The sequence below is a fragment of the Halobacillus hunanensis genome, assembly GCF_900166655.1.
Classification (GTDB): Bacteria; Bacillota; Bacilli; order Bacillales; family Halobacillaceae; genus Halobacillus_A; species Halobacillus_A hunanensis.
The window spans coordinates 1-49,601 of sequence record NZ_FVZB01000002.1 but is presented as its reverse complement, the minus strand read 5'-3'; the positions used below and the strand labels follow the sequence as shown (position 1 = coordinate 49,601).

The following is a 49,601-nucleotide window of genomic DNA, read 5'->3' as shown; positions in this document are numbered from 1 at the left end:
TTATAACATGATGTGGTGGCGAGAGCGAAGAGGTCACACCTGTTCCCATGCCGAACACAGCAGTTAAGCTCTTCAGCGCCGATGGTAGTCGGGTCGATCCCCGTGAGAGTAGGACGCGGCCACGTCAATCTAAAAGCCTTGGATATTTCCAAGGCTTTTTTGTGTGAAGAAAAGAAAAATGATGTCACTCTCACCCGTAAGGACGCTGAAGGAGGAACGCTTTAGCATCTCTTATCATAGGGTATAAAGGAATTAGGAATGATGCCCAAATAAGTTGCTACTGGAATAAGATCAGTGATAAAATTTCAGCAAATCTCATAAAACTAAAACTTTTAATAATTAACAGGTATATTATTAATAGATTCGGAGATACTAAGGGTAAATTAAAGATAGTTCTCAGGGCAGAGAACACTTTGAGGAGGGCGCCCAATATGAAATCTACTGAAAGCTGCAGTATTTGTTCAAAGAAGACTGATGATGGTATTCACTTGCTTCAGGTCTATATTTGCCATTCGTGTGAGAAAGAAATGATAAACACTCCGTCTGATGACCCTAAATATCAATATTTTGTACAGCAAATGAATAAGGCACATCGTTCAGTTATTGTATCCTAGTTTTCAAGCCACTCTAAATGTGTAGAGTGGCTTTTTTCAATGATTAATAGAGAGTATGATAAACATAAGGGACAAGGGGGGAATCACATGAATCCAAGTCAACATAAAATGCCGCTTTATGAAGCACTACTCAATTTGAAGAAAGAAGAGTCTTATTCCTTTCACGTTCCGGGCCATAAATTTGGTACAGTCTTTTCAGAGAGTGGAAAAGAACTGTTTCAATCTATTTTAGAAGTGGACGCTACGGAAATTGCAGGTCTAGATGATTTACATGCAGCTAAAGGTGTAATTAAAGAGGCTCAGGAATTGGCAAGTCAATTTTTTGAGAGTGACGATACTTACTTTTTAGTTAACGGAACAACTTCAGGAATTTTAGCTGCAGTTCTGTCAGTTTGTCGTCCGGGGGATACGGTTATTGTTCAGCGGAACTGTCATAAATCTATTCTTCATGGCTTAGAATTAGCTGGAGCTCAGCCCGTGTTTTTGATGCCTGATTATGAGAAAGATACAGGACGTTACAGTGGAGTAAATGCAGAAATAATTAATGAAGCATTGAAGCAGCATTCGGAAGCTAGTGCAGTTTTTCTTACTTATCCAGATTACTTTGGCCGCGTTTTTGATATGAAAAGAGTATGCGAAGTTGTACATAACTATCATATTCCAGTGGTCGTCGATGAGGCTCACGGTGTCCATTTTAAATTAGGTCTGCCATTTCCACCTTCCGCGATAGACTTAGGCGGGGATTTAATTATTCAGTCTGCACACAAAATGGCTCCTGCCATGACCATGGCTTCCTATCTTCATGTGAAGGGGGAGAAGATAGATCAATCACGTCTTAATTATTACCTGCAAGTATTTCAATCTAGCAGTCCGTCCTATCCTCTGATGGCGAGCCTGGATTTAGCACGGCATTATCTGGCTTCCTTTACTCAAGCTGATAAAAGTAATTTGTTAACATACATCGATGGTCTTCGAAAGGTTTGGGCAGAGGCCTCTAGTTATTGGGGATTGCTACCGGGCGGATATTTGGATGACCCGCTAAAGCTTACGTTAGAGGCCCGCGGCGGTTTATCCGGATTTCAAGTAGCAGAAGTACTTGAGGCTCATCATCTGTATCCAGAACTTGCTACAGAAAAACAGGTGTTATTAACAATCGGGCTCACTCCAAATATGAATCTGCACAAACTGCATGAACGCCTGGAAGAGGTAAATTGCCAATTAAAAAAACAGCTGAAAAATGCTACAATAAGTGTAGATCAACCACTGTTTCCAAAGTTTCAAACTTTAGATATAGATTATGCGGAGATGTCGTTAAGATCTTCAGAATTTGTGGAGTGGAGGTATGCAGCCAACCGAATTTGTGCAGAGGCTGTAATACCCTATCCCCCAGGCATTCCTTTTATTCTAAAAGGGGAACGTGTCTCTAAGGAGCAGGTAAATGGTGTGAACGCGTTGCTTCGTCAAGGGGCAAGTTTTCAGAATGTGCATGTTGAACGTGGAATCTGGGTATTTTAAAGGAGAATTGTTGGTGAAGGGACTTTTTATTACATTTGAAGGCGGCGAGGGAGCCGGAAAATCAACCATACTTAAAATCGTTGGAGAGGAACTATCCGCAAAGGGATATTCTGTACTGGAAACGAGAGAACCCGGCGGTATTCAAATTGCTGAAAGAATACGAGACATCATTTTAGATACACATCATACGATGATGGATCCGAGAACAGAAGCTCTGCTTTATGCTGCTGCCCGCCGCCAGCACTTAGTGGAAAAAGTTCTGCCGGCGATGGAGGCTGGCTCCATTGTACTGTGTGACCGTTTCGTTGATTCGAGCCTGGCTTATCAAGGAGCTGCAAGAGGGTTAGGGATAGAAGAAGTACGGAAAATAAATGAATTTGCTATTGCAGGATGTATGCCAGATCTGACACTATTCTTTGATATAAAGCCAGAACAAGGATTAAAGAGAATTGCTCAGAATGAAAAACGGGAGAAGAACCGGCTGGATCTTGAGAAGCTTGAGTTTCATGAGAAGGTATATCAAGCTTACCATAGGCTCCTTGAACAAAACCCGGATCGAATGAAAGTAATAAATGCTGATCAAACAGTCAAACAGGTGAAGCGTGAGGCGATGCGGGAACTTGAATTATTTTTGTCATAAAGAATAATGGGATTCTGCTATAATGAGTAAAACGGTAATGGGAGGATGCATTTTAATGAAAATGATTATTGCGGTTGTTCAGGATAAAGACAGTAATCGTTTAAATGATGCATTGGCTGATAATCAATTTAAAACGACAAAACTATCGACAACAGGCGGATTTTTAAGAGAAGGAAATACCACCTTTATGATTGGGTGTGAGGATGAGCACGTTGATGATGCCTTAACAATCATTAAGAAAAATTGCAGTCAGCGTGATCAAATGGTTGCTCCGATTTCACCAATGGGCGGGAATGCAGATTCATACATTCCTAAGCCGGTGAAAGTGGAGGTAGGCGGTGCGACTGTATTTATTCTTCCGGTTGATTCTTTCTTTCAGTTTTAAGGGAAAGGGGTTATCGAAATGAAGATTACCCAGGAAATGCGCACCCAGCTCGATGCAGCTAAAAAGCAGCCGCCTCAGCAAATGAGTGGAAAGACAAACTTTAATCAAATCGTGCAAACTCAAACTCAGCAATTGCAGCAAGACCAACTTAACAAACTGTTGAAAAGTATTGCGGCCCAGGGTGAACGAGTGGCGAGGTTTCGTTCGTTTCGCGATCTTGCTAAATATAAGCGGTTGGTAAAAGATTTTGTTGAGGAATCTGTTCAGTATGGGATGAACCTTAAGCATAGTCATAGTTTTGATTGGCAGGGTCATAGTCGAAAGTTGACCATAGTGGAATCAGTTGACCAGAAGCTGGCAGAATTGACTGAATCTGTTATGGATCAGGAGAGGCAATCCATTGATATTCTGGGGCTTATCGGTGAAATCAAAGGGTTACTAATTAATTTATATACTTAAGGACGGAATCATTATGCAGTCATGGGGAGAAATGAAAGAAGTTCAACCGCTAGTAAGCCAAATGCTTATGAATAGTTTTAACAAAGGACGCATCTCGCATGCTTACTTGTTCCATGGAAACAAAGGAACAGGTAAGCGTGAGATGAGTATGCTTTTTGCTAAAAGCATTTTTTGTAAGCAGCGTAATGGGGCAGAACCATGTCTTGAATGCAGGGACTGTATACGAATTGATTCAGGGAATCATCCTGATCTTCACTGGGTAGAGCCTGATGGTCAATCTATAAAAAAAGAACAAATACTTAATTTACAAAAAGAATTTACGTATACGGGCTTAGAGTCAAATCGTAAAGTGTACATTATAGTCGATTCAGATAAAATGACGGTCAATGCATCAAACCGTTTACTCAAGTTCCTCGAGGAGCCCAGTCAGCAGACTACAGCGATGCTGTTGACAGAAAATAGTCAGGCTATGCTTGATACAATTAGATCACGTTGTCAACTGCTTTCTTTTCAGCCTCTCAATCAACTGAAAATCGCGGAAAGGCTGGAGGAACAGGGGGTCTCTCAGTCAAATGCAAAATTGCTGTCAGAGCTTACGAATAATTTGTCTGTGGCCCAGGAGTTAAATGACGATGAGTGGTTTGCTAATGTGCGAAAATTAGTGATACAATTAATTGAAGTGCTTCTAAATAAACCAAATGAAGGACTTTTATTTATCAACCATCAGTGGATGTCTCATTTTAAGGAGCGTCAACAGCTTCAGATGGGGTTGGACGTGCTAATGCTATGGTTTCACGATTTAATTCATTATGATTTGGACCGCGAAGATGCCATTGTTTTTGTGCAAGAGAAAGAGAAAAGGAACCAGGCTGCTTTAAGGTGGTCACGTCAATCCGCTGTGCAATCCTTGTCGTTCATTCTTGAGGCTAAACGAAAGATAAATCAGAATGTCCATCCTACTTTAGTGATGGAACAGCTTACACTTCAACTGCAGAGGTGATTATCAAGTGATCGAAGTTGTAGGTGTCCGATTCAAACAGGCGGGAAAGATCTATTATTTTGACCCCGGTGATTTAAAGATGACGACAGAAGATTACGTCATTGTCGAAACAGTCCGGGGAATTGAATTTGGTAAAGTTGTCATCGCTAATCGATCGGTCGATGAGGAAGATATTGTCTTACCTTTGAAAAAAGTAATCAGAATTGCTGATGATAAAGATAAATTGACTGTGGACGAGAACCATGACAATTCCCAAGAGGCCTACCGTGTATGTGAGATGAAGATACGTGAACATAAATTGGACATGAACTTAGTAGAAGTTGAATATACGTTTGACCGTAAGAAAGTTATTTTCTATTTCACAGCAGACGGTAGAGTAGACTTCCGTACGTTAGTAAAAGATTTGGCTTCAGTATTTAAAACACGAATTGAACTGCGCCAAATCGGTGTCCGGGATGAGGCCAAAATGCTTGGCGGTATCGGACCTTGCGGACGTATGCTATGCTGCTCCACCTTTTTAGGCGACTTTGAACCAGTGTCTATTAAAATGGCCAAGGATCAAAACTTGTCGTTAAATCCAGCTAAGATTTCAGGTCTATGCGGCCGCCTGATGTGCTGTTTGAAATACGAAAATGATGACTATGAAGCTGCTAAGAAAGAGCTTCCTGACATAGGTAGAAATGTTGCTACTTCCTTTGGTAAAGGGAAGGTTGTAGGGTTAAATATGCTGGAGCGAATCGTTCAAGTTGAATATAAAGAACAGGAACGTGTCCTTGAGTATTCCCTGCAGGAACTGATCGATGAAGGAGTCGTTCAAACCGAAGCCACAGAATAATGGGGTGGAATCAAGCGTGAACAAGAAAGCTATTTTTGAACAAGTATCACATTTAGAGTCACAAATTGGCGAGCTCTATGAGCAATTAGGTGACTTAAAGGCCCAACTTGCTTACTTACTAGAAGAAAACCAGCACTTATCGCTTGAAAACCATCATCTAAGGCAACGTTTGGATAAGGAAAACGAGCAAACAGAACAAACGTCACGGGGATCAAATCATGCGAAAGGAACAGTTGTTGGCGAAGGTTATGATAATTTAGCCAGACTGTATGAAGAAGGTTTTCATATTTGTAATTTGCATTTTGGCAGTCCACGTGACGAAGATTGTTTGTTTTGTCTGTCTTTTTTGAACAAGAAGAAATAAATTCGGTCCAGGCCTTTCCTTGCTCCACTCGAGGAAAGGCTTAATTTTTGGCCCCACAGGACGTGGGGGCGTTCGGCGTTGAAACAGGACGTTTCGATTTTAGCCGAACTTCTTTGAAGTCGAACTTCCTAACGAAAAAGACGAATGATGTATTGATGCAGCGGAGAAAATATGCGTAGACTCCTGCGGGAGGAAAGGCCTAGGTGAGACCCCGCAGTGCGTCAGCACAAGGGGACTCACCGGCCGCCCGCGGAAAGAGAAGTATATTTTCCGTAGCATGCACCGATCATAGTTTCTACTTAATAATCCCCCTTAAATTAATGATCGAATTGATTTTTCACAATAGAAAGGAATACATATATGGTTGTGTTAAAAGGTGATGAACGAATAGACTTTCTGTTAGCAGAAGAAAATATGAGAATTATCCAAAGTAAAGAAGTTTTTGCTTTCTCAATTGATGCTGTCTTATTAGCGCGCTTTACTTCAGTCCCAATAACCAGAGGGAAAATTCTGGACTTATGTACAGGCAATGGAGTGATCCCATTATTTCTTAGCCGAAGGTCGCAAGTAAAAATAACTGGTGTGGAAATTCAGGAGCGCTTATACGACATGGCTGTTAGAAATGTCCAGCTTAACCAGCTTGAAAACCGGCTTGAGATGATACATGCAGATTTAAAGGATATGCCGGCTCTAATAGGGAATGGGAAATTTGATCAAATTACGTGTAACCCGCCCTATTTTGCTACTCCTGTAACAGATAAAAGAAATATAAATGAACACTTGGCCATTGCCAGGCATGAAATTCATTGTTCACTTGAAGATGTGATAAAAGCCTGCAGCCGCTTATGTAAATCTGGCGGCAAGGTTTCAATAGTTCATCGTCCCGGAAGGATGATTGATTTGATCTCCCTTTTTCGAAAGTATCGCTTAGAACCGAAACGGATTCAACTCGTCTATCCTAAAAAGGGGAAAGAAGCAAATGTTTTACTTATTGAAGCCGCGCGTGACGGTAAACCTGATTTGAAAATTCTTCCGCCGCTGTACACTCACGATGAGGATGGCGAATATAGTCACGAATTCAGGGAGATTCTTTATGGGAAATAACCACTATGTGTACATGCTTCGTTGTAATGATGATACGCTTTATACAGGTTACACAAACGATTTAAAGGCAAGGATTGAAAAGCATACAGTGGGCAAAGGAGCCAAATACACGAGAGGACGGGGGCCATTTGCCTTAGTCTATTGTCAATCCTATGATTCAAAAACAGAAGCGATGCAAAAGGAATATAAAATTAAGAAAATGTCCAGAGTTGAGAAGGAAGAGTGGATTGTAAATCATCAAGGGGGAATGCTGGATGAATATTCAAAAAAGCTTCGCAGATGATAGACAGGCAGGCGAACTTTATATCGTGCCGACGCCGATTGGTAATTTAGATGATATGACTTATCGGGCCGTTACTGTGTTAGGCAAAGTGGATGTGATTGCTGCAGAAGATACAAGAAACACGAAGAAACTGCTCAACCATTTTGAGCTTTCCACTTCCCTGATCAGTTACCACGAGCATAATAAAATGACGCGAGGACCTCAACTTATTGATCGACTGAGCAATGGGGAAATGATCGCCATCGTAAGTGATGCTGGAATGCCGGGTATATCTGATCCGGGCTCTGATTTAGTCAGGTTAGCTCTAGATGAGGAGATTCCTGTCATTGTCCTGCCTGGAGCCAACGCCGCTCTGCCTGCTTTAGTAGGATCTGGTCTGCCGACAGACAGCTTTTATTATTATGGTTTTTTACCTAGGAAAAAGAAAGATCGGCTAGCAGAGTTAGAATTATTGCAAAATCAAAAATCGACTATTATTTTCTATGAATCGCCACACCGTTTAAAGGATATGCTGGCCCACGTACAAGAGCAGTTTGGAAATCGAAGGGCTGTGCTGGCCCGTGAGTTAACAAAACGTTATGAAGAATACGTACGCGGAACGTTGGAAGAAATATCAGAGTGGGCTGAGCACTCAGAGGTAAGGGGAGAGTTTTGTGTGGTTGTTGAAGGTACTACGCAAAATGAAGTGACGGATCCATTTTGGTGGAGTCATTTGTCAATTAACGAACATGTGGAGTACTATATTGAGGAAAAAGCTATGAAGAGTAAGGAAGCCATTAAGCAAACCTCTTTAGATCGTAAACTTTCAAAACGAGATGTCTATCAAATATATCACGTTGAGGAATAATAAAGCCCTAACTGTCAGGCCTGTTTCAGTTAGGGCTTCTTTGTGAGCATATGCCATCTTTATTAGTAAAAATTTGTTACATGCCAGTTGTCTGTTTATGTCTTTGTTTTATTTGTTTATATGGCTTTGAATTTCTTTGAGCAACATTTGTGCGCCTTCTTGGCTAAGCACTAAGTTACCATTTGCAAGTTTCATGTTGTCATCGGAAACTTCCCCTGTAACGTGACAAGTCATGTTAGGCTTATATTTCTTAAGAACGATACGATCATCATCAACGTAGATTTCTAGAGCATCCTTCTCGTTGATTCCAAGGGTGCGGCGAAGTTCAATTGGAATTACGACACGACCCAGCTCGTCTACTTTACGTACAATACCTGTAGATTTCATTTTTTTGCTCCCCTCACTCAAAAGTTATTCGTCATATTTCGACATATGTCTCGCAGTATATAATACCAACGATTCCCAAACATGTCAATTCTGAATATTTTGTCCTATTTCCATGCATAACGAGGAAATAACAACCAAAAATCCCTAGATCATCGGCCTGTTTACGTGCTAGGCAGGAACTAAGAATTCCAATAATGGATTTAATATCCAAGTTAAGAATTAATTACAGTTTACCAAAGTCATGATAGATGTAAAACAACTAAAAATAAATAGCTGCTCTATTTTTTGACATTTTATTAATTCATTCGGTATATTTGGAGGCTAGGAATGGAAATACAGAAAATATACAAAAAAAATGATACAATACACATTATACGTGGCGAAAAGTTGCCAATATGGCTGTGAAATAGAGGAGGGAGTAAGATGTCTGAGAATAAAAAGACATTTTATATTAGTACACCAATTTATTATCCAAGTGGAAACTTGCATATAGGTCACGCCTATACGACGGTAGCTGGTGATGCTATGGCTAGATATAAGCGTTTGCAAGGCTATGATGTAATGTACTTAACCGGGACGGATGAACATGGCCAGAAGATCCAGCGTAAAGCTGAAGAGAAAGGGGTTAGTTCCCAGGCTTATGTAGATGAGATCGTAAGCGGGATTAAAGACCTTTGGGACAAGCTGGATATTTCTTATGACGATTTTATCCGTACCACACAGGAGCGCCATAAGGTCGTAGTAGCGAAAATCTTCGACTATCTTATGGAGAAAGGGGATATCTACCTTGATGAATATGAAGGGTGGTATTGTACCCCATGTGAGTCGTTCTTTACTGAACGTCAGCTGGATGAAGGGCACTGTCCAGATTGCGGCGGTCCTGTTGAAAAAGTAAAAGAAGAATCGTATTTCTTTAGAATGAGTAAATATGTTGACCAGCTTCTTGAGTTTTATGAGAATAATCCTACATTCATTCAGCCCGAAAGCCGTAAGAATGAAATGATTAATAACTTTATTAAACCAGGGCTTGAGGACCTGGCCGTATCAAGAACAACATTTGACTGGGGCGTTCAAGTGCCGGGTAACGAGAAGCATGTGATTTATGTATGGATTGATGCGTTAAGCAACTATATTTCAGCTCTTGGCTTTGGAAGTGATGACGAGGAGTTGTATAAGAAGTACTGGCCGGCGGATGTGCACTTGGTTGGAAAAGAAATAGTTCGTTTCCATACAATTTATTGGCCAATTATGCTAATGGCACTGGACCTGCCGCTGCCAAAGAAAGTATTTGCTCATGGCTGGATCTTAATGAAAGACGGGAAGATGTCTAAATCAAAAGGAAATGTCGTTGATCCTGTTCAATTAAGTGATCGTTATGGACTTGATGCGCTTCGGTATTATTTACTACGTGAGGTGCCATTCGGTTCTGATGGGGTCTTCACGCCGGAAGCGTTTGTGGAACGGACAAACTATGATTTAGCAAACGATCTAGGCAACTTGTTGAACCGTACGGTGGCCATGATCAGTAAATATTTTAATGGTGAGGTCCCGGCCCTTTCACTATCAGAAGATGAGTTTGATGCCAATCTTGAGAAATTAGCAGAAGAAACTCGCGTATCTGTTGAACACTCATTAGAAAATATGGAGTTCTCTGTTGCTTTGGCAGACTTATGGAAACTTGTCAGCCGGACAAATAAATATATTGATGAGACACAACCTTGGATTTTGGCTAAAGATGATAATAAAAAAGCACGCTTAGGGAATGTGATGGCCCATCTGGCTGAGTCTTTACGACACATAGGAGTCATGCTTCAACCATTCTTGACACATACGCCTGAGAAAATCTTCAAACAACTAGGAATAAATCAAGGTGAGTGGAAGCAGTGGGACAGCATTACTGAGTTTAAGGGACTTCCCCAAGGTACGACCGTACAGAAGGATGAGCCAATTTTCCCTCGGTTGGACGCAGAGGAAGAAATTCAAATTATTAAGGATATGATGAAAAAACCAACTCCTGAAAAGGTCGAAAAGAAAGAAGAGAAGCAAAATCAACAGGACCAGCTTAAAGAAATAACGATGGATGACTTTATGAAACTGGATTTTCGTGTTGCCGAAGTCATAAAGGCAGAAAAAGTAAAGAAAGCTGACAAGCTGCTCAAGTTGCAATTAGACCTTGGCGGGGAGAAGCGCCAAGTGGTGTCAGGTATTGCAGAACATTACGAGGAAGATGCGCTCATAGGAAGAAAGGTTATTTGTATTACAAACTTAAAGCCTGTGAAACTTCGCGGTGAACTGTCGCAGGGTATGATTTTAGCTGGGGAAGATGAGCAAGGGAAACTTGCTTTAGCTTCGATCGATCAAACCATTGAGAATGGGACAAAAGTTAAGTAAGCAAAGAAGGAAGGGGGAGCAGGGAATTGACGCTTCCCCTTTGCTTTTACAGGTAACAAAGGAGGCATTGATCATGTTGTTTGATACACATGTGCATTTGAATGCAGACCAATTTACAGAGGATCTTGAGGAAACGATCACACGGGCGACAGATGCAGGAGTTACCTACATGACGGTAGTGGGCTTCGACCGAAAAACGATTCCCGCAGCTATTAAAATTGCGGAAGATCATGAGCATATTTATGCAGCGGTGGGCTGGCATCCAGTTGATGCAATTGATATGACAGATGAAGATCTTGACTGGATTGAAGAACTTTCCGCCCATCCTAAGGTAGTCGCTATTGGGGAGATGGGGCTTGATTATCATTGGGATAAGTCTCCGGCAGAGATTCAAAAAGAGGTATTTCGCAAACAAATTAAATTAGCCAAAAAAGTAAACATGCCTATCATCATCCATAACCGAGAAGCGACTGAAGATATTGTCGAGATCTTACGAGAAGAGAATGCTGCAGAAGTTGGAGGAATTATGCATTGCTATAGCGGCCCAGTTGAAATAGCCAGGGCATGTATTGATATGAACTTTATGATCTCCTTAGGAGGTCCAGTTACTTTCAAGAACGCTAAACTGCCAAAAGAGGTAGCTCAAGCTATTGACCTTGACCATTTACTTGTCGAAACAGATTGTCCATTCCTTGCCCCGCATCCGAATCGGGGAAAACGGAATGAACCTGCTTACGTCAAGCTTGTGGCGGAGCAAATTGCTGAATTAAAGGGACTGACTTATGAAGAGGTTAGTCAACAGACAATGAAGAACGCCCTCGATTTCTTCCGAATTAAGTCATGATAAAGAGGACTTTTAGATTAATATTACAAACAAACGGTGAAAATGTATGGGAATTGTAACATGTTTGTTATGTTAATTTCATAGGTACAAGTGCATAATGATAAGAGTCAGCTACTATTAGCTGGCTTCTTTTTTTTATGAAACTGTATTTTGTGACATCATTTTGTCATATTCACTATAAGTCAACGCATGCTTAAAGAAGGAGGAAGGGGAGAATGAAAAACGTTAAATCAGTACTGTGTTCAGCTCTGGTTTGGACATTTGTAATTTCAACCTTGAGTATCACCTTTCTAGGGTTCGTTATGTATGAAGCCACAAAAGCTTCGGTACAGGTTACCACGGATGGTGAGCAGCAACTCGTTCGCACTCATGCCGATACGATCGAAGGATTACTGGCAGAACTCAATGTAACATTAGAACCTCATGATCGGTTGTCACACGAGTTATCACAACCTATTACATATGGTATGGATATAGAATATACCCAATCAAAAACTATTAACCTAGCTGTTGGTAAAGAAGCAAACCGTTTTCACACGACTGCAGCAACAGTTGGTGAATTTCTTAATGATCAGCAATTGGAACTAAAGGATCGGGATTACATATCACACGACATGGCATCACCCATTAAAGACGGAATGAAGCTTGAAGTGAAGAAGGCCGTTCAAGTAACGTTTAATAACGGTGGTGAGAAGCAAAAGATTTGGACTACAGCTTCTACTGTTAACGATTTTTTAAACAAACAGAACGTTACGTTAGATGAAATGGATCAGTTAAATGTATCTAAAACGGATAAAGTTCACTCTGACATTCCTATATCAATTACACGGATTGAAAAAGTAAAAGATGTTGTCGAGGAAGAAGTTGAGTACACGGTAATCACCCGTAAAGATGATTCTATTCCTAAAGGGGAAGAGCGTATTATTTCTGACGGAGAAGTTGGTTTAGTCACGAAAGAATATGAAGTCACCATTACGAACGGTGAAGAAACAAATCGGGAGTTAGTGAAAGAGACGGTAGAAAGGGAAAGTCAGGATCAAATTGTTGCCCTGGGAACAAAGACGGAAGCGCCAAAGGCGGAACCGAACCATGTGACAGCCTCTGCCGACAAAGCTAAGGCTTCTCAAGAGCCGGCAGTAACAAATGTCGTAGCAACGAGTACAACTTCTGATACGTCAACGACTCCATCAAGAAGCAGCGATAGCGGGGCTAAGACGCTTTATATGAAGGCTACCGCCTATTCAGCGAACTGTCCTGGATGCTCAGGTATCACTGCTACAGGAATTAATCTGAAGGAGAACCCTGATAAGAAAGTGATTGCTGTAGACCCGAGTGTCATTCCTTTAGGAAGCCGTGTCTGGGTGGAAGGCTATGGCTATGCAGTGGCAGGAGACACAGGCGGAGCTATTCAAGGGAACAAGATCGATGTGTTTATCCCTTCAAAAAGTGAAGCTGGCAGCTTCGGGCATCGAACTGTACAGGTTAAAATATTGGAGTAAAAGTCGAAGCAGAGGTTGTTCCCTCTGCTTTTTTCTGTTTTGTACTCGTGGTATGCTAAGTAAGGTTATAAGGAGACATATACTGGAGGAAGATAGCTTTTGAGGATAAAAGAAGTTATTGTTGTTGAAGGAAAAGACGATACAGCAAAGGTTCGTCAGGCTGTTAGTGCAGATACCATTGAAACGAATGGATCTGCTATAGATCGATATGTAATTGAACAAATTAGGCATGCTAAGGAGAAACGTGGAGTTATTATTTTCACTGACCCGGACTATCCCGGGGAGAGAATCAGACATATTGTGGATCAGCAGGTGAAGGGATGTAAGCATGCCTTTCTTCCGAAGGACCATGCAAGAGCGAGGAAAGATCGGGGCGTCGGTATTGAACATGCTTCCCTTGAACATATTAGACAGGCATTATCATTAGTATATGAGCTGAGTGATCCCGCGTTAAGCGAGATCAATAAAGATGACCTGATTGCTTTTGGCTTAATAGGCGGCCCCTCTGCCGGCAGAAGGCGTGAGAAGTTAGGGAACCGGCTTCACATAGGAAAGACAAATGGCAAGCAGCTTTTACGCCGCCTTAATATGTTTCACATTACGAAAGATCAGCTTGGTACGGCCATGAATCAGATTATCCAGGAGGAGAAGAATGAACAGTAAAGCTGTAGCTACACCCAGACGTACAAAGGAAATCCTTGACACATATGGTTTTTCTTTTAAAAAGAGCTTAGGCCAAAATTTCATTATTGATGTCAATATACTGAAGAACATAATAGAACATGCAGAAATCGATCAAAACGCCGGCGCCATTGAAATTGGGCCGGGAATTGGAGCTTTGACCGAACAACTGGCTCAGTATGCAGACAAGGTGGTGGCGTTTGAAATCGATCAGCGTTTATTGCCGATCTTAGGTGACAGCCTCTCCCCTTATAATAATGTTGAAATAATCAATCAAGACATTTTAAAGGCCGACGTAAAAGAGGTTATTGAGGATCAATTCAGTTCAGGTCAAGGGGTGAAAGTGGTTGCTAACCTTCCTTACTATATTACCACCCCTATACTAATGAAGCTGTTGATGGATCGTCTGCCAATCGACAGTATAACGGTGATGATCCAGAAGGAAGTCGCTGATCGGATGGCGGCCGTGCCTAATACCAAAAGTTATGGATCTTTATCGATAGCGGTTCAATATTATACGGAAGCTCAGATCGCTATGAATGTACCTAAGACCGTGTTTATGCCACAACCGAATGTCGATTCGTCTGTCCTCCATTTGAAAATGAGAACGGAACCGCCTGTAAATGTAGAGGATGAAGACTTTTTCTTTGAATTAGTGAAGGCCTCGTTTGGCCAGCGGAGAAAAACATTAATCAATAACTTAGCCCGTCATTTTAAAGGGAAAATGGATAAGGCTGATATCCAGGCACACCTGGAAAAGGCCGGGATTGATCCTAAGCGGCGTGGGGAATCCTTATCGATGGAAGAATTCGCCTTGTTAGCTAGGCACCTTAACTAAAGTCACACGATCTAACTCCCCACATACACTAACGTAGTGCTAGCTGTGAGGTGGGGAAATAAATGCTAACCAACGGAGATCTTGTGACAAGGAAGTCTTACAATCATGATATTTTGTTTCGTGTAAAATCAACGAATGGAAATCTGGTCAAGTTAATGGGGGAAGATATTCGTTTAGAAGCGGATGCCCCATCAAATGATTTACAAAAAGTATCGGGAACCGAATATCACAAGCGTAAGTCTCATATTGATAAACAAGAGGCTTATTCTTATCGCTTGTTTCGGCAGGATTATCGCCTCTTAAGGGAAAAAAGGGAGGCAGAGGCCGGGAGCGGCTATGGTGACAGCAGTGAAGAACCAAATTACTTTCAAATACCCCCGCGCATTCTCCATATTGATGGCGATCCATTGTTTTTAAAGAAATGTATTCAATTGTATGAACAGCTAGGGTTACAAGTTCATGGGCAATATTTACAAGAAAAGGAAATGCCGGAGAAGGTCTTAGCTTTAGTGGAAAAGATTCAGCCTGAAATTGTCGTAATCACTGGTCACGATTCCTTTTCCAAGACAAAGGGATCAATTCGTGAGTTGGATTCATATCGTAATTCGCGCTATTTTGTTGAATCTGTCCGAAGTATACGCCAAAAATACCCCCACTTTGACCAGCTTGTTATTTTCGCGGGAGCCTGTCAGTCACATTTTGAATCATTAATAAGGGCTGGGGCTAATTTTGCCAGCTCACCAGCCAGGGTAAACATTCATGCCATCGACCCTGTTTATGTTGCAGCACGTATAGCCTACACATCGTTCGTGGACCATATCAATATTTGGGAAGTCATTCGAAATACAATCAGTGGGGAGAAAGGAATGGGCGGAGTAGAAACACGCGGCCTGTTGCGAATTGGAATTCCTTACTCTAAAGATGCTGAAGAACGACTTTAAAAGAGGTGCTGAATGGTGATTCCGCACCTTTTTACTCATTCATTAACGGTTAACACATATTTTCCCTTAAATTGGATATGATAAACAATATCAAGTTTTACAGGTTATTGTATTGACATTGAATTTACCATACTGGTATAATTAAATATTTTATTTGACTTTATCCGTAAACCGTGTTATATTTTTAATAGTGAGGTGGAGTGTAGTGGCTAAAACGTTAGTAGAAATCAAGCAGTCCCTTGAAGGGCAAATTGGAAAACGTTTAACATTAAAAGCAAACGGCGGCCGTCGGAAGACGATTGAGCGTTCCGGTGTTCTTGCGGAAACGTATCCAGCCGTTTTTATTGTTGAATTAGACCAAGAAGAAAATGCTTTCGAACGTGTATCTTATAGTTATGCAGATGTACTCACAGAAACGGTCGAATTAAACTTCGATGATCTATCGACGATGGCTATGGAGCAGTAACCTCTTCTTGAGGTTGCTGCTTTTCTTATTTTACGAAAAAAACTTAGTTTTACCCTAGAAACAGTTACCAGTCTTACATACATATGCCGGAATGAAAAAAAGTGCACATCATATACTAACCTTGTCGTAGCTAAGTGAGGCGAAAGGAGCTGAAGACGATGGGACGCAGAAGAAGTATGATGTCCGATTCGTTGAAAGAAGAAATCGCAAAAGAGCTTGGATTTTACGACAAAGTGCAAAGTGATGGTTGGGGTGGGATTACAACCCGCGATGCAGGTAATATGGTAAAGCGAGCCATTCAGATGGCAGAAGAACAAATGAAAAAAGATCAGTTTTAGGCTGAAACTGTCTCTCCAGCACTTATAAGTGCTGGAGGTTTTTTTATAATAAGGGTCCATGACCGTCTTCTACGCTTTTTGTTATGATATGGTACAATGCTTTTTAGAGAATATGTGAGAAGTGGGTGTAGGATATGGAAATTTTGGAGAAGGCCCCGGCCAAAATTAATTTATCATTGGATGTATTATATAAACGGGAAGACGGCTTTCATGAAGTGGAAATGGTCATGACAACCGTAGATCTGGCAGATCGAATTGAGTTGTCGACGTTAAGCAGTGGTATTATTCGCGTTGAATCGGAAAGCCGCTTTGTACCTAATGATGAACGGAACCTTGCTTATCGTGCTGCGAAACTTATGAAAGATCATTACAAAATTAAAGAAGGCGTAAGGATTTTTATAGAAAAGAATATTCCGGTAGCAGCCGGGCTTGCTGGCGGCAGCAGTGATGCTGCTGCTGTACTAAGAGGTGTAAATGAAATCTGGGGAATAGGGGCAAGTTTAGACGAGCTTGCTGAGTTGGGTGCAAAAATAGGCTCTGATGTTTCATTCTGCGTGTATGGGGGCACAGCTTTAGCTAAAGGTCGTGGGGAACAAATTCTGGAATTACCGTCCCCCCCACCTTGCTGGGTTGTGCTTGCTAAGCCTACGATTGGGGTTTCCACTCAAACCATTTATCAAGGGTTCAACCCAAAAACAGCCTCCCACCCGGACACTGTAGGAATGATAAATGCTTTGAGACGGGGAGACTTCGATGCGATCTGTGGACACGTCGGGAATGCTTTAGAAGGAGTAACGATGAAGTTACACCCTGAAGTGAATCAAATTAAAGAACAAATGCGGCAGGCAGGAGCTGATGCCGTGTTGATGAGTGGAAGTGGTCCTACTGTTTTTGCTTTGGTAGGTCAGGATGCGAGAGCCCAACGGATTTATAATAGTCTAAAGGGATTTTGTACTGAGGTCTACGTCGTAAGAATGTTAGGGAATCGGGAAATGACTTGATGAAATCCGTACAAATCTGATATATTGTAATAATAACATTCGGATTTTAGAGGTGGCTTTTCATGAAAAGAAGTGAACGATTAGTTGTCATGACGCACTATGTGTTGGATCGTCCTCGTGAATTAGTTTCTCTTCCTTTTTTATCAGAGAAATATGAAGCGGCAAAATCTTCCATCAGCGAGGATTTAGGAATTATGAATAAAATGTTTCGCCAAGAAGGAATTGGTTATCTGGAAACTGTTTCTGGTGCTGCAGGAGGAGTGAAGTATATTCCTGCTTATTCTAAGGATTACAGCCATCAATTTGTACATGAACTTTGTGAACGACTTGAAGATCCAGCCAGGCTGCTTCCAGGCGGATACTTGTTTATGAGCGATATTCTGGCTGAACCTGATACGGTCCGTACGATTGGCCGTTTGTTTGCTTCGGCATTTGCAGATAAAGAAATTGATGCGGTTATGACCGTGGCAACGAAAGGAATTCCGTTGGCCTATGCTGTGGCTTCTTATTTGAATGTTCCAGTGGTTATTGTACGTCGCGATCCTAAAGTTACTGAAGGGTCTACGGTCAGCATCAACTACGTTTCGGGATCAACAAGGAAAATTCAGACCATGGTTCTGACAAAGCGCTCGCTGGCAGAAGGATCAAAAGTATGTATTATTGATGATTTCATGAAAGCTGGCGGGACTATCAATGGTATGAAGAACTTATTGACTGAATTCAATGCGGAAGTAGCGGGCATTGGAGTATTAGCTGAAGCAGAAGATGAAGAAGAAGATCGTGTAGTGGATGATTACATTTCACTGGTCCAAATCATGAATGTGGATGACCGGGATGCAAAAATTGAGGTGCGTGCTGGAAATCTCCTGAATCGAATTGAATGAACTGACCCTTTGAGAAGAAAGTCTCATCTGTTGCAGTGACGGCTTTCTTTTTTCATACATAAGAACTGAAACGGGCTTCATAATTAAATCTTTAAATTTTTTTAGAAATAAGCAGGAATTTTTCCCGATATGTGGAATTATTCTAGTAAGTTCTTTTTTGGGAAAAGGTGGTGAATGATAATGGAAGTAACTGACGTAAGACTGCGACGCGTAAATACCGAAGGAAGAATGCGAGCAATTGCTTCTATTACCTTAGATCAGGAGTTTGTTGTCCATGACATACGGGTGATTGATGGCAACAATGGTCTCTTTGTGGCTATGCCTAGTAAACGGACACCTGACGGGGAATTTCGGGATATTGCCCATCCGATCAATTCTGGTACACGTGGGAAGATTCAAGACGCTGTACTTAATGAATACCACAAAGCTGGTGAAATTGATACGGAAGTAGAGTATGAAGAAGCAGGTGCCTCTTAAAACTTGTGAAAAAAGAAGCCGGATCTCGTTTCAAAGAGAACCGGCTTCTTTTTGTTTTTGCATAAATCTTAGAGGCGGAAATTCTTCAGTTTCGGAGCGCGTCAAGATTAATAAAGATAGGCCTGCTCAGTTTACTGCATATGTCTCATTGTTGAAATAAAGCCTATTTTAAGATATTATTCATAATGGATAATTAGGATGGAGGTTACCTCATGACCAATAAGTATGCGGTAGTGTTAGCAGCCGGACAAGGTACACGCATGAAGTCAAAGCTTTATAAAGTTTTACACCCAGTATGCGGTAAACCAATGGTGCAACATGTAGTTGATCAACTAAAGGAATTACAATTAAATGAGTTAATTACCATTGTTGGTTTTGGTGCAGAAAAAGTTCAAGACCAACTCGGAGAAGATAGCCATTACGTCGTGCAAGAGAAGCAATTGGGAACTGGGCATGCTGTGCTTCAGGCCGATCATATTCTTGCTGGAAAGCCAGGAACAACGGTTGTTGCCTGCGGAGATACGCCGTTACTCACGAAAGATACATTGCAGAAGATGATGGATCACCATGAATCTACCCAAGCGAAGGCAACTGTACTAACAGCTCATGCTGAGAACCCTCATGGATATGGACGGGTCATTCGCGGCGGTAATGGGCAGGTGGAGCGAATTGTTGAGCAAAAGGATGCTTCACAGGATGAACAGGCTGTCCAGGAAATTAACACAGGTACATATTGTTTTGATAATGAATTTTTGTTTGAAGCCTTAAAGGGCGTCTCCAACGATAATTCACAAGGAGAATATTATCTGCCGGATGTCATTCAGATTCTTCAGGACAAAAATGAAACAGTAAGTGCCTATCAAACCCCGGACTTTTCTGAATCCCTCGGTGTTAATGACCGGGTAGCCTTAGCTCAAGCAGAGAAGTTGATGAAGCAGCGTATTAACGAACGGCACATGCGCAATGGTGTAACAGTAATGGATCCTGATCATACTTACATTGGCCCGGATGTGAAAATGGGACAAGACGTGATCGTGTACCCAGGTTCTATTATTGAAGGAAATACAACGATAGAAGATGATGCCATCATCGGTCCTCATTCAACTGTAAAGGATTGCTATATCGGAGGAGAAACAGCTGTTAAACAAAGTGTTGCAACAAACAGTCATATTGGGGCGCGTGTCAAAATAGGGCCGTTTGCTCACATTCGTCCAGAATCGTCTCTCGGTGATGATGTAAAAGTTGGTAATTTTGTTGAAATTAAGAAGGCTGCTTTCGCTGAAGGCAGTAAGGCATCACATTTAAGCTATATTGGTGACGCTGAAGTAGGAAGCGGGGTTAATATAGGTTGTGGTACAATTACAGTGAACTATGATGGACAACATAAATTTATGACGAAAATTGAAGATGATGCCTTTATAGGTTGTAACTCAAATCTTATTGCACCTGTTACTGTAGGCAAAGGTGCATACGTAGCAGCTGGCTCTACAATCAATGAGGATGTCCCGGCCGAGGCCTTGTCAATTGCCAGGTCCAGACAAACCAATAAAGAAGGCTATGTAAGTAAAATTAATTCAAATAAAAAAGACTAACGGAGGGTTCTATCCATGGCAACTGGGTACAAGGATTCAAAATTAAAGGTATTCTCTCTGAATTCTAATCCTGAACTAGCAGAAGAAATCGCTGAGAATATTGGGACAGATCTTGGGAAGTGTACGGTTACGAGGTTTAGTGACGGGGAGATTCAAATCAACATCGATGAAAGTATTCGTGGCTGCGATGTATATGTAGTTCAGTCCACGTGTGCACCTGTTAATCAGCATATCATGGAATTGCTGATTATGATTGATGCTTTAAAGCGTGCTTCTGCACGTACAATTAATATAGTTATGCCATACTATGGTTATGCTAGACAAGACCGTAAAGCTCGCGCACGTGAACCAATTACAGCGAAGCTAGTTGCTAATTTACTTGAGACAGCAGGGGCTTCTAGGGTCATTATGCTGGATTTGCATGCCCCTCAAATTCAAGGTTTCTTCGATATGCCAATTGATCATCTTGTAGGTGTACCGATTCTTTCCGATTACTTCGAAGAAAAGAATTTTGAAGATGTAGTCATCGTATCTCCGGATCATGGGGGAGTAACGCGAGCGCGTAAGATGGCTGACCGCCTTAAGGCCCCGATTGCCATTATTGATAAACGCCGTCCACGGCCAAATGTAGCCGAAGTTATGAATATTGTTGGAAACATCGAAGGAAAAACAGCAATTATGATTGACGACATCATTGATACGGCTGGTACCATTACGCTTGCTGCTAACGCATTAGTTGAAAACGGAGCGAAGGATGTCTATGCTTGCTGTACTCATCCAGTACTCTCAGGACCGGCTATTGACCGTATTGACAATTCAACTATTAAGGAGCTGGTTGTCACGAATACGATCCCGCTTGGAGAAGATAAGGCAAGCGAGAAAATCACTCAATTATCAGTGGCTCCTTTAATCAGTGAAGCCATCATCCGTGTTCATGAACGTCAATCCGTAAGTATTTTGTTTGATTAATTCATTTTTTTTGCTATAAAATGTTTAACTAAAGACCAATAAGGGAATCCATCTTAAATGAATGGTAAATTCAATGGAGGTAGATTATTTTGGCTATAACACTTAAAGCAAATCAAAGGAAAGATTTAAAACACTCGGCAACTCGTGAACTGCGCTATCAGGGCGATGTTCCAAGTGTCGTTTATGGTAAAGATAAAGAGCCGGTTACTGTGGCTGTTAACAGTATCGAATTACTTAAAACCGTCCGTGATGAAGGAAAAAACGCTATCATTTCATTAGATATTGACGGTGGCAACACAGTAAACGTAATGCTTCATGAATATCAAATCGATCCACTTAAGGATGAATTGATTCATGCAGACTTCTATATTGTGAATATGTCTGAAGAAATGGACGTTGAAGTACCGATTCACCTTGAAGGTGAATCGGCAGGTTCGAAAGAAGGCGGCGTTCTACAACAGCCGTTATATGAGTTGGCAGTCCGCGCAAAACCAGGTGATATCCCTGAAGAGATTGTCATAAACGTTTCCGAGTTAAACATCGGTGACAGCGTGATGGTTAGTGATTTGAAAGAATCTCGTAACTATGAAATTACAGAAGATGAAAATACAACGATCATTTCTGTTACTCCACCTGAAGAAATGCCGGAAGAGCCTGATACAGATAACGCAGATGAAGAACCTGAAGTTATCAACCAAAAAGGCGATGCGGATGAGTCAGAGGACGACGAAAGTAAAGAATAAGAATGAGTTGCTTAAAGGGGCGTAGCCATCAGGTGCGCTCCTTTTTTATAATGCCTTCAGTTTTTTGACATATTTTTTACGATGACTTTGATATAATAACGAATAGGAAAAAGGAGAAAAGGAAGTTTTGCAATGAAGTGTATTGTAGGTTTAGGGAATCCTGGAAGGAAATATGAAAAAACTCGCCATAATATTGGATTTATGATTGTTGATGAATTAGCAAAACGAAATGATTGGACACTGGAACAAAAAAAGTTCAAAGGACTGTTTACCATTGAGCATTCCAATGGTGAGAAGATTCTTTTGCTAAAGCCTCAGACGTACATGAACTTATCGGGTGATTCTCTTCGCTTGTTCATGGACTATTACGAGATCGAAGAGGACGACATACTCGTCATTTATGATGATCTGGATTTACCGCCAGGGAGAATGCGTCTTCGGCAGAAAGGCGGACATGGTGGTCATAATGGAATACGAAGCATCATAGATCAGCTGGGTACGAAAGGGTTTAAACGCCTACGGGTAGGCGTCGGAAGGCCTTCTGTACCGATGAGCGTGGTGGATTATGTATTGGGTACATTTGATAAAGGCCAGCAAGAGCACGTGCAAGAGGCAATAAACCAATCCGTCAAAGCTTGTGAAGCATGGTTTGAACAGCCATTCGCCGAAGTCATGAATATCTTTAATGTGAAATCATAAATTAAAATGGTGTTCGTATAAGCAAAGACTCAAGCGGTAACAATAAATACAAATACTTCTGAATCGGAGGTTTGTATTTATGAATATCAATTATATATGCCGACATTGTAACCGCCAAGTCGGAAAATTAGACCGTGAACGAGTCGAAGTTTCCGAGCTTGGCTTAGAGTGTTTGAATGAGGACGATCACAGGGAAATGATCACGTATAGCAGCAATGGTGATATGAATATTAGAACGATTTGCCATTCGTGTGAACGTACCCTTGATCAACATCCTCATTATCATGAGCAAGATTACTTTATTCATTAAATCGTGGTCACCCTCTATGGTGATTGTGGAGGAGTTTGTTATGCAGGGAATTAAAGATTACTTACGGCCTCAGGATGATATTCGCTCGGTGGTAGAGGGTTTTGAATCCGGGATGAATGAGCAAATGATTGCAGGTTTGTCTGGGGCCGCCAGAAGTATGATGATTTCATTATTACATGAGTCACTACACCGACCTGTTCTTATCGTGACACATCAGTTGATTCAGGCGCAGCAAATGTATGAGGATATGTTAGAGCTTTCTAATAGTGATCAGGTGCATCTTTTTCCAGTTAATGAGCTTATTGCATCTGAAATTGCTACGGCCAGTCCAGAGTTGCGAAGTCAGCGGATAGAAGCGTTGAGCAGGTGGCTTAACCAGGACTCAGGAATTTTAATAGCTCCTGTGGCTGCATTAAAAAGGATCATGCCGCCAAAGGAATACTGGGAGCGTAACCAGCTCCCTTTTCGTGTTGGGGAAGAGATTAATCTAGAAGAATACTTGAAGCGATTTGTCAGCATGGGTTATGAGCGGACGGATATGGTGGCAACCCCAGGGGAATTTTCTCTTCGTGGCGGAATTCTCGATGTGTACCCACTAACAGCAGAGTTTCCTTACCGTATTGAACTGTTTGATACGGAAGTGGATTCAATTCGCACATTCGATTCGGAAACGCAGCGCTCTCATGATAAGTTTGATCATGTTCATGTTGGACCTGCCACTGAGCTTCTTTTAACAGAAGAGGATTATGCCAGGGCTTCACAACGACTAGAAGAATCCCTTAGTCACTCTTTGCAGAAGCTTTCAAAAAATGAAGCGAAAGAAACGCTCAATACTTATGTAGAACCTGATATAGAAAAGCTCCGACATCAAGAGCGTTTTCAAGATATGTATAAATATATTGGTTTCTTTTATGATCAGGGACTAAGTTTGCTAGATTACCTTCCAAGTCACGGGTTAATTGTGTTAGATGAAATGAGCCGCATTCAGGAAACGGCAGGCCGTTTAGATCAAGAAGAAGCAGAATGGCATCAGAGTCTGCTTGAGGTTAATCAAATTGTAAGGGACCTTCGCATTTCCTACGACTGGCATGATACATGGGAGAATATGAAACAGTCAAGATTGTACATGTCCGTATTCATGCGACATATCCCTAACACCCATCCGCAAAATGTCATTAATATCTCCAGTCGTCAGATGCAGCAATTCCATGGTCAGATGAATTTGCTGAAGAATGAAATGGATCGCTGGATGAAGCAAGATTACTCTGTTGTGATTATGGCCCCTGATGAGAAGCGTGCCCAAAAGATTCATGATGTGTTAGATGATTATGATATGGAGTCTATTGTTGCTAAAGAACCGGTTCGTTTACCTTTGACACTGCCAACGATTGTCGAAGGGAATCTTAGCAGCGGTTTTGAGTGGCCATTGCACAAAGTAGCTGTCTTAACCGAGAGTGAACTATTTAAGAAGCGAAAGGCTAAGCCTAAGCGCAAACAAAAATTATCAAATGCCGAACGAATTAAAAATTATCAGGAACTCAAAGTCGGAGATTATGTAGTTCACGCTAACCATGGGATTGGGAAGTATATAGGGATTGAGACCTTGAAAATGGGCGGGAATCATAAGGACTTCCTGATGGTAAAATATTCGGGGAATGATAAGCTGTTTGTTCCGATCGACCAAATTGATTTAATTCAAAAATATGTCGGTTCTGAGGGGAAAGAACCTAAAGTATATAAGCTAGGCGGCAGTGAATGGAAAAAGGTGAAGAGCCGTGTTCAATCTTCCGTAGAAGATATTGCAGATGATCTTATCCAGCTATATGCAGAACGAGAGGCCTCAAAAGGTCATGCTTTCGGGGAAGATGGGGAAATGCAGCGTGATTTTGAAGCCGCATTTCCGTATGAAGAAACAGAAGATCAGTTTCGCTGTATTGATGAGATTAAAGAAGATATGCAACGCATTCGCCCGATGGACCGATTGCTCTGTGGGGATGTTGGTTATGGAAAAACGGAGGTTGCGATCCGGGCTGCCTTTAAAGCGATTGAAAACGGGAAGCAGGTAGCATTGCTAGTTCCGACTACTATTCTAGCCCAGCAGCATTATGAAACCTTACAGGAGCGGTTCCAGGATTTTGGGATAAACATTGGCTTGCTCAGCCGCTTCCGAACAAAGAAGCAGCAGAGTGAAACGACGGAACGTTTGAGAAAAGGTCTTGATGATATTGTCGTTGGAACTCATAGAATTTTATCAAAAGACATTAAATTTAAGGACTTAGGACTGCTAATTGTAGACGAGGAGCAGCGTTTTGGTGTGAAACATAAAGAAAAAATTAAGCAATTAAAATCGAATGTTGATGTGCTGACATTAACAGCCACACCAATTCCGCGAACGCTGCATATGTCTATGCTTGGAGTTCGGGATTTATCAGTCATTGAGACGCCTCCTGAAAATCGCTTTCCGATTCAGACTTATGTATTGGAATACAATCCGGTATTTATGAGAGAGTCGATTGAAAGAGAAATGGCGAGGGGCGGACAGGTATTCTTCTTATTTAATCGTGTGGAGAACATTGAGCGAATGGCACAGGAAATTTCTGCGCTCGTCCCAGAAGCAAGGGTTGCTTTTGCGCACGGGCAAATGAACGAAACGGAACTTGAAAATGTTATGTTCTCATTCCTTGAAGGAGAATTTGATGTTTTGGTCAGTACCACGATCATTGAAACAGGTGTCGACATCCCAAATGTAAACACGTTAATTGTTTATGATGCAGACCGTATGGGTTTAAGCCAGCTTTATCAATTAAGAGGCCGTGTAGGGCGTTCTAATCGAGTGGCTTACGCCTACTTTACCTACCAAAAAGATAAGGTGCTGACAGAAGTGGCTGAGAAACGGCTTCAAGCGATTAAGGAGTTTACGGAGCTTGGCTCAGGGTTTAAAATCGCCATGCGGGATTTATCCATTCGAGGGGCAGGAAATTTACTAGGTGCTCAGCAGCATGGGTTTATTGACTCTGTCGGTTTTGACATGTATTCGCAAATGCTAAAGGATGCGATTGAAGCTAAACGTCAAGGAGTCGAGCCGGAAGCCGTCCAACCATTTCAAACCGAACTCGATCTTACTATCGATGCGTACTTACCGGCGGATTATATTGCAGATGAGAAACAAAAAATTGATATGTACAAGCAATTCCAGGCAATTGAATCAGAAGATGACATTAGCGATTTAAAAGATGAATTGATTGACCGCTTTGGCGATTACCCGGAAGAAGTTGAGAATTTGATTAAGGTGACCTCAATTCGTTTGTATGCCAAAAAGGCCCGAATCGAATCGATTTCTGAAGGAAAGAAAAAGATTGAGATGCTTATGGAGCCTAACCAAAGTCAGCAAATTGACGGCTCGAAGCTATTTGATTTAGCTAATCAATATGGACGAATGATTCAGCTTGGTACAGAGGGCCAACAGCTGAAAATTACGCTTATGTGGGAAAGAAATACGAAGCCAAGAAGATACGAATTGGTGGAGGAATTCATCCAACGTCTGCCGCAGTTGTCAGAGGCAGCTACTAGCGCATAGTAAGGAAAAGGGAGCCGTCAATGGCTTAAAAGGGAAATTTGAGATCTATTCTCTGTCTTTAATGAGTGAATATAGGATACATCACCACATTCTCATTATGTTTTTGAAAAAAATCCATTCTTGGGATGAATAGGTTTTTTCTGGAGTATCATACTATCCTTATCACCTGTTTATTCCGCATGTATATTTGCGCGAGGGTAAACTACAGAGAGGGAGGCAGCTTATAGAATGAAAGCAACAGGAATAGTACGCCGAATTGATGACTTAGGACGTGTGGTGATCCCAAAGGAAATCCGCCGCACGCTTCGAATTAGGGAAGGTGACCCTTTAGAAATATTTGTAGATCGAGAAGGAGAAGTTATCTTAAAGAAATATTCTCCAATAAGTGAACTGGGAGACTTCGCGCGAGAGTATGCAGACGCACTGCATGAATCGTTAGAGGCGCCTGTTTTGATTTGTGACCGTGATGAGTTTATTGCAGTTGCCGGAGAATCGAAGAAATCCTATATGGGCCGTCAAATAGGCAGCCGTATAGAACAGGTAATGGAAGGACGTACTTCTGCGTTTGAAAAACATCCGAATCCGGTAGAATTTGTCCGTGATTTAGAAGAGGACGTTATTTCTTATATTATTCATCCCATTATTGCGCAAGGCGATCCAATTGGATGTGTCGTTGTCTTTAATAAAGAAGGCACTCCTATTGATGAAGGTTCCGAAAAGGCTGTCCAAACGGCAGCAAGCTTTTTAGCCAGACAAATGGATTAACAAATAATCATGGGAAGGTGGCGGCACCCACTTAGACAAAAAACGAGTCACGTTGCAGGGCAGATGCCACCAGCCACCCCATAGGGCTACTAAGTAATACATCACATACTAGAACTAAAAAGGAACAAGCCAGGTCACTCATAGGACCTGGCATTTTTGTGCTATAATAGGTGCAATTGTATTGATATGGGAAGGGCTCTGCATGAATCATTCAAACTCATCGCATCTTTTGTTTAAAGGTGCTTTCCTGCTTACTTTATCAGGGTTGATTGGTAAAGTGTTAAGTGCAGGATATCGTATTCCTTTGCAAAACATCGCAGGGGATTTTGGCTTTTATGTTTACCAGCAAATCTATCCGATTTTAGGAATAGCTATCGTGCTTTCGTTATACGGTTTTCCGGCGGCTATTTCAAAGTTAGTGGCAGAAGTAAGGGAGCGGGGTCAGGTATTATCATTGTCCACTTTTTATCTCCCTGCTTTGTTATGGTTGTTTGGAATTTGTGGACTGATCTTTATGATCGGTTACACTCAGTCAGATGAATTGGCTGCCATAATGGGGGATGAGCGTTTAACTCGATCTTTGCAGGCTGCATTTACGGTATTTCTTTTGCTGCCGATCCCCTCATTATTTAGAGGGGTGTATCAAGGTCAGGGAAATATGTATCCTACGGCGATATCACAAGTTGCCGAACAATTGATACGGGTTCTTCTTATTATAGCGGCTGTGATATTCGTCGTATCGGAAGGGCGGATCTATCAAATTGGGATCGGTGCTTCTATCGCATCGCTTGGGGGCCTCGCAGCCTCTATCGTTATATTTCTTATAATTATTAGAAAGAACCCGCCTTGGACGAAAGAGCCTGTTGATTACGCATCGCCTTCCTTTCTAAAAACAATCGTTTTTTATGGGATATTTATTTGTCTTAATTATATGCTGCTGTTACTTATTCAAATGACTGATGCTTTAACTCTTGTGCCTCACCTGGTAGAAGCTGGGGCAGCACCTGTGGAAGCAAAGGTGCTAAAGGGAGTATTTGATCGCGGTCAGCCGCTTATTCAATTAGGAACAGTCTTAGCGTCATCTCTCGCTTTAGCTCTAATCCCTTCTATTACAAAAAAGAAAATTAAGGCCCATCCGAAGCAAGTAGAGGGGTACATCTTTGGTTCGGTAAAGTTTAGCCTAATCTTAGCAACTGGAGCTTCAGCAGGGCTAATCACATTATTTCCCTTTATAAATGAGTTGTTCTTTCAAGATGAAAAAGGAACGCAAGTACTCAGGGTCCTTATGCTTGTCATTATATTTAGTTCATTGGCCGTGACCTTTTCTTCCATTTTGCAAGGACTCGGCTTTGTTACCCATACAGCTGTCATCGTGATCTTTGCTGTTTTTGTGAAATGGGGGTTGAACATCCTTCTTGTTCCCTATCTTTTATTAAATGGAGCGGCAATAGCTTCGGTTTGCAGCACTGCCTTCGTAGTAGTTTGTCAGTGCCTTTTCCTAAGCCGTTATTTTTCATTTAGAAAATGGCGGAGGCTCCCATGGCTGTCCATAGCTTGCGCCCTAGCCGGGATGATTGTTGTACTAATGGTGCTGATTGGGGTCCAATCCTTGTTAGGAGCAGGGATAGGAAACCGGTTTTTATTACTGGTTTATACGCTAAGTCTTACTACTGTTGGTGCCACTACGTATCTCATATTGTTAATAAGATTAGGTGCTTTACACAGGAGAGAGTTAGAAGCTTTACCATATGGAAGTTCACTTGTGCGATTTTTGCCAAAGGGGTTGAAGTAGATGAAAACTGTGAAGATTTTAGGTCTGGGCGCTGGTGATTTGGAGCAGCTGCCGCTTGGCGTTTACCGTCAGCTTATCCATACAAATGAACCTGTTTATAGTCGAACCCTCGATCACCCGGTGATAAGAAATCTGGAGAACGAAGGGGTGAATTTCACAGGCTTCGATGATGTGTATGAACAGTATGATCAATTCACAGCCGTTTATGAAGAAATCGCGGACAAATTAGCGGACGCCGCGCAGGAAAAAGATATTATCTATGTTGTGCCGGGGCATCCGATGCTTGCGGAGCGTACAGTTCAATTATTACTGGAAGATCAACGAGTAGATGTAGCGATTCAAGGCGGACAAAGTTACTTGGATGATGTATTTTCTGCATTGAAAGTAGATCCAATTGAAGGGTTTCAATTTTTAGATGCGACGGCCCTTGATCGAAGTCAATTACAGCTTCAAAATCATATCGTTCTCTGTCAGGTGTACGATCAAATGATTGCATCTGAAGTTAAGTTGACATTAATGGAAGACCTTCCGCCAGAGTATCCTGTGACCGTTATCACTGCGGCCCGGAGCAGCGAAGAGGAAATTACTGAGGTTGCACTGCAGGAGTTAGACAGGTTTGTGGCGGTAAATAACTTAACGAGCGTTTATATCCCTCCGGTGCAAAAAACGAACTTGAATCATAAGTTTTTCCGGCTGAGAGAGGTGATTCGTACACTGCGAGGGCCAGGAGGATGCCCATGGGACCAAAAGCAAACCCACGAATCATTGCGTCGCTATTTAATTGAAGAAGCCTATGAGTTTATTGATGCAGTAAATCGGCTTGATGATCAGAATATGGCTGAAGAGTTAGGCGATGTCCTCTTACAAGTTATGCTTCACAGTCAAATTGGGGAGGATGAAGGATTTTTCACGATTGATGACGTCATCGCCTCCATAACTGAAAAAATGATCCGCAGACACCCTCATGTATTTGGTGATGTGCAGGTAAATGATGCCGATGAAGTGGTCACGAACTGGGATCAAATAAAAAAACAGGAAAAGACCGGGTCTACCGGGTCCTTATTAGATTCTGTTCCGACAAGCTTTCCGGCCCTTCTGCAGGCCGAAGAAGTACAAAAAAAGGCCGCTAAGGTAGGGTTTGACTGGGACAAAGTGGAACTTGTCGAGGATAAAGTAAAAGAAGAATGGGCAGAATTTCTCGAAGCAAAGGAAATGAATGATCCGGATGAAATGGAGAAAGAGTTTGGAGATTGGTTGTTTGCGATTACTAATTTAGCGCGCCATTATAACATTAACGGAGAAACAGCTCTACAGCGTACAAATCATAAGTTTAGAACAAGGTTTTCGGCGATGGAAACAAGTGCATCAAATGCGGAACGCACTATTGAAGACTATTCACTCGATGAGCTCGAAGAGTTGTGGGTAGCAGCTAAACTAAAACACAAAGGAGAAGAATAACTCATGCGATTAGATAAGTTTTTGAAAATCTCAAGGCTGATTAAACGAAGAACCTTAGCTAAGGAAGTCGCTGATCAAGGGAGAATTAGTATTAATGGGTCAAAAAGCAAGGCATCTTCAGATGTATCGGTAGGAGATGAATTGACGATTCAATTTGGTCAAAAGGTGCTGACAATTGAAGTGAAATCTTTAAGAGAAAACGTGAAGAAAGATGAAGCGGCGACCTTATATGATATCAAGAAAGAGGAACCTGTTAACAAATAATTCTTAGCCCACTGCAGTACCAGCAGTGGGCTTTTTCATGATATAACGCGATGTATCGAATTATTTTCAATGTCTTACCATACGTTCTAAATGGTCCTCCTTTTACATAGCTTGTACTAGAGAAGAAGGAGGCTGGGATAAATGGAAGGCTACGATAAAAATTTAAATGCACGGGCACACCAGGTGGATCATAATGTGAAAATGTGGAATAGAAGAAACCTTGAAATCTCTGGTGTCAGAGAAGTGGACAGCTTTGACAGTGAGGAGTTTCTGCTCCAGACAAGTATGGGGTACCTAGTCATTCGAGGTCATAATCTACAAATGAAAAACCTGGACTTAGAAGAAGGTGAAGTATCTATTAAAGGACGCGTTGATGAGATGACGTATTTGGACGAGAACCAAGGGGAGAAAGCTAAAGGATTATTTAGCAAGCTTTTCAAATGACACTCACCACACAATTTATGACGATGGTGGTCATGGTAGCAGGGGGCATTTATGTAGGGGCAGCAGTTGATACCTTTGAGCGACTCTTTTCTAAACGAAATAAAAGGAGCTGGCTTGAGCTTTTCTGGCAGCTCGCCTTCTGGATTGCTCAGGCTGCTCTTCTTTTTTTTCTTTTATTCCTGGTAAACTATGGTGAATTACGTTTATATGTATTTATAGCCGTAATATGTGGATATTCTGCTTATCGTGCATTATTTCAAACCCGATATAAAAAGTTGTTGGAATATATGATACGCTTCGTGACTCGATTAATGACCTTCTTCGCTCGGCTTTTTAATGCCATTATTATTTGGCCGATTCGAACAATATTTATGCTGATAACTACTTTACTATTATTCGTTTATAAAGTATTTTATAAGGGAATACATTTATTGTTTCTTGTCGTTTTATATCCATTCCTGTTGATTTTTCGAACGATTTGGAAGCTCCTCCCGAAAAACCTGAAAAAAAATTTAAACAAAACAGCAGGGTTTTGGGTTAAAATAAAGAATACTATAAATAAATGGAAAGAGCGAAAGCGCAAATAAAGGAGGTCTAACGTTCATGGCAAAAAAACAATCAGTAGCCCGCCTAGATTCTACATACATGAAGCACTACGATGCCTACTTGGAACGGCAGACGAAAAAGAAAAAGCGTCTATTCCGCCGAATCGTTTTGTTTGCCTTATTCGTAATGATCGTTGCAGGCTCCATGGTCACTTATCATGTTCAACAACAAACTCTACGTGCTCAGAAACAGGAACATTATGAGGATTTACAAGCAAAAATGGATACATTAAAGAAAGAAGAGAAAAACTTAAAAGAGGAAATAAAGCTTCTTAATAATGAAGAGTATGTACTACAAATTGCAAGGTCCGATTATTTCTTCTCCAAGGAAGGCGAGATTATTTTTAAAATGCCAAATGAGGACCCTTCGTATTGACACCCTTTTCAATGCTTATATATAATAGTTAAGAAGATATTTTTATCGAAATTCTAAGGAGGAGCATTTTTTTTATGTCCATTGAAGTAGGCAGCAAGTTGCAGGGTAAGGTAACGGGTATCACTAATTTCGGAGCTTTTGTTGAGCTTCCTGAAGGGCAGACTGGTCTTGTGCACATTAGTGAAGTTGCCGATAACTATGTAAAAGACATTAATGAACACCTAAGCCAGGGTGACCAAGTAGAAGTGAAAGTCATTAATGTTGGAGATGATGGAAAGATTGGCTTATCCATCAAAAAAGCAAAAGAAAATTACGGTCGTCGTGCGCCAAGAAAACCTCGTAAACCGGCAGAATCATTTGAACAAAAAATGAGTGCCTTTATGAAGGATAGCGAAGATCGTCTAGCATCACTGAAGAAGCAAACCGAAACCAAACGTGGAGGTCGGGGTGCTAAAAGAGGATAGCTTGCTGTCTATGACAATGAGTAAAAGATGCGCATGAATGAATATATAAAAACAGGCCTGCTTTAACAGCAGGTCTGTTTTTTATATCTCTACATATGGAGCTCAGAAATAAAGGTATGCTTACATAGTTGATGCTGAGGAGATGGTGATAAGTGGGTTTACCTACAATAATTCCTGAAGAAGGCAAGCGTTTGATAGTAGGGATAGATGGATTAAGTCGCTCAGGGAAGACTACCTTTGCCAAAAAGTTAGTTGAGAATCAGAGGGAGAAAGCTATTCCAGTTCTTGTGCTCATATTGATGACCACATAGTGGCTCGAAAGAAAAGTATGATACTGGATATGAGCCATGGTATGAGTATTATCACTTGCAATGGGATGCCGAACGGTTGAAAGTGAATTTGTTTGAAAAACTGAAATGATCGGATCAACTTATCCTCTCTTTTTATGAACAGGAGGATGATACACATACTGCAGCGATCATTAATCTTCCACTGTCTGGTGTAATCCTAATTGAGGGAGTGTTTTTTCAGCGTAAAGAGTGGAGAGGTTTTTTTGATTATGTGGTGTACTTAGATTGCCCGAAGGAGATAAGGTTTTCCCGGGAAGCAGAATCTGCCCAACTGGATCTAGAAAAATTCACAAATAGGTATTGGAAAGCTGAAGATTACTATTTAAAGACGGAATCTCCAACAAAACAAGCCAATTTAGTTATAAGCACCTAATCTAGAATTTTCACCAGTAGGTAGCTGCAGGATACCGAGTCAATAACAACAAAATCCAAATTAAACATAGTGAATCCTAATAAAGTCATCAAAAAACCGCCATTCAAAATATGAATGACGGTTTTCCTGCTGATGACCCGTACGGGATTCGAACCCGTGATACCGCCGTGAAAGGGCGGTGTCTTAACCACTTGACCAACGGGCCTTAATTATGTATGGATAAGGCTTATGCGTGTCGCATCTGGACAAAGCCATTCAGCACTACTATATATAATCCGGCCTCATGGCTTAGGTGCTCGCGACATAAGTCAGTCCCTTCCATGTTCCAAAAAGCGGGAACATTGCAGCGCCTGTCTTATGCGTGCCGCACCTGGACAAAGCCATTCAGCACTAAATAGTAGCGGCGGAGGGGATCGAACCCCCGACCTCACGGGTATGAACCGTACGCTCTAGCCAGCTGAGCTACACCGCCATATGTTCCAAAGACACAAAAGTTATAGTACACCATCCTAAAAATTATGTCAATAAAAAATAAAATTGTAAGAGTAGTCTGTTAATTTCGATAGAGAATAGTAGGGAATTTTAGAACAGAAGGAGAACCCTCTGGTGTTTTTTTGTAGAATTCACGTCAGAGTACATGAAAAGCATCGAAGTTTTTGTTACGACTCTCCTGTTGTTTTGACAAAAAGCTTGTCTACCCTGTGATTAAATGAAACATAACTAAAGAAGGAGTGGTGTATTTTATGTTGGGGACGGTAATGAAACGTGCTGGGCGTGAGGCAGTTTGGAAAGAATCTACTTTAAATAAGGGGATTGAACGTGTTTCTTTTTCAATTGTTAGCTTTTTAGCTAATAAAGGTGTGTTTCATTTAGTGCTCAGCTTCCTACTTGGACGGGCCATTATTTTATCCTCCATGGCACCGTTTGGGGTTGCTTTTCTTGCGGTGATCTGGTGGTTGAAACGCCCTTTTGTGATTCCGGCTACAGTAATGATGGCGGCTGGGGCATCTACATACAGTCTAGGGCATGCTGGATTCATTCTCGGAGCATCAGCTACCTTTTTATTACTCAGTTTAATTTTAAATCGTATGAATCAACCGCAGCAGCTACTTCCCTTTATGGCTATGCTCGCTAGTATAATCCCAAGAACAACAAGCCTGGCTTTCTTGGAACGCTGGCATTTATATGAGATTTTCCTCATAGCAGCTGAAGGAATACTAAGTTTCACACTTGTTCTTATCTTTATGCAGAGTCTTCCGCTATTATCACCAAGACGTTATCATCCAACTTTAAAAAATGAGGAAATCGTATGTCTCATTATCTTATTAGCTTCTGTATTAACAGGTATGATTGGATTTGAAATTCAAGGTGTAGCCACAGTGGATGTGTTTTCCCGCTATTTAGTTATTTTGCTGGCTTACATCGCTGGTGCGGCAATTGGGTCAACAGTAGGTGTCGTAACGGGGCTTGTCTTGAGCCTGGCAGCTGTCGATAATTTATATCAAATGAGTTTGCTCGCTTTTTCTGGTTTGTTAGGGGGACTTTTGAAAGAAGGAAATAAACTGGGGGTTAGTGCGGGATTGCTCGTGAGTACGGTGTTAATGAGTTTTTATATGGGAGGAAGTCTATCTTCATCGATGTGGGCATCGGTATGTGCTATTGCATTATTTATTATGACACCTAAACAATGGGTGAAGCGGCTTTCTCGGTATGTACCGGGGACAGAGGAGCACAGTCAAGAGCAGCAGAAATACCTGCAGAAGGTTCGGGATGTGACAGCTGTTCGAGTTGGAAAATTTTCAGATGTATTTGAAGCACTATCCAAGAGCTTTACTCATTTAGATGGCTCGAAAGAGGAGGTTAGTCAGAATAAGGAAATTGATTATTTTCTCAGTGATGTGACTGAGAAGACGTGTCAGTCATGTTTTAAAAAAGAGAGGTGCTGGGTGAATCAGTTTGATGAGACTCATCATTTAATGACGGATTTAATGATGGAGCTCGACGAGAAAGAAGATCCAGGAAGGGTAATGCGTAAAAATGTAGACCAATACTGTGTAAAATCGCAAAAGCTGATCGATACGATGAAACATGAGCTATCGTTTTATCATGCAAATAAACAGTTGAAACAGCAGGTGCTAGAGAGTCGCAGATTTGTAGCGGACCAGCTTCATGGTGTTTCTGAAGTGATGAACAGTTTTGCTAAAGAAATCGTTAAGGAAAGGGAGCATCATGAGCAAAAAGAACAAATTATTCACGGAGCTCTTGAGCGAATGGGTTTTGAAATAGCAAAACTTGAAATATATACATTAGATGCAGGAAATATTGATTTGGAATTAATAATTGAAATTGATAACTACCGAGGGGAGGGGTCTAAGCTGATTGCCCCTGTTCTATCAGACATCCTTGAAGAGACCATTGTGGTTACCATGGAGGATATTTCACCATATCCACACGGCCGCTGTCTGCTTACTTTTGGTTCGGCGAAGCATTATACGATTGAGTCAGGCGTGGCTCACGCAGCCAAAGGCGGAGGATTTATCTCCGGTGACAGTTACTCGATGATGGAATTAGGGAGAGGCAAATATGCGCTTGCCATAAGTGATGGCATGGGGAATGGAGAACGGGCTCATCAGGAGAGCATGGAGACGCTTCGTTTGTTAAAACAAATTCTACAATCAGGAATTAAGGAGTCGGTGGCTATTAAGTCGATTAATTCGATTCTAGCCCTCAGAACTAGTGATGAAATATTTTCGACACTAGATTTAGCTGTCATTGATCTTCATCAAGCTAGTTCTAAATTTATAAAAATAGGGAGTACTCCAAGTTTTATTAAACGGGGCAGGCAAATCTTTGCCGTAGAGTCTGGCAATCTCCCAATGGGAATTATTGAAGACGTCGATGTTGATACAACAAGTGAGCAGCTTAAAGCAGGTGATTTATTAATTATGGTAAGTGACGGCATCCTGGAAGGTCCGAAACACCTTGAGAATGTGGAGATTTGGTTGAAGCGAAAAATTAGAGAAATCGACCGAACGGATCCTCAGGAAGTTGCTGACTTATTACTAGAAGAGGTGATTCGCACACAAGCGGGAGCTATTGATGATGACATGACAGTACTCGTAGCACGAATCGATCATTATGTTCCTGAATGGTCCGCTATCCCTTTTGATAAAAAACGGGCATAGCTTTAAGTATATTTACCTTCTTTTTCGGTCAAAATGTTGACAATGAAACAGGAGGGATATGCTATGAAGCCAGGACGGCTGAAACAAATTCTATTGTTAACGGATGGATGTTCGAATTACGGAGAAGATCCAGTAGTTGTAGCTGCGCTAGCCAGGAATCAGGGGGTCACGGTCAACGTCATTGGCGTGCTTGATGATGAACAGAGGAATCATCCTCAAGGTCTTGAAGAAGTAGAATCTATTGCTGAAGCGGGCGGTGGGGTCAGTCAGATCGTCTATCAGAAAAATTTATCGCAAACCGTCCAAACGGTAACGAGACAAGCCATGACACAAACTATTCAGGGGGTAGTGAACAACGAGTTGCAACAGATTTTAGGCCAGGGAAAGACGATGGAAGAGCTTCCTCCCGAACAACGAGGGGAAGTTGTAGAAGTCGTAGATGACCTGGGGGAAATGTGTGATCTTGAGGTTCTTGTTCTAGTGGATTCAAGTGCAAGTATGCACCATAAGCTTCCGACCGTCAAAGAAGCTTTGTATGACTTATCACTGAGTTTGAACGCACGAACCGGATCAAATCAGTTCAGCATTTTCTCTTTCCCTGACCCTAAATCTACAATTAAAAAAATGATAGATTGGACACCAGAACTCGATGCTATCCACGGGATATTTTCCAAGCTTTCAAGCGGAGGATATACTCCAACGGGGCCTGCTCTTAAAGAAGCTTTATACTCCTTCGCAAGTAAGCCGGTAGAAAAAAACAGGCATGATGGAGAAGATCCTTATGAAGAAGCTGGATTTTAATTTCACCCCTGGAACTACCTTACAAGGAAAATGGCAAGGACACACCTACCGTATTCTAAAAAAGCTTGGTGAAGGAGCTTGTGGTGTCGTCTATCTTTGTAAACGAAATGGCCATACCTATGCTCTGAAGGTGGGAACAGATAGTTCTCGAATGATGCTAGAGGTGAATATGCTTAAGAAATTCAGCAAGGTCCAAGGTGTCAAACTTGGACCTTCTTTTGTGGACGTAGATGATTGGGTAACCCCTAGACGTCTTACTTATCCTTTTTATGTGATGGAGTATGTGCAGGGCCAACCGTTACCGGCATTTCTACAAGGCAAAAGTAAGGATTGGATCGCTTTAACTGCAGTGCAGCTTCTAAGTGATCTTGAGCATTTGCATGCAGCCGGTTATGCCTTTGGGGACCTGAAGACAGAAAACCTGCTTGTTTCCGCTTCAAGGGTGCGTTGGATTGATGTGGGCGGGGTAACTGCGTTTGGCCGAGCGATTAAAGAATTTACCGAGTTTTACGATCGTGGATATTGGGGCTGCGGATCTAGAAAGTCTGAAGCACAATACGATTTATTTGCTGTGACCATGATTATGCTGGAGATGGTTTATCCAAAGCGTTTTATCAAAGGAAAAGATCCACATAAAACATTGCACCATAAACTAGCATTAGCCCAAATGCCTGACTTTTGTAAAAAGGTAATTACCGGCTGCTGGCAGGGCAAGTATCAAACAGCGAAAGAGATGAAGAAAGGGCTTGAAAAAGGGTTGATGAAAAGGCCGAGTAAGTCTTCCCGAGTCTCCAGAGCAACAGCGAAGAAGTCGTCATCTGACCGGTCTGAATGGGGGGAATGGATCGCGATTTCGATTCTCGTTACGATGTTCTACGGATTGTCATGGTTATAACTGAATGTTTTGCAGGATCGAAGTAGAGAGTGGTACGATAAGAATAGGAAAGTAGATGATTAGTCATTCTAAATGTGAAGCGTTATTTAGGGCAAAAGTGAGGGGTGTTCATGCAGGTTGTTCAGTCATTCATAGAAAAACATCAACTTTTACAAGCGAATCAGACCGTCGTTGTTGCGGTCTCAGGGGGTCCTGACTCCCTTGCTTTGCTTCACTATTTAAATCAGCTAAGCGCGACCATGAACCTAAGAATCGTTGCTGTCTCAGTTGATCATGGGTTAAGGGGTGAAACTTCACTCGAGGACCTGCGCCATGTTGAGAAACTGGCAGTCGAATGGAATGTGGAGTTTGTTGGAACGACAGTAAATGTTCATTTGTACAAAGCACAAACAGGTGCAGGTACACAGGAAGCAGCAAGAATTCTGCGTTATCGTTTTTTTGAACAGGTGATGGACCAACTTGAGGGGGATGTCCTAGCTCTTGGTCACCACGGAGACGACCAGGCTGAAACAATGATGATGCAGATGGTACGAAGTGTTCGCCCTGAATCAGTTCGTGGAATGCCTGTCAGCAGACCCTTCTCATCGGGGAGACTTATTCGCCCATTTCTTTGTCTGGCGAAAGAAGATCTCCTGGATTATTGCTCCTTGCACAAAATAACTTATAAATTAGACGAATCCAATCAACACACTGATTATACACGTAATGCGTTTAGAAAATACGTGATGCCTTTTGCAAAAGAACAAAACCCTCAACTGAACAAGCATATGCAGTTAATGAGTGAACGGGCAAGGGACAATCAGCTGTATCTGAACTCCCAAGCCGAACAGGTTCTTGAGACAATGGAAATATCTAATAAAAATGAACCTTTTGTGAAGTTTTCAATTCGTCCCTTTTTAACGTTTCCACTTGCTTTACAAAGAACGGCCTTTCATCTAATATTAAACTATCTGTACGGTTACCAACAGGAAGAAGTTTCCTACATGCACGAAGATATATTTTTCAATCTTTTGCATGATGATAAACCTAATGCAGAATTGGATTTGCCAAACGGCTTGAAGGTAATTCGAACTTACGATGAGGTGAGGTTGACATTTAGTAAGCCGTGTCAACCTGCAGCTTTCACTAAGACTTTATACATAGGGGACACCATTGAACTTCCTGATGGTTCGATCGTCACCGCAGAGTGGACTAAGGAAGATAATGAGCTAGATTTATTTGATTATATTTGTGATTCATATCACGTAAAACTTCCACTCATAGTACGAACGCGTGAACCTGGGGATCGAATTTCTCCAAGAGGAATGGATGGTTCCAAAAAGGTAAAAGATATCTTTATTGACCAAAAAGTTCCGGCAGACAAGCGGAAGGTTTGGCCGCTTGTGACGGATAGCGATGGTCAAATTCTATGGCTTGTTGGGTTGAAAAAGGGTGGAGATTGTGTCAGGGCTGCATCTGATACAAGGCTTCGATTACAATATAAAAATAACCGAGACACGTAGGAGGAGCATGCATGCATAGTGAAATTGAGAAAATCTTAATTTCTGAAGAAGAAATTCAAGAAAAGTGCAAAGAAATGGGGGCTCAGCTGACGGAAGAATATAACGGGCGCTTTCCACTGGCTATTGGTGTCTTAAAAGGAGCCATGCCTTTTATGGGCGATCTGTTAAAAAGAGTTGAAACACATCTTGAGATGGATTTTATGGATGTTTCAAGTTACAACGGCGGCATGAGGTCTTCAGGTGAAGTTAAAATCGTGAAGGACCTTGATACCCAGGTGGAAGGAAGAGACCTGTTAATTATAGAGGACATTATTGATAGCGGACTCACATTAAGTTATTTAGTGGACTTATTTAAGTATCGTAAAGCTAAATCCATCAAAATCGTCACCCTTCTTGATAAACCTACAGGTAGAACATCACATATCAAGGCTGATACGATCGGCTTTGACGTTCCAGATGAATTCGTTGTTGGATATGGGTTAGATTATAATGAAAAGTATCGTAACTTACCCTATATTGGCGTACTCAAACCGGAAGTTTACGGCGGCTGATGTATGTGAGGGTTGCTTTAGGTTTAGAAGTACTTCAAATAAGGGTAATTAGTTGTGTCTCTAGTTTTTTGTGTGATAGTATTTACTATAGTTTTTCTCGCTTGGGAGGAGGTAGGCAATGAGCCGGATATTTCGTAATACCATATTTTATTTACTTATCTTCCTCGTAGTTATCGCCGTAGTCGGTCTATTTAGAGGTCAAGGTGAGCCGCAAGAAACGTTAAATGTGAACGAATTTTACGATAGATTGAATAATGGTGAAATCGAAGAAATGACGATGCAGCCTGTCAATGGGATCATTCGTATCACAGGACAGCTAGCTGGCAGTGAAGAAGGCCAGGGAATGTTTACAGCTAAACTTCCAGCCAACGAACAAATTATTTCCAACGTGACGCAAACAGCACAAGAACAAAGCGTGCTGAAAGTTGAAGAAGAAGAACAACCAAGTGTATGGGTGACTGTTTTAACATCCATCATTCCGTTTGTGATTATATTTATTCTGTTCATCTTCTTACTTAACCAGGCTCAGGGCGGCGGAAGCCGTGTCATGAACTTTGGTAAGAGTAAGGCGAAGATGTATAGTGAAGAAAAGAAAAAGGTGCGTTTTAAAGACGTTGCCGGTGCTGACGAGGAGAAACAGGAGCTTGTTGAAGTTGTAGACTTCCTTAAGGATCCGCGTAAATTCTCGCAAGTAGGTGCCCGAATTCCTAAAGGTGTTCTTTTAGTGGGACCACCTGGTACAGGTAAGACATTACTAGCAAGAGCTGTTGCTGGAGAAGCGGGTGTTCCATTTTTCTCTATCAGTGGTTCTGACTTCGTAGAAATGTTTGTGGGGGTCGGTGCATCCCGTGTTCGTGATTTATTTGAAAACGCCAAGAAAAATGCTCCTTGTATTATCTTTATTGATGAAATTGACGCTGTAGGGCGTCAACGTGGGGCTGGTCTTGGTGGAGGTCACGATGAGCGTGAACAAACCTTGAACCAACTTCTTGTTGAAATGGATGGATTCGGTGCGAATGAAGGAATCATTATGATTGCTGCAACCAACCGTCCAGATATTCTTGACCCTGCATTGCTTCGCCCTGGACGTTTTGACCGTCAAATTACGGTTGACCGCCCAGATGTGAAAGGACGACAGGCAGTTCTAGGTGTGCATGCCAGAAACAAACCGCTATCAGATAATGTGGATCTTAAAACCATTGCTTTGCGGACACCAGGCTTCTCTGGTGCTGATCTAGAGAACTTATTAAATGAAGCTGCTCTAGTTGCTGCTCGTTCTGATGCAAAGAGTATTGATATGGAACATGTCGATGAAGCGATTGACCGAGTGATTGCCGGTCCAGCTAAGAAGAGCCGTGTTATTTCTGAAAAAGAACGTAACATTGTGGCGCACCATGAAAGTGGTCATACAGTGATTGGTATGGTTCTAGATGATGCAGACATGGTTCATAAGGTAACAATCGTCCCTCGAGGCCAAGCAGGTGGATATGCTGTTATGCTACCTCGTGAAGACCGCTACTTTATGACAAAACCTGAATTGCTTGATAAAATTACTGGCTTATTAGGCGGCCGCGTAGCTGAGGAAGTAATGTTTGGTGAGGTGTCAACAGGTGCACACAACGACTTCCAGCGTGCTACAAGCATCGCCCGTAAGATGGTTACAGAATACGGGATGAGTGAAAAACTTGGACCGCTTCAATTCGGATCCAACTCTGGCGGACAGGTATTCCTTGGCCGTGATATTCAAAATGAACAGAATTATAGTGATCAAATTGCTTATGATATTGATACAGAAGTTCAAAACTTCATTAATCACTGTTATGATCGTGCTAAGACAATCATAACGGACAATAAAGATAAGCTTGAATTGATTGCAGGTACTCTGTTAGATGTTGAGACATTGGATTCTACTCAGATTAAATCTTTATTCGAAAAAGGCCGATTGCCTACCGATGAAGAATTAGAAGAAATTGCAATTAAGAACAATAAACAGCTAAAGCTTAATCAAGAAGAGCAAAGAGAAATTGATGAAAAGCAAGAAAAAAACATGAGAGTTAATGTTCAATCTAAAGAAGAGGAAGAGTCTCGAACGACTTCTGAAGATGAAAATGAAAATAAATCTCATGAACCATCTCAGGATCAGCAAGATCCGAATCAAGGTTCTGATGATGATAAGAAACAATAATACACTAACCGTGTTCTCCCTGTATGGGGGGAATGCGGTTTTTTATTGTGAAGAAGGCATGGATCTAGTTGTTTGAGCAAGGCACTTTCAGTATTCATATGGTATGATGGTAGCCGAAGGAATTGAACCGGGAGGCTAGTTGTATGAATTTTGTACTCGATGTGGGAAACACCAACACAGTGCTCGGAGTATTTGAAGAAGAGCAGCTGAAGTACCAGTGGCGTATAAAAACAGACAGACATAAAACAGAAGATGAGTATGGCATGCTTATTAAATCATTATTTGACCATGAGGGATTAACCTTTGAAGATATGGATGGAGTGATCATTTCTTCTGTAGTTCCGCCCATAATGTTTGCTCTTGATCGAATGTCTCGTTATTATTTCAAGAAACAGCCGATGATTATTGGAGAACATGAAGTAGACCACGGATTAGCTATGAAGTACCCAAATCCGGCTGAAATAGGTGCAGACCGCATTGTTAATGCAGTCGGCGCTATTGAAGATTACGATACTCCATTGATCATTATTGATTTTGGAACAGCGACAACGTATTGTTATGTTAATGAGAGTGAAGAATATGTAGGTGGTGCAATTGCGCCGGGTATCAATATTTCAATGGAAGCTCTCTATGCGAAAGCGGCTAAACTTCCTAAAATTGAAATTAAAGGACCATCAGAGGTGATCGGTCAATCGACTGTCGAGGCCATGCAATCCGGAGTTTTTTATGGCTATGTAGGACAGGTGGATGAGGTGGTACGTCGTATGAAAGAAACTTCGTCCAAAACGCCTACAGTGATTGCTACAGGGGGACTGGCCTCCTTAATTGCTGATGAATCACGTACTATAGATTGTGTCGACCCTTATTTAACCTTAAAGGGGCTTCATAAAATTTATCAAAACAACAAAGATAAACTTGCTTTTAAAGGAGAAGGATGAGTAATGTCAGATTATTTAGTTCGCGCAATGGGATATAACGGACAAGTTCGCGCCTATGCTGTTCAGTCAACCGAAACTGTAGAAGAAGCACGTCGGAGGCAGGATTCATGGGCGACAGCCTCAGCTGCATTAGGCCGGACACTTACCATAAGTGCCATGATGGGTGTTATGCTGAAGGGTGAAGATAAACTGACGATTAAAGTTGAAGGGGATGGCCCGGTTGGGGCTATCATTGCTGATGCTAATTCCAAAGGGGAAGTAAGAGGTTACTTGAAAAATCCTCACGTAGATTTTGATCTCAATAGCAAAGGGAAACTTGATGTAGCCCGAGCTGTAGGAACCACAGGGACATTAAGCGTTGTAAAGGACCTTGGCATGAGGGATCATTTTACGGGTCAAGTGCCTATTGTTTCTGGTGAGATCGGTGACGACTTCACTTATTATTTTGCCAACTCTGAGCAGGTTCCATCTGCTGTAGGTGCAGGTGTCCTCGTAAACACGGATCATTCAATCCTAGCCTCCGGTGGTTTTATTATTCAGATGATGCCAGGTGCAGATGAACAGACGACGGCAGCAATTGAAGAAAGACTCAGCCAAATAGCTCCTATTTCAACGATGATTCGTGAAGGAAAGTCCCCAGAAGAGATTTTGCACGCGTTGCTTGGGGAAGAAAATCTTCAGGTGTTAGATACCATGCCTGTGTCCTTCTCTTGTCATTGTTCCAGGGAACGTGTTGAAATGGCCATTTCAAGCCTCGGAGATGAAGAAATTGAGCGTATGATTGATGAAGATCAAGGCGCGGAAGCAAAATGCCACTTTTGCAATGAAGCGTATCAATTTGATGAAAAGGACTTGAAAGAATTACAATCAGGAAGTTCACAATAACTAATGTTAACCTGCGACAAGCGAAACAGTATGAGGCTGTTTCGTTTTTTCTTTGAATGAAGGAAACAATAGATTGAAATGTTTGACAACGGACATTCAGTTACGTACAGTAAAGATTAAATCCCATAAAAATACTTGGTATTAGGAGTGAAAAAATGAGAGTAGCTAATAGCGTCAGTGATCTAGTAGGTAAGACCCCAATGGTAAAGCTGAACAGAAGTGCAGACGAAAACAGTGCAGATGTTTATCTGAAACTTGAATACATGAATCCGGGAAGTTCTGTCAAAGATCGTATTGCTCTTTCGATGATTGAAGCAGCTGAAGAATCAGGAGAATTAAAGCCTGGCGATACAATTGTTGAGCCGACAAGTGGAAACACCGGTATTGGCTTAGCGATGATTGCATCCGCCAAAGGATATAAAGCGACTCTCGTCATGCCAGATACCATGAGTCAAGAACGTCGCAACTTATTGCGTGCTTATGGAGCTGAACTTATCCTGACTCCTGGGAGCGATGGAATGAAGGGTGCCATTAAGAAGGCTGAAGAACTCAAGGATAAACATGGTTACTTTATGCCTCAGCAGTTTAATAACAAAGCGAACGTCGCTGTTCACGCCCAAACCACAGGTCCAGAAATCGTTGAGCAGATGGGGGATCAGCTCGATGCCTTTGTATCCGGAATTGGTACAGGGGGAACCATCTCAGGGGCTGGTAAAGTACTTAAAAAACATTATCCAGAAATTAAAATCTATGCGATTGAGCCTGAAGATTCCGCGATTCTCTCAGGAGGAGAACCCGGTCCACATAAAATCCAAGGACTTGGTGCTGGATTCGTTCCAGAGATACTGGATACTGAAATTTACGATGAAGTTTACACTGTATCTAAAGAGGACTCCTACGCTGCTGCTCGTGAAGCCGCCAGTAAAGACGGGGTACTAGGCGGAGTTTCTTCCGGGTCTGCGATTCATGTAGCGAAGCAAGTGGCTAAAAAACTAGGCAAGGGAAAGAAAGTTGTGGCTGTCCTTCCAAGTAACGGAGAACGCTATCTATCCACGCCGCTTTACCAATTTGATGAAGAATAAATTATAAAAAGCTGAGCTCATGGAGTTCAGCTTTTTTTATGGATAGGATCCTTCAATGTTTCCGTGCTAGATGTCGTAAATTGTTGTAAACTAGAAGGATAAATTAATTTTTGAAAGAGGGAACGGAATATGCTCAATACTAAAGTGAAAAAACTCGATCTTTCTACACAAACCCAAGTGATGGGCATCCTTAATATTACGCCAGACTCTTTTTCTGACGGCGGAAAATTTAATGAAATCAACAAGGCGGTAACACATGCCTTGGAAATGGAGCAGCAGGGTGCCCATATCATTGATGTTGGGGGAGAATCGACCAGGCCTGGGCATGCCCCTGTTACAGAGGAAGAAGAGATCGCACGGGTTGTACCTGTAATAAAAGCGTTACGCGAAAAGCTCTCCATACCGATTTCCATTGATACGTATAAGGCTGAGGTGGCAAAACATGCGGTAGAAGCAGGAGCTTCCATAATAAATGATGTATGGGGAGCTAAGCATGAACCTGCGATTGCGCAAGTGGCAGCGGATTATAATGTGCCGATTATCCTGATGCATAATCGCAAGGATAAAAACTATGATTCGCTAATCGAGGATATGAAGACGGATCTTAGGGAAAGTATTGATATTGCGAAAGGGGCAGGTGTCAAAGAAGAACATATTATTTTAGACCCGGGGGTTGGTTTTGCGAAAAGTTCTGATGACAATTTAGTTGTGATGAGACACTTAGATGAGTTTGTTGCCTTAGGATACCCAGTCTTATTAGGAACCTCCCGAAAATCTTTCATCGGGTTAACCCTTGACCTCCCTGAAGATGAGCGAATGGAAGGCACAGGGGCCACAGTTTGCTTTGGAGTTTCGCAAGGAGTGCAGATTGTACGTGTGCATGATGTAGAACCTATCATAAGAATGACAAAAATGATGGACGCTATGATGGGAAAGGAGCCGTATAATGGATAAAATCTATTTAAATGAAATGGAATTTTGGGGCTACCACGGCCTCTTTCCTGAAGAAAATAAACTCGGACAACGTTTCTATGTTGATCTTGAAATGGAGTTAGATTTAAAGCCAGCTGCTGTGCAAGATGATATGAACCAGTCTATAAATTATGGCCAAATTTATGAAGTTACGAAAACGGTAGTAGAAGGAGAAGCGGCGAAACTTGTAGAAACAGTGGCAGAACGACTTGCTCAAAAATTATTACATTCCTTTTCGTTGCTTGAGGCATGCCGTGTCAAAATAACTAAGCCTGATCCGCCTATTCCTGGACATTATAAATCTGTCGCGATCGATATTTACAGGAGCCGACGAGATGACTAAAGCCTATATTGCCCTGGGATCTAATATTTCTCCGCGTAAGCAATATCTAACAGAGGCGATTGATATGCTTGGTGAGCACGAAAAGATCACATTAGCTAAACAGTCAAAAGTTTATCAAACGGCCCCAGTCGGATATACCGATCAGAATGATTTTTTGAATATGGTCATAGAGGTAGAGACGGTCTTACAACCGTTGCAACTGCTTGATTATTGTCAGATGATCGAACAAAATTTAGGCAGAAGACGAATCATAAAATGGGGCCCGCGCACAATAGACCTTGACATTTTATTGTATAATGATGAAAATATGAAAGCAAAGCGACTTACGATTCCTCATCCTCATATGCACGAACGAGCATTTGTACTCGTGCCGTTGACAGAAGTGAATCCTGAGGCCAACCTGCCTACATTAAGGAAAACAGCAAAAGAGGTGCTTCAACAGCTGCCTGACGAAGACGTGAAGACTATTCAGCCTTTGTAACCTTGCAACTGTATCTGTACACCAGGCAGAAACTAGGGACACAAAGCCAAACATTCTTTATGAATGTTACGAATGACCTTGAAGAAAGTATGCCGGTCTCATAGTTCTTTCTTCGTTGACACGAAACAAGGTCTTTTCTATACTAAATCATAGTTGCAACACTGCCAGGACTCTTCTGGCAGTTTTTATTATTGAGCCGGAGTCAGGGTAAATGATGTTAGGAATGGAGTGATGAAAATGTCAGAAGAACTCAATGATCAAATGCGGGTGCGCAGAGAAAAGTTGAGTACGTATAAAGAGCAAGGACTGGATCCGTTTGGAACTAAATTTGAAAGAACAGCCCTCGCCGAAGATTTAAAAGCAGATTACGATAAATTTTCTAAAGAGGAACTTGAAGATAAACAAGCCCCTGCTACCATCGCTGGACGAATTATGACGAAGCGCGGAAAAGGAAAAGCTGGCTTTACTCATATTCAAGACCTTAGCGGTCAGATCCAGCTTTATGTCCGTAAAGATAGTGTAGGGGACGAAGCTTATGATTTGTTTAAAACAGCAGATATTGGTGATATTGTCGGTGTCTCTGGGGTCATGTTCAAGACAAACGTGGGGGAACTCTCTGTTAAGGCGGACGAGTTTCAGATTTTAACAAAATCACTGCGGCCTTTACCTGAGAAATTCCATGGTTTAAAAGATGTAGAACAGCGTTATCGCCAGCGTTATTTAGATCTTATTACGAACCCGGACAGTCGAGATACGTTTGTGACGCGAAGCAAGATCATTCAGTCTATGCGTAGATATTTAGATGACTTAGGCTTCCTAGAGGTAGAGACCCCAATGATGCATGGTATTCCTGGAGGGGCATCAGCACGTCCGTTCGAAACTCACCATAACGCACTCGATATGCCCCTCTATATGAGAATTGCTATCGAACTTCACCTGAAAAGATTAATTGTAGGCGGTATGGAAAAGGTTTATGAGATCGGAAGGGTATTCCGCAATGAAGGAGTTTCCACTCGCCATAACCCTGAATTCACAATGATTGAATTGTACGAGGCCTATGCAGACTATCACGACATCATGAGCTTAACTGAAAATTTAGTTGCTCATATCGCGAAGGAAGTGCTTGGTTCTACGATGGTCACATATGAGGATGTGGAGGTCAATTTAGAACCAGAATGGACTCGGCTCCATATGGTGGATGCGGTGAAAGAATACACAGATGTGGATTTCTGGCAGCAAATGAGTAATGAAGAAGCTAAAGCCTTGGCCAAGGAGCATGGTGTGGAAATCCAGGATACGATGACATTTGGCCATATCGTAAATGAATTTTTTGAACAAAAGGTTGAGGAGAAACTTATTCAGCCTACCTTCATCTACGGGCATCCTATTGAGATTTCTCCACTTGCTAAGAAGAATCCGGAGGACGAGCGTTTCACCGACCGCTTTGAATTATTCATAGTAGGGCGCGAACACGCGAATGCGTTCTCTGAGCTGAATGACCCGATTGATCAGCGTCAACGCTTTGAAGCTCAACTCAAAGAAAGGGAAGAGGGAAATGACGAAGCGCATATGATGGATGAAGACTTCCTGGAATCGTTAGAATATGGTATGCCTCCTACAGGTGGCCTAGGAATCGGAATTGACCGTCTTGTCATGTTATTAACGAACTCTCCGTCAATCCGGGATGTATTACTGTTCCCTCAAATGAGAAATCGCGATTCTTAACTTCAGCTACATCCCTCGACTGTTGTCGAGGGATTAATTTTCGGCTATATCTGTCAGAAAATACTTTTATTTTAATTAGCACTTGATTTGACCATATAATCATGGTAAATTATTAAACGTCGCATTAAGCGAATGTAACTTTTTTCGTTTCTTGCCGAAAAAATCTTGTTAAAAAGTTATTGACTTAACTTTCTAACCATGATATATTAATTAGGTCGCTGTTTTGAAGCGGCACTTAACATTTTGATCTTTGAAAACTGAACGAACCAACCAGTACGTCAACATATTCTTTCTATTCTATAGAGGGAATTCAAACAAGCACATTCGATGTGCAAAGAGTTAAGGAACTTCAACGAAGTTCGCAACGTCCTGTTGCAACGTTGAAGTCAGTGCATCCATGCACAAGCAAACTTTACTTTTATGGAGAGTTTGATCCTGGCTCAGGACGAACGCTGGCGGCGTGCCTAATACATGCAAGTCGA

Annotated in this window: 50 protein-coding genes, 2 tRNA genes, 2 rRNA genes and 1 pseudogene; 52 read left to right on the top strand and 3 right to left on the bottom strand. The window is 41.7% G+C overall.

Annotated elements, in window-relative coordinates:
- The first annotated feature begins 11 nt into the window (after positions 1-11).
- The 12 genes from rrf to rsmI all read left to right on the top strand — a co-directional run bounded on the left by rrf (position 12) and on the right by rsmI (position 8,046).
- Positions 12-125 (top strand): 5S ribosomal RNA (gene rrf, locus B5354_RS00315).
- 306 nt (positions 126-431) lie between these two features.
- Positions 432-614, top strand: coding sequence for a sigma factor G inhibitor Gin (locus tag B5354_RS00310; RefSeq protein WP_079524864.1), 183 nt, complete (start codon positions 432-434; stop codon positions 612-614).
- Positions 615-701: 87 nt separating this feature from the next.
- Entirely contained in the window at positions 702-2,129 is a 1,428-nt protein-coding gene (locus B5354_RS00305; RefSeq protein WP_079524862.1) for an aminotransferase class I/II-fold pyridoxal phosphate-dependent enzyme, read from the top strand.
- A 13-nt stretch (positions 2,130-2,142) separates the two neighbouring features.
- Positions 2,143-2,769, top strand: a complete 627-nt coding sequence (gene tmk, locus B5354_RS00300; RefSeq protein WP_079524860.1) for a dTMP kinase — start codon at positions 2,143-2,145, stop codon at positions 2,767-2,769.
- Between the two features lie 55 nt (positions 2,770-2,824).
- Entirely contained in the window at positions 2,825-3,154 is a 330-nt protein-coding gene (locus B5354_RS00295) for a cyclic-di-AMP receptor (RefSeq protein WP_079524858.1), read from the top strand.
- 18 nt (positions 3,155-3,172) lie between these two features.
- The gene (locus B5354_RS00290) at positions 3,173-3,613 is read left to right on the top strand and encodes a YaaR family protein (protein WP_079524857.1); all 441 of its coding nucleotides are present in this window, start codon (positions 3,173-3,175) and stop codon (positions 3,611-3,613) included.
- A gap of 13 nt (positions 3,614-3,626) precedes the next feature.
- Positions 3,627-4,613: a DNA polymerase III subunit delta' gene (holB, locus tag B5354_RS00285; RefSeq protein WP_079524855.1), complete on the top strand. Its 987-nt coding sequence runs from the start codon at positions 3,627-3,629 to the stop codon at positions 4,611-4,613.
- 7 nt (positions 4,614-4,620) lie between these two features.
- Positions 4,621-5,448 (top strand): PSP1 domain-containing protein, encoded by an 828-nt coding sequence (locus tag B5354_RS00280; protein ID WP_079524853.1) that lies wholly within the window; start codon positions 4,621-4,623, stop codon positions 5,446-5,448.
- A 16-nt stretch (positions 5,449-5,464) separates the two neighbouring features.
- Entirely contained in the window at positions 5,465-5,812 is a 348-nt protein-coding gene (yabA, locus tag B5354_RS00275) for a DNA replication initiation control protein YabA (RefSeq protein WP_139377022.1), read from the top strand.
- A gap of 360 nt (positions 5,813-6,172) precedes the next feature.
- Complete coding sequence (locus B5354_RS00270; RefSeq protein ID WP_079524850.1) at positions 6,173-6,916, top strand: tRNA1(Val) (adenine(37)-N6)-methyltransferase; 744 nt, start codon at positions 6,173-6,175, stop codon at positions 6,914-6,916.
- Positions 6,906-7,199, top strand: a complete 294-nt coding sequence (locus tag B5354_RS00265; protein WP_079524849.1) for a GIY-YIG nuclease family protein — start codon at positions 6,906-6,908, stop codon at positions 7,197-7,199. The genes B5354_RS00270 and B5354_RS00265 overlap by 11 nt, the downstream gene beginning before the upstream one ends.
- Entirely contained in the window at positions 7,171-8,046 is an 876-nt protein-coding gene (gene rsmI / locus B5354_RS00260; protein WP_079524847.1) for a 16S rRNA (cytidine(1402)-2'-O)-methyltransferase, read from the top strand. The genes B5354_RS00265 and rsmI overlap by 29 nt, the downstream gene beginning before the upstream one ends.
- A 108-nt stretch (positions 8,047-8,154) precedes the next feature.
- On the opposite strand, the gene B5354_RS00255 is transcribed toward rsmI, so the two are convergent.
- Entirely contained in the window at positions 8,155-8,433 is a 279-nt protein-coding gene (locus B5354_RS00255) for a transition state genes transcriptional regulator AbrB (protein WP_079524845.1), read from the bottom strand.
- Positions 8,434-8,856: 423 nt separating this feature from the next.
- Between B5354_RS00255 and metG the strand changes: the two genes are divergently transcribed.
- The 26 genes and pseudogenes from metG to B5354_RS00125 all read left to right on the top strand — a co-directional run bounded on the left by metG (position 8,857) and on the right by B5354_RS00125 (position 33,574).
- Positions 8,857-10,824 (top strand): methionine--tRNA ligase, encoded by a 1,968-nt coding sequence (gene metG, locus B5354_RS00250; RefSeq protein ID WP_079524843.1) that lies wholly within the window; start codon positions 8,857-8,859, stop codon positions 10,822-10,824.
- A gap of 73 nt (positions 10,825-10,897) precedes the next feature.
- The gene (locus tag B5354_RS00245; RefSeq protein WP_079524841.1) at positions 10,898-11,668 is read left to right on the top strand and encodes a TatD family hydrolase; all 771 of its coding nucleotides are present in this window, start codon (positions 10,898-10,900) and stop codon (positions 11,666-11,668) included.
- A 215-nt stretch (positions 11,669-11,883) separates the two neighbouring features.
- Complete coding sequence (locus tag B5354_RS20795; protein ID WP_079524839.1) at positions 11,884-13,167, top strand: ubiquitin-like domain-containing protein; 1,284 nt, start codon at positions 11,884-11,886, stop codon at positions 13,165-13,167.
- A gap of 99 nt (positions 13,168-13,266) precedes the next feature.
- Entirely contained in the window at positions 13,267-13,830 is a 564-nt protein-coding gene (gene rnmV / locus B5354_RS00235; RefSeq protein WP_079524838.1) for a ribonuclease M5, read from the top strand.
- Positions 13,820-14,686 carry a 16S rRNA (adenine(1518)-N(6)/adenine(1519)-N(6))-dimethyltransferase RsmA gene (gene rsmA / locus B5354_RS00230; RefSeq protein WP_079524836.1) on the top strand — a complete coding sequence of 289 codons (867 nt, stop codon included), beginning with the start codon at positions 13,820-13,822 and terminating at the stop codon, positions 14,684-14,686. Before rnmV ends, rsmA begins: the two co-directional genes overlap by 11 nt.
- Positions 14,687-14,748: 62 nt before the next feature.
- Entirely contained in the window at positions 14,749-15,627 is an 879-nt protein-coding gene (yabG, locus tag B5354_RS00225; protein ID WP_079524834.1) for a sporulation peptidase YabG, read from the top strand.
- Between the two features lie 205 nt (positions 15,628-15,832).
- Positions 15,833-16,093, top strand: a complete 261-nt coding sequence (gene veg, locus B5354_RS00220; RefSeq protein WP_079524832.1) for a biofilm formation stimulator Veg — start codon at positions 15,833-15,835, stop codon at positions 16,091-16,093.
- 158 nt (positions 16,094-16,251) lie between these two features.
- Positions 16,252-16,431, top strand: a complete 180-nt coding sequence (locus B5354_RS00215) for a small, acid-soluble spore protein, alpha/beta type (RefSeq protein WP_079524830.1) — start codon at positions 16,252-16,254, stop codon at positions 16,429-16,431.
- 134 nt (positions 16,432-16,565) lie between these two features.
- Positions 16,566-17,432 (top strand): 4-(cytidine 5'-diphospho)-2-C-methyl-D-erythritol kinase, encoded by an 867-nt coding sequence (gene ispE / locus B5354_RS00210; protein ID WP_079524828.1) that lies wholly within the window; start codon positions 16,566-16,568, stop codon positions 17,430-17,432.
- A 62-nt stretch (positions 17,433-17,494) separates the two neighbouring features.
- The gene (gene purR, locus B5354_RS00205; RefSeq protein ID WP_079524826.1) at positions 17,495-18,316 is read left to right on the top strand and encodes a pur operon repressor; all 822 of its coding nucleotides are present in this window, start codon (positions 17,495-17,497) and stop codon (positions 18,314-18,316) included.
- A 180-nt stretch (positions 18,317-18,496) separates the two neighbouring features.
- Complete coding sequence (spoVG, locus tag B5354_RS00200) at positions 18,497-18,793, top strand: septation regulator SpoVG (RefSeq protein WP_079524823.1); 297 nt, start codon at positions 18,497-18,499, stop codon at positions 18,791-18,793.
- Positions 18,794-19,005: 212 nt separating this feature from the next.
- Complete coding sequence (gene glmU, locus B5354_RS00195; RefSeq protein ID WP_079524821.1) at positions 19,006-20,385, top strand: bifunctional UDP-N-acetylglucosamine diphosphorylase/glucosamine-1-phosphate N-acetyltransferase GlmU; 1,380 nt, start codon at positions 19,006-19,008, stop codon at positions 20,383-20,385.
- Positions 20,386-20,400: 15 nt separating this feature from the next.
- A complete protein-coding gene (locus tag B5354_RS00190; RefSeq protein WP_079524819.1) occupies positions 20,401-21,354 on the top strand; it encodes a ribose-phosphate diphosphokinase in 954 nt (317 codons plus the stop codon).
- Positions 21,355-21,443: 89 nt separating this feature from the next.
- Entirely contained in the window at positions 21,444-22,097 is a 654-nt protein-coding gene (locus tag B5354_RS00185) for a 50S ribosomal protein L25/general stress protein Ctc (RefSeq protein WP_079524818.1), read from the top strand.
- A 132-nt stretch (positions 22,098-22,229) separates the two neighbouring features.
- Positions 22,230-22,796, top strand: a complete 567-nt coding sequence (gene pth, locus B5354_RS00180) for an aminoacyl-tRNA hydrolase (RefSeq protein WP_079524817.1) — start codon at positions 22,230-22,232, stop codon at positions 22,794-22,796.
- Between the two features lie 79 nt (positions 22,797-22,875).
- Complete coding sequence (gene fin, locus B5354_RS00175) at positions 22,876-23,106, top strand: anti-sigma-F factor Fin (RefSeq protein ID WP_079524816.1); 231 nt, start codon at positions 22,876-22,878, stop codon at positions 23,104-23,106.
- Positions 23,107-23,146: 40 nt separating this feature from the next.
- Positions 23,147-26,683: a transcription-repair coupling factor gene (mfd, locus tag B5354_RS00170; protein ID WP_079524815.1), complete on the top strand. Its 3,537-nt coding sequence runs from the start codon at positions 23,147-23,149 to the stop codon at positions 26,681-26,683.
- 228 nt (positions 26,684-26,911) lie between these two features.
- The gene (gene spoVT / locus B5354_RS00165) at positions 26,912-27,448 is read left to right on the top strand and encodes a stage V sporulation protein T (RefSeq protein WP_079524814.1); all 537 of its coding nucleotides are present in this window, start codon (positions 26,912-26,914) and stop codon (positions 27,446-27,448) included.
- Positions 27,449-27,650: 202 nt separating this feature from the next.
- Positions 27,651-29,240, top strand: a complete 1,590-nt coding sequence (locus tag B5354_RS00160; RefSeq protein WP_079524813.1) for a putative polysaccharide biosynthesis protein — start codon at positions 27,651-27,653, stop codon at positions 29,238-29,240.
- Positions 29,241-30,698, top strand: a complete 1,458-nt coding sequence (yabN, locus tag B5354_RS00155) for a bifunctional methyltransferase/pyrophosphohydrolase YabN (RefSeq protein ID WP_079524812.1) — start codon at positions 29,241-29,243, stop codon at positions 30,696-30,698.
- Between the two features lie 3 nt (positions 30,699-30,701).
- Positions 30,702-30,962, top strand: coding sequence for an RNA-binding S4 domain-containing protein (locus tag B5354_RS00150; protein WP_079524811.1), 261 nt, complete (start codon positions 30,702-30,704; stop codon positions 30,960-30,962).
- Between the two features lie 201 nt (positions 30,963-31,163).
- Positions 31,164-31,406, top strand: coding sequence for a sporulation protein YabP (gene yabP / locus B5354_RS00145; RefSeq protein WP_420810420.1), 243 nt, complete (start codon positions 31,164-31,166; stop codon positions 31,404-31,406).
- On the top strand, positions 31,403-31,993 hold the full coding sequence (yabQ, locus tag B5354_RS00140) for a spore cortex biosynthesis protein YabQ (RefSeq protein ID WP_079524809.1): 591 nt from the start codon (positions 31,403-31,405) through the stop codon (positions 31,991-31,993). Before yabP ends, yabQ begins: the two co-directional genes overlap by 4 nt.
- A gap of 16 nt (positions 31,994-32,009) precedes the next feature.
- Positions 32,010-32,387: an FtsB family cell division protein gene (locus tag B5354_RS00135; RefSeq protein ID WP_079524807.1), complete on the top strand. Its 378-nt coding sequence runs from the start codon at positions 32,010-32,012 to the stop codon at positions 32,385-32,387.
- 74 nt (positions 32,388-32,461) lie between these two features.
- A complete protein-coding gene (locus tag B5354_RS00130; RefSeq protein ID WP_079524805.1) occupies positions 32,462-32,851 on the top strand; it encodes a S1 domain-containing RNA-binding protein in 390 nt (129 codons plus the stop codon).
- A gap of 152 nt (positions 32,852-33,003) precedes the next feature.
- A pseudogene (locus tag B5354_RS00125) lies at positions 33,004-33,574 on the top strand (kinase).
- A 133-nt stretch (positions 33,575-33,707) separates the two neighbouring features.
- Here the strand turns inward: B5354_RS00125 and B5354_RS00120 are convergent.
- Together B5354_RS00120 and B5354_RS00115 are read right to left on the bottom strand one after the other, a co-directional pair.
- A tRNA-Glu gene (locus B5354_RS00120) sits at positions 33,708-33,779 on the bottom strand.
- Between the two features lie 193 nt (positions 33,780-33,972).
- A tRNA-Met gene (locus tag B5354_RS00115) sits at positions 33,973-34,046 on the bottom strand.
- A 271-nt stretch (positions 34,047-34,317) separates the two neighbouring features.
- Here B5354_RS00115 and spoIIE point away from each other — a divergent pair.
- The 14 genes from spoIIE to B5354_RS00045 form a co-directional block, all read left to right on the top strand.
- Positions 34,318-36,759, top strand: coding sequence for a stage II sporulation protein E (gene spoIIE / locus B5354_RS00110; RefSeq protein ID WP_079524803.1), 2,442 nt, complete (start codon positions 34,318-34,320; stop codon positions 36,757-36,759).
- Between the two features lie 42 nt (positions 36,760-36,801).
- Positions 36,802-37,560 (top strand): vWA domain-containing protein, encoded by a 759-nt coding sequence (locus B5354_RS00105; protein ID WP_281252710.1) that lies wholly within the window; start codon positions 36,802-36,804, stop codon positions 37,558-37,560.
- On the top strand, positions 37,541-38,455 hold the full coding sequence (locus tag B5354_RS00100) for a serine/threonine protein kinase (RefSeq protein WP_079524799.1): 915 nt from the start codon (positions 37,541-37,543) through the stop codon (positions 38,453-38,455). The genes B5354_RS00105 and B5354_RS00100 overlap by 20 nt, the downstream gene beginning before the upstream one ends.
- Before the next feature lie 110 nt (positions 38,456-38,565).
- Entirely contained in the window at positions 38,566-39,957 is a 1,392-nt protein-coding gene (gene tilS, locus B5354_RS00095; RefSeq protein WP_079524797.1) for a tRNA lysidine(34) synthetase TilS, read from the top strand.
- 11 nt (positions 39,958-39,968) lie between these two features.
- Positions 39,969-40,508, top strand: coding sequence for a hypoxanthine phosphoribosyltransferase (hpt, locus tag B5354_RS00090; RefSeq protein ID WP_079524795.1), 540 nt, complete (start codon positions 39,969-39,971; stop codon positions 40,506-40,508).
- A 118-nt stretch (positions 40,509-40,626) separates the two neighbouring features.
- Positions 40,627-42,693: an ATP-dependent zinc metalloprotease FtsH gene (ftsH, locus tag B5354_RS00085; protein WP_079524793.1), complete on the top strand. Its 2,067-nt coding sequence runs from the start codon at positions 40,627-40,629 to the stop codon at positions 42,691-42,693.
- 143 nt (positions 42,694-42,836) lie between these two features.
- Complete coding sequence (locus B5354_RS00080; RefSeq protein ID WP_079524792.1) at positions 42,837-43,631, top strand: type III pantothenate kinase; 795 nt, start codon at positions 42,837-42,839, stop codon at positions 43,629-43,631.
- A gap of 3 nt (positions 43,632-43,634) precedes the next feature.
- Positions 43,635-44,516: an Hsp33 family molecular chaperone HslO gene (gene hslO / locus B5354_RS00075; RefSeq protein WP_079524790.1), complete on the top strand. Its 882-nt coding sequence runs from the start codon at positions 43,635-43,637 to the stop codon at positions 44,514-44,516.
- Between the two features lie 155 nt (positions 44,517-44,671).
- Entirely contained in the window at positions 44,672-45,598 is a 927-nt protein-coding gene (gene cysK / locus B5354_RS00070; RefSeq protein ID WP_079524788.1) for a cysteine synthase A, read from the top strand.
- 129 nt (positions 45,599-45,727) lie between these two features.
- Positions 45,728-46,552, top strand: a complete 825-nt coding sequence (gene folP, locus B5354_RS00065) for a dihydropteroate synthase (protein ID WP_139377021.1) — start codon at positions 45,728-45,730, stop codon at positions 46,550-46,552.
- A complete protein-coding gene (folB, locus tag B5354_RS00060) occupies positions 46,545-46,913 on the top strand; it encodes a dihydroneopterin aldolase (protein WP_079524787.1) in 369 nt (122 codons plus the stop codon). The genes folP and folB overlap by 8 nt, the downstream gene beginning before the upstream one ends.
- A complete protein-coding gene (gene folK / locus B5354_RS00055) occupies positions 46,906-47,394 on the top strand; it encodes a 2-amino-4-hydroxy-6-hydroxymethyldihydropteridine diphosphokinase (RefSeq protein ID WP_079524785.1) in 489 nt (162 codons plus the stop codon). Before folB ends, folK begins: the two co-directional genes overlap by 8 nt.
- A gap of 237 nt (positions 47,395-47,631) precedes the next feature.
- A complete protein-coding gene (gene lysS / locus B5354_RS00050; RefSeq protein ID WP_079524783.1) occupies positions 47,632-49,119 on the top strand; it encodes a lysine--tRNA ligase in 1,488 nt (495 codons plus the stop codon).
- Between the two features lie 417 nt (positions 49,120-49,536).
- Positions 49,537-49,601, top strand: a 16S ribosomal RNA gene (locus B5354_RS00045); the annotation flags it as partial.

Excerpts from the sequence above, each read along its gene's own strand:
- folP (WP_139377021.1), top strand. The coding sequence starts at position 45,728 with ATGCTCAATACTAAAGTGAAAAAACTCGATCTTTCTACACAAACCCAA.
- B5354_RS00215 (WP_079524830.1), top strand. The coding sequence starts at position 16,252 with ATGGGACGCAGAAGAAGTATGATGTCCGATTCGTTGAAAGAAGAAATC.
- metG (WP_079524843.1), top strand. The coding sequence starts at position 8,857 with ATGTCTGAGAATAAAAAGACATTTTATATTAGTACACCAATTTATTAT.
- B5354_RS20795 (WP_079524839.1), top strand. The coding sequence starts at position 11,884 with ATGAAAAACGTTAAATCAGTACTGTGTTCAGCTCTGGTTTGGACATTT.
- yabQ (WP_079524809.1), top strand. The coding sequence starts at position 31,403 with ATGACACTCACCACACAATTTATGACGATGGTGGTCATGGTAGCAGGG.
- yabN (WP_079524812.1), top strand. The coding sequence starts at position 29,241 with ATGAAAACTGTGAAGATTTTAGGTCTGGGCGCTGGTGATTTGGAGCAG.
- lysS (WP_079524783.1), top strand. The coding sequence starts at position 47,632 with ATGTCAGAAGAACTCAATGATCAAATGCGGGTGCGCAGAGAAAAGTTG.
- B5354_RS00265 (WP_079524849.1), top strand. The coding sequence starts at position 6,906 with ATGGGAAATAACCACTATGTGTACATGCTTCGTTGTAATGATGATACG.
- B5354_RS00150 (WP_079524811.1), top strand. The coding sequence starts at position 30,702 with ATGCGATTAGATAAGTTTTTGAAAATCTCAAGGCTGATTAAACGAAGA.
- B5354_RS00255 (WP_079524845.1), bottom strand. The coding sequence starts at position 8,433 with ATGAAATCTACAGGTATTGTACGTAAAGTAGACGAGCTGGGTCGTGTC.
- B5354_RS00270 (WP_079524850.1), top strand. The coding sequence starts at position 6,173 with ATGGTTGTGTTAAAAGGTGATGAACGAATAGACTTTCTGTTAGCAGAA.
- rsmA (WP_079524836.1), top strand. The coding sequence starts at position 13,820 with ATGAACAGTAAAGCTGTAGCTACACCCAGACGTACAAAGGAAATCCTT.
- yabG (WP_079524834.1), top strand. The coding sequence starts at position 14,749 with ATGCTAACCAACGGAGATCTTGTGACAAGGAAGTCTTACAATCATGAT.
- purR (WP_079524826.1), top strand. The coding sequence starts at position 17,495 with ATGAAAAGAAGTGAACGATTAGTTGTCATGACGCACTATGTGTTGGAT.
- cysK (WP_079524788.1), top strand. The coding sequence starts at position 44,672 with ATGAGAGTAGCTAATAGCGTCAGTGATCTAGTAGGTAAGACCCCAATG.
- spoVG (WP_079524823.1), top strand. The coding sequence starts at position 18,497 with ATGGAAGTAACTGACGTAAGACTGCGACGCGTAAATACCGAAGGAAGA.
- folB (WP_079524787.1), top strand. The coding sequence starts at position 46,545 with ATGGATAAAATCTATTTAAATGAAATGGAATTTTGGGGCTACCACGGC.
- yabP (WP_420810420.1), top strand. The coding sequence starts at position 31,164 with ATGTGGAATAGAAGAAACCTTGAAATCTCTGGTGTCAGAGAAGTGGAC.
- B5354_RS00160 (WP_079524813.1), top strand. The coding sequence starts at position 27,651 with ATGAATCATTCAAACTCATCGCATCTTTTGTTTAAAGGTGCTTTCCTG.
- ftsH (WP_079524793.1), top strand. The coding sequence starts at position 40,627 with ATGAGCCGGATATTTCGTAATACCATATTTTATTTACTTATCTTCCTC.
- B5354_RS00310 (WP_079524864.1), top strand. The coding sequence starts at position 432 with ATGAAATCTACTGAAAGCTGCAGTATTTGTTCAAAGAAGACTGATGAT.
- tilS (WP_079524797.1), top strand. The coding sequence starts at position 38,566 with ATGCAGGTTGTTCAGTCATTCATAGAAAAACATCAACTTTTACAAGCG.
- B5354_RS00305 (WP_079524862.1), top strand. The coding sequence starts at position 702 with ATGAATCCAAGTCAACATAAAATGCCGCTTTATGAAGCACTACTCAAT.
- B5354_RS00100 (WP_079524799.1), top strand. The coding sequence starts at position 37,541 with ATGAAGAAGCTGGATTTTAATTTCACCCCTGGAACTACCTTACAAGGA.
- holB (WP_079524855.1), top strand. The coding sequence starts at position 3,627 with ATGCAGTCATGGGGAGAAATGAAAGAAGTTCAACCGCTAGTAAGCCAA.
- B5354_RS00290 (WP_079524857.1), top strand. The coding sequence starts at position 3,173 with ATGAAGATTACCCAGGAAATGCGCACCCAGCTCGATGCAGCTAAAAAG.
- B5354_RS00245 (WP_079524841.1), top strand. The coding sequence starts at position 10,898 with ATGTTGTTTGATACACATGTGCATTTGAATGCAGACCAATTTACAGAG.
- spoIIE (WP_079524803.1), top strand. The coding sequence starts at position 34,318 with ATGTTGGGGACGGTAATGAAACGTGCTGGGCGTGAGGCAGTTTGGAAA.
- fin (WP_079524816.1), top strand. The coding sequence starts at position 22,876 with ATGAATATCAATTATATATGCCGACATTGTAACCGCCAAGTCGGAAAA.
- hpt (WP_079524795.1), top strand. The coding sequence starts at position 39,969 with ATGCATAGTGAAATTGAGAAAATCTTAATTTCTGAAGAAGAAATTCAA.
- spoVT (WP_079524814.1), top strand. The coding sequence starts at position 26,912 with ATGAAAGCAACAGGAATAGTACGCCGAATTGATGACTTAGGACGTGTG.
- B5354_RS00130 (WP_079524805.1), top strand. The coding sequence starts at position 32,462 with ATGTCCATTGAAGTAGGCAGCAAGTTGCAGGGTAAGGTAACGGGTATC.
- B5354_RS00135 (WP_079524807.1), top strand. The coding sequence starts at position 32,010 with ATGGCAAAAAAACAATCAGTAGCCCGCCTAGATTCTACATACATGAAG.
- hslO (WP_079524790.1), top strand. The coding sequence starts at position 43,635 with ATGTCAGATTATTTAGTTCGCGCAATGGGATATAACGGACAAGTTCGC.
- folK (WP_079524785.1), top strand. The coding sequence starts at position 46,906 with ATGACTAAAGCCTATATTGCCCTGGGATCTAATATTTCTCCGCGTAAG.
- mfd (WP_079524815.1), top strand. The coding sequence starts at position 23,147 with ATGCAGGGAATTAAAGATTACTTACGGCCTCAGGATGATATTCGCTCG.
- pth (WP_079524817.1), top strand. The coding sequence starts at position 22,230 with ATGAAGTGTATTGTAGGTTTAGGGAATCCTGGAAGGAAATATGAAAAA.
- rsmI (WP_079524847.1), top strand. The coding sequence starts at position 7,171 with ATGAATATTCAAAAAAGCTTCGCAGATGATAGACAGGCAGGCGAACTT.
- B5354_RS00190 (WP_079524819.1), top strand. The coding sequence starts at position 20,401 with ATGGCAACTGGGTACAAGGATTCAAAATTAAAGGTATTCTCTCTGAAT.
- B5354_RS00105 (WP_281252710.1), top strand. The coding sequence starts at position 36,802 with ATGAAACAGGAGGGATATGCTATGAAGCCAGGACGGCTGAAACAAATT.
- glmU (WP_079524821.1), top strand. The coding sequence starts at position 19,006 with ATGACCAATAAGTATGCGGTAGTGTTAGCAGCCGGACAAGGTACACGC.
- B5354_RS00080 (WP_079524792.1), top strand. The coding sequence starts at position 42,837 with ATGAATTTTGTACTCGATGTGGGAAACACCAACACAGTGCTCGGAGTA.
- B5354_RS00295 (WP_079524858.1), top strand. The coding sequence starts at position 2,825 with ATGAAAATGATTATTGCGGTTGTTCAGGATAAAGACAGTAATCGTTTA.
- ispE (WP_079524828.1), top strand. The coding sequence starts at position 16,566 with ATGGAAATTTTGGAGAAGGCCCCGGCCAAAATTAATTTATCATTGGAT.